Raw genomic sequence first — 53,490 nt, forward strand, 5'->3', positions numbered from 1 at the left:
GGCGCGAAGCGTGAAGGTCATGACGACGTCCTCGAAGATTGTGCGGGCAACAGAGCACCGGAGCGGGGCGGGCGGGGCGCGGCGGCCAGGAGGGGGCTCCCCTCTCGCGAGGGGAGCCGGGTGATCACGTCGCGGTCCTGGCGTCTGCGGCCGGGAGGACCTCCCCCTTCACCCGGTCAGGGGCAAGGGCGGTCACGGAGGCGTAGGGTGCCCGGTCCCAGGGATAAGCTAGAACGTACGTGTCCTCGTGGAACAGCTCGGCGGCTTCGGCTTCGTCCACCGAGACCGTGGTGAACCCGCGGGCCTGCCGGTCGTAGCGCCAGGCGTAGGCGTCGTCCAGGTCGTAGCCGGGGACATCGGCGTGAACGGCGACGATCAGTGTGCTGCCGGTGTCGGCCAGGACGCGGTCGAAGGCGGCTGTGAACTCGGCCAGGTCGACCGTGGGATACAGGCCCGAGGGCCAACCGTCGAAGGCGTAGAGGGGAAGTTCGAGTTCCGGCCAGCCGGGGGCGGGGACACTCGCTCCGGTCGGGCGGACCGCGAGCGCAACGGGCTCCTCACCGGTGTGCAGGACGACGGTCAGAGACCCGGGTGCGAAGTTCCGCTCACACCGACTTGCGATCATGACCGCACGGTCGACGACAGTACGGGCGATGGACATGACAATTCCTCTCGATGCGGGCACGGGCAGGTGCTGGTGAGCGTGCGAGCCCAGTGAGTAATCGCCGCAACTGCTGCGCGGCGCCGGTGCCCGCCGCGTCCGGCCGGCAGCACTGCACACCGACGGCGGTGCGCCCCAAGAGTGAGAAGGGAGCGGGCCGCCGACGGTGCGCAGTGCTGTCAGGCGACGAGAGAAGACCGTCCTCGGTGGTCAGGCGCAGAGCGCCGGGGCGACGGGATGGAAGAACACGTCACCGACCAGCCGGGAGTGGAGGGTGACGATGCCGGTGGGCAGTTCCAGGTGGACGCTCACGGTGCGGGTACGGGCGGCCTGCCAGGCCAGTGAGCGCAGCCACAGGCCGGAGACCGCCTCGGTGTACGTGAACGCGCCGTCACGCACGCTCAGTAGGCGGCTGCGGCTGGTGTAGCAGTCGCCGGTGATCAGGCTCGTCTCGGTGGGAGTGAGCCGGTGGACCAGGGCGAACTGGCTGCCCGGCCGGTGCCGGGTGCGCCACCAGCCGGCGACCGTCCGGTCGGTCAGGGTCAGGCCGCCCGGCTGGCCCGGGACGATCCACCGGCCGTCGTGGCGCATCCACTCGACGCCCACGGGGCAGCTGACGCTGTCGCCGTCGCGGAAGGGCGGCAGCGTGGTCTGTGCCCGGCCGGTGCGGGCGAGGGTGAAGAAGTCGGCGGCTGCGGCGCGAGGACCGTCGTAGAGGGCCGGGTGAGCGGGCACGGCCGGAACGCTGCCCAGGGCGACGTTCGGGTTGGCGGCCATCGGGTGGGCGGGTGCGGGCATGGCAACTCCATTGCAGGGTGGCGGGAGAGTGCGAGAACGCGTCCGGCCCGGCGTTCCACCGGCCTGGGGCTCCACCACCCCCGACGGAGTGGGAACCGCGTTCTCGATGCCCGCACACTCACCCGGGAGCAACCAACCCCAGCAACCCCCGGCAACTCCCCGGGGACGGCGGAGAGCAGCAACCCGGCAGGGGGCAGGAACAACAACCCGCAGAGACCGTTGGAAGAGCGGTTGGAGGGGCGAACACCCGCGAGAAACGCGGCAACGGGGATGGCCCGCCCCCGTACGCGGGAACGGGCCATCCGGTAGTGATGCGGGTCAGACTCGCGACTTGGTCGCCGCGGGCTCGCTCTTGTTCTTGCAGACGCTCTTCCGGCTACCGGGCGGTAGCTGGCCGCCAGTTCGCTGGCTGCTCGGGATTTCTCCCGTCCGCTCAGAGGTCGGTCAGGTCCGCGTGTTGCATCTCTCGGGCCTGGTGCTCGAACGGCCAGTCGGTCTGGGGGTTTTGGAGCCGGGCAAGGACGGCTCCGGCGAATAGGTCGAGCATCTTCAGCTCGTCCGGGCCCGCCCCCATGAGTCGGGGACGGGCCGTCTGTGAGGTGAAGGGTGGGGCAAGCAGCGCGGGAGGGGTCAGAGGCGGCAGGTGGCCTGGACGTTTCAGCGGGTGCCGATCACGGTTCACTCAGGTGCGGTGGCCGGATGGGGGGCTCGTCTGGGTGGGATCTGCGGGGCGTAGGTCCGCGAGCAGGGGCGCGCCGCAGTCCGGTACGGGAGGGGCGTTCACCGCGGGCCCGATGTACGGGCGCGGTCAGCGGCAGCCTGGGCGCAGCACTGCGCGCGCCAGCACACGCACCGATGGCAGTCGAGGCAAGTCTGGGCCTAGTCGCAGCCGCACCGGCAGTGGAAGGGGCGGCAATAGGCGGCGTGTTCCGTCTTGGCGGTAGAGTGGACGGCGGCCAGGGAGCGGGTCAGCTCAGTGATGTCGCGGTCTTCTTCCACGAGGTTGGCGGCCAGGATTTTCCCGTCGTCGCGGAGCATCACGGCGCGCCGGTCGCAGGTCTGTCGGTGGACCGCGAAGGCGAACGTCTCGACCTGGGCGCTGATGAGCAGTGGGAAGGAATCCGAGTCGTCAAGGGTCATGTCGGGTTCGTTGTCGTGGTTGTCTCCGGTCGGGGGTCGGCGGTCATGGTGATGCAGGGGTGGGGAGGGCGGGCTCCCGGTCGTAGACGGCGCCGAGGGCGGCGGGCGGGTAAAGCCAGGTGCCGTGATCGGGGTAGGTGACGCGAGCGTTGAAGGCGGGGGTCCAGGTCGCTCCGCCGTCGTCGCTGCGCATGGTGGGGCCGAGGTAGGTTGCCGTGTGCCCGGAGGGATCGGTGACCGTGTCGCCCGGCTTGATCTCCTCTCCGGTGGCCGCGTGGCGCAAGCGGCGGATGGGCTCGTCGGACTGGTGAAGTTCTGCGCGGAGCGGCTGCGCGTCAAGGTGTAGGGCAGGGCGTCGGCGGCGGCACGTCGGCGCCGGTAGTCGGTCAGAGCGGTGCGGCCTTCGGCCGTGATGGCGATACGGTCACCGTCGCGCGTCAGCCAGCCTGCGGTGAACAGCTCAGGCCGGGGTGGAGCGAGGTAGCCGGTGTGCGGTCCGGAGCGGTCTTCGCAGTAGCGCGGGGCGCCGTACTGGGTCACCAGGGTCAGGGCTCCGCGGCCGGCTGCCGCGAGGTAGCGGGCGTCGCGGTCACAGACCGGGCGCGGGAACGGGTACGCGGGTGGTGTGGGGGGGGCGTCGGCAGCATCAAAGCTCTCAGGCGGGGCGAATTTGGGGGCGCGGCAGGTGCTATGCCCCTCCTGGGCCGCGTCCCGCCGCACTTGGCGGCGGTACGCGGCCCAGGCATCTGTCAGGCGAGGGAGGCGGCGGCCAGGACCAGCGAGTTCAGGGCGGCGAACAGGTGGGCGTCCCCGTGGCTGTATCCGGCCTTCAGACCGTGGGCGCGGGCGTTCGCCAGGTGTGCCATGCCGCGGATGCTGTCGTCGTCGTCCACGTCGCCGTACTTCGCCTCCCCGGCTCCGATCACGTCCGCCAAGAGGTCCGACAGATCGGCGGCGGCATGCAGCTCCCACCGTTCGGGCAGCTGCACGATGGTCCCGAACGTGTGCGGCACCCAGGTGGTGAGCTGGACGCGGGCGGTCTCGACCAGCGCGCTGTCGTCGACGGCGGGCCGGTGGCTGCCGAACGGGTCCAGCTCGATGCGTCCTTCGTAGTGGTCCCGGATGTGGGCGCGGGCGGCGATGAGCGAGTAGAGGGCTCCCAGGAGGTAGGCGTCGCCGCGGCCGCGTGCGGCGTACAGGCCGTCGGCGTGGGCGTGGAACAGGTGTGCCAGGCCCCACGGTTCGGCGTACACGCCGGTGTCCGCGCCGTAGAGCTGAACGTGTTTGGTGATTTTGCCGAGGAGCCGGGCGATGCTGTCGGCGGGCTTGGTCGTGAGCATCTCGGGGGCGGGTACGGTGAACCCCAGCTCGGCGGTCACCCAGGTGCGGAGCTGCACGCGGATAGCTTCGGCCAGTGCGCCCGTGTCCAGGACCGGCTTCGGGTGGGGGAAGGTGCTCAGGCCGGCGGCGGTCGCGTCGGAAGTGAAAGTGCTGATGGTGTGGTTCATCGCGTCGTCTTCCTGAGTGGGGTGTGGGTGGTGTCGCCTCCCCCCGTCGAGAGGAGGCGGAGGCCCGGCGGCAGCCGCACGGTGGTGTGGGGCGCTCTTCCGGGGCCGGGCCAACGCTCCCCCGGGCAGGAGCAAGCCGCGCAAGGCCGACTTGTCGTACGGAGGGGCGGGCGGCAGCCCCGCCCCCCAGGGCGGGTGCCGGGGCGGCGGGGCCGTCAGGGGGCCAGCTCGGCCAGGAGCAGTGCGGGGGTGGGGCAGGCCATTTTCACTCGGCCGCAGTGACGGCCGCGTTCGCGGCGGCCAGCTGCTGGGCCAGCGAGCGCACTTGGGTGAGCTGTTCGGGAGTGAGGTGGTACCTGCTGGTCTCCCTGCCGGCTGCCCGGCCGGTGGCGTCCGTCGAAGTGATGCTCACGGACTTGAGACCCGCCAGGCGCTCGCGCTCGATTGCCCTGGCCTTGTCCTTCTCCAACGCATCCCACAGGAACTGGGCGATCTCGGCGGTCTTGCCTACGTTCCAGCCGTCGGCGCGACGGACCTGATGACCCTCCGGGTCCGTGATGACGATGGCCCCGACATGCCCGCCCCACATGCCGGTGAGGAGGACGGTGTACCCGTTCTTCGTGACTGCCTCGACTCGTTCGAGGCCCTTGTGCTTCCTGGCAAGGCGGGCGATCTCTGAGCCGAATGCGCTGCGCTGGTCGGTGGCCATGCGATCCTCTTTCTCGTGTCGCTGGTGCTGCCCGGCAGGCAGCAGCTCGGGGTGGCAGCACGCTGACCCGGCAAGGGCCAAGCGCGGCAACCGGAGGAGCCCTGCGCCAGGGGGCTGGCGGGAAGCGGACACGGGAGTGCCCCGGTACCGCGAGCGCGAGACCGGGGCCGGGAGGGTGCGGGTTGAGCCGTCAGGCGGCGGGCGGGCTGAGGCGGACGAGGCCGCTGCGGACGAGGGGGTGCGTGCACGTCCCTCCACCGTCAAGGCGGGGGTGCGTGATGTGGGCGGTGTGCAGCCGACTCAAGGAGGTCCAGAACCGGTACAGGTGCGGCTTGTCCGGCAGTGAGCGCTGCGCCTGCGGCACGCGCGGGGTGCCGTTTCGCTCGGCGGCGGGGTTCGGGATCATCTCGGCCTCCAACTCGACCCATAGGCGCTGGTGTTCCAGGTCGACGCCGAACACCCGGTACTTCGCATAGACACCGCGCTCGTCGGGGTGGTCGTGTGCGTGGCCGATCGCGTCGGCGGCACTCTGGTCGTGGCCTTCGGCTTTGAACGGCCAGTCAGTGTGCGTGCAGTGAAGGGCGCAGGCGGGAGTGCCGGGCTGGTCGGCACTCGTAGGGCGCAGGTCGATGCCCTGACGGCCGCGGCAGCTGACCGGCGCGATGGCGCACTTGAAGCGCTCCCGCACGGTGCTGTCACCATCGCGCGTGGGGAGCTGAAGTCGGTAGAAGAGCGTGCAGGTCCCGCAGTCAGTGCCGGAAGCTTCGGCGAGGGGCTGTCGGCTGGCGGGGTGGACACCTTGGGCGAGTAGTGCCCGGACGTTCGCGTTCCCGGCAACGGCCGGGATCTGCGGGTAGCGGGGCTTCTTGCGAGCGCGGGTGCCGGCGGACGCTGTCGTGGCCGACCTCGCGGTGACGGTGGGGGCGAGCTGCGCGGGTACGGCGGCGGGCGTGGGGGACGGGGAAGCAGCGGACGCGACCGGGTACGGCGAGGCAGCGGGAGGGGCTATGGACATCCGGGGTTCTCTCCTTCAACGGAAGTGAGCAGGACAGGGGGTTGATGGTGGTGGGCAGACCATGGCGGCGGGATCTGGTGGTTGCCGCTCGCCTCGGCCCGGCATGCCGCACCATGACCCCTGGCGTACCAACACCCGCAACCCGCCGACCTGTGGTGGAAGTACAGCGGGCGGGGGTCGCGGACACGGGGCGGAAGACGGTCTTCGGGGGCGCAGATGCGCCGGGCCGGGCGCGTTGCACGCGGTCTCTCCCTCCTCGGCGCGGTGAACGGCGGGATTGAGGCGGCCCCGGCCCCGCGTTCGCGGGGCCGGGGCCGGGGGTGGACGGTGCGTGTCAGGGGCGCTCGGGGACGATCCGTACCGTGCGGCGGGGGTCGACGTCGCGGCCCTTGGGCCCGTTGACGTGCGCCTTGACGGGGACCAGGACCGGCTTGCACTCCCCGCCCGCCTCGATGATGGCGCGGTGTTGGTGCGGGTTCGGGCAGCGGTTCTGGTACTTCATCGACACCTCCCAGCGGAGCGTGTCGTCCCGCCAGTTCGGCTCCGGGATGTGCTCGGCGGCCAGGCCAGGAGAGGCGGCGTCCGTCAGCCGAGGCTGGGGGGGCGGGGTGGGGATGTGGGCGGGTTCGCGGACGATGCGGATACGCCGCTTGCGCGGGGACTGCTTACCGCGCTTGCCCTTGCGCCCGCGGGCAGACTTCTTCGTGCCGTGGCCCGGCCCAGCGTGCTGGAGGACCGTCAGGGTGTCCTCTACGGCATCGGCGTCGCAGGGCTCCTCGGCGTCACGTGCGATGGGGGCGCGCAGCTCCCAGAACGCCAGCACCAGTGCCAGGGCGGTGGCCGGATCAGGCGCGCCGAATGTGTCCGGGTTGCCGTAGCCGGCAAGGACCCCGTCGACGAGGGTGGAGACGCCGTTGGGGCAGTACGGGGAGAGAGGCAGCTTCGTGGACGCGGCCACCATCGGCGGCAGTCGGGTGGGGATCAACTGGGTGGCAGTGATCGTTTCGACGGTGAACGCGAGGTCATTGCCGGTGCCTTCCATGTGCCAGGCCAGGGCGTGGACCGGGTGTAGCTGGCCGAGCTGGATCGGGGTCGGGAAGTAGACCAGTCCGTCTCGGGCTGGCGCGGCATCCTCCAGGCTCCCTACGATCACGCTGGCCTGGTTCACCAGTGGGTGGCGGGCGATGCGGTCAGCCATGCTGTGAGGGGCGACCCACACGTCGCTGGTGCGGTAGGCGGCGGCGAAGTTGTCGCACATGTTGAAGCACAAGCCGATCGCGTGCGGGTCCTCGATGAGATCGCGGCCGGTCGCGGTGAGGTACATGGACGTCATCAGGTCAACGGCCCGGGGCAGGCCGCGTACGGGCTTGCCCCAGAAGTCGGCGAGTTGCGCACGCAGCCGCTCGGCGCGGTCAGCGAAGGGGGTGTAGTCCCTCACGGTACGGAGCGGGAGCGGGGCGGGTATCGAGGCGGGACGGGGCAGGGTGTGGGGCTGGAGCATGGTGGGTTCCTTCAGGGGGCGGTCAGCCCGAACTCGGGTGGGACCAGCGGTGGTTGATGACGGGAACCCTGGAGCTGGGCAGGTCAAGGCGCGCAACCCCAACCCCGGCTCCCACAACCCTGGCGGTCGCCGGACGCGCCGGTGGCCCGTCCCGGGAGGATGGGGACGGGCCACCAGTAGGCAGAGGCAGCAGTGAAGGGTCAGGCGGGTCCCGACTCGCCGCACCGGCTGGAGTCCACTTGCAGGGTGGACTCAACACACAGGCCCACGGTCTTGCTGTTGATCTCCTCGCCGTCGGTGAGATAGCGCTCCTCAGCGTCCAGCGCGGACAGGGCGGGCAGTCGGAAGGTGATCATCTCGGTGCGGGTCACGGTCACTTCGAAGGAATGCATCAGAGGAGCCTCGGAGGGAGCTGAAGGGACAGGAGGAGGCGGGGGCGCTCCACCGTGCGCCGGCGCTCAGGCAACCGCGAGGGGGTGCGCTGCCGGCGAGGAAGTCGCCGCGGCGAGCCCAGGCGGTGGACCGGCGGCGAGGATGGGCATCAGTTGATTGCGAACTTGAGCCACGGGGGCACGTAGAGCGGGCGCGGGACACCCTGAGCGGCTGACAGCCGCAACGCCTCCGTCAACTCCCCCAGCAGCTCCGCACCCGGGCGTGCGTGTTCGTCGTGGCCGCCCACGAGCGAAATGCCGGTGGGGTGCCGGTCGGTGTCGAACGGGGAGACGGTGAAGACCCGGAAGCGGATCGCGGTGTTCGCCCAGCCGCCGGGCTGCGCGGGACCGATGTCGGCCGTGCTGCCTAAGACGATCCGGTCGCCCCAGTGCAGTTCGGTACCGGCGGGCGGGTTCCATTCGGTGCTGTAGCGGGGCGGATCCTCGATCAAGCGGCGGTGCAGTCCCTCGTCATTGCGGGGGATGTGGAAGGCGTAGACGCGGGGAAAGTCGTGCAGTGGCACAGAGGGCTCCTGTCAGGCTGTTGCGGGTCGGACGGCCGGGCGGGGATAGGGCAGGAGGGGCTGCGAGGGGACAGCCGCGGTGATGGCCGTGGGGTCCAGACGTGCGGCGCCGCCGGCGAGCTGGCCGAGTGCGGTCAGGACTTCGTCGCGGGTGCGCAGGCCGGAGAAGAGCCACTCGGCGTCGATCGTGCTCAGGCCGAGTTCCGCACGTGCGACCTGGACGACGAGGCCGGAGACCTTGCCCGGCTGGTAGGCCAGGACGGTGTCCTCGTGTGGGGTCTTGCCGAGTCGAACGATGGTGTAGCCGGTGAGGTGAGCGGCGAATCCGGCGACGCACAGGGTGGTGCCGCAGTCGGGTCGGGTGCCGTTGGTGAGGCTGTCGCCCGGCGCGAGGACGTCGACGCCGTCGATGTAGAACTGCTGGTCGTGATGGTGGGGGCGTTCCACGATTTCGGAACGGATGCGGGCGGCGAGCGCGGCGTTCGGCACGGTCATGAAGGTGGACCTCCGGTTCGGAAGGGGTGGGGATGGGGCGGCTTGATGGAGTGGGGAATGGGCATCGCACCCCGGGCCGCTGTCCCGCGCACCATGCCTGGGGCCGGGGCAACGACCGCAACCCGGGCAGCGCGCCCATGCACGGGGGGGTGTGCCTGGGGCACCAAACGGATCCCAGGTCCAGCACGGATGCTTAGTCGGCGGCCGAGCTCCGACGCCAAGACCGACAGCAACGGCCGGCAAGGCCCGTAACCCTGCGGCGTGTCGGGACGCCGAGCATGAGGGCGGCCCCCTGGTCCCGCACGGTGGCGGGGCCAGGGGGCCGGGGAGGGCGCGTCGGGGTCAGGGGGTGAGTTCGCCGCGCTGGCGCATGACGTCGGTCAGGGCGGACAGCCGCAGTCCGTCGTCGTCGCTGTGGATCGAGAAGCGGCTCTCCTCCTCCCGCTCGGCGGGCGTGAGGGTCTCAGCGCGGGCGCGGGCCTCGGCGTAGATGACGTCCGGGGCGGTGCGGGAGACGGCGCCGGGTTCGCTGTGGGCGAGGCGGGCGTGCAGGAGGGTCAGGTGGCGGGTGGCCATCCGCAGCGCGGAGTCCGGGCCGGGAGCGTAGATGGTGATCTTGGTGGGGTTGTGCGGGTTGTCGGTGACCGGCTCCTGGGCTCCGCTGGTGGTGGGCGCGGCGGTGAGGGGCGCGTGCTGGGCGGTGAACTCGCGGACGGGCAGGGTGTATTTGAACATGAGTTGGCAGGCCCTTTCGGGGGCTTGGAGTTGAGGAGCGGCAGAGGTTGCCGCAGTGCGGGAACCGTGACGGCTGGCCTGGTTAGTCGGGCAGCCGGCGCTGCTGACGGCCGCCGTACACGGACCCGCCCCGGCCCTCTCTATGGCGGGACAGTGCGATGCGGTGCCGGGTGCGGGGACGTGGCAGGCCCCGGCACCACACGGGTGTCGGGGCCTGGGCAAGAGGAGGCGGAAGGTCAGACAGGGTCGGCGATCGGGTCGGGGTAGGGCCATACCGGCATGTCGCGGGCGCCCTCGCAGGTGAGGAGGTCGATGTGGTCGCCGTCCTCGAGCCGGCCGCCGGTCCAACCTTCTGGACAGGGGGTGCCTTGCCACCAGGCGCGCGCCATGTCGCTTGCGTTGGTCTGGGAGGGGGCGCGGACCAGGAACCGGTGGGTGTGGCCCTCGGCGGTCTGCATCCAGAATCGGTACACGCGGCGGGAGGCGGGAACACCTCGGTCTCCCCCGGCGGTGAACGCCGACTTGATGGCGTGACGGCAGTGGCCCGTGTGCAGGGCGGTGGAGTCGTCGCGTGTCCGCTGATGGATCAGGCGCAGGTCATCGAGGTCGTCCAGGGAGATAGTGCGGGGCCGGTCGCGGTCGGGTGCGGGACGCACCACGCCGGCACGGTTCTCCTTCACGTAGGGCGAGACCGTGACGGAACCTGCCTGCGGGTCGTACGCGGTGACCTTGTATCGGATTGTCAGCCCAGTACGCGGCTCCGCGGTCGCGGCCGTGCCGATTCCGAACGGGGTTGTGGCGGCGACTGGCTGGTCGGCCCAGGTACAGCCGGGGTACATGTCCGGTGGCGGGGTCAGCATGGGAACGGGGATCCCTTCCGTTGGGCGAGGCGCGGCCGGGCAGCCAGGCGCCTGGGGTTCCTGGTGTCACCGTGGTGGTGCGGCGGATAAGAGGCGCAAGCGTCTGGGGAGCGGCCAACCGCGGTTCGGGGCCGTGGCAGCGTGGAAACGGCGGCGGCCCCCGGCCCGTTCAGGAGACGGGGCCGGGGGCCGGGTGGGGGCAGGGTCAGGAGTTGGTGGGGCGTTCCTGCGATGCGGCGGCGTCGACGGCCTTCTTCCAGCCCTGCTGGACGGCGTGCGCCTGCCGGAAGTAGTCGGTCGTGCTGACGCGGCTCTTGGTGTCGTAGAAGCCACGGAGTCCGAAGTGCTCTGGCGGGCTCCAGACCGGAACGCGGTCGATGACGAGCATCGCGACGACGGTACCGGCAGGAACGGTGCGCCGCGTGCCGTCGAAGAAGATGCTGTGCGCGCCCTCCTGCTCGAAGAGGTGCTCGCCGAAGTTGAAATTGGGGAGCAGCAGATCTGCGTGATCGTCTCCGTAGAGGGCGCGTCGGCCGGTGTCTTCGGCCAGGAGCGTGTGCCAGGAGCGCAGTCCCTCGGCCGCCACGGCGGCGAACAGCTCGGGGGTGTCGATCAGCGGTGTCAGCGAGGGGGCGACGATGCCACCGTTCATGAACCGGATGGCACCGAGGGTTGCTTGGGCGGGGTTGGTGTACTGCCACCACATGGCGGCGATCGCCTCCACGTGGCGGATCATCTCGGACAGGCCACAGATCTTCCCGGCACGGCCCATCTGGTGGTCTCGGAGATAGGAGTTGAGGGGGCTGTTCCACATGTCCTGGTCGGTCTCGGAGGGGTTCGTGCGGTCGCGGTAGAGGAAGTAGCCCACGGGGCTGCCTTTCAGTCGGAACGAGGCGGGAGCGGTGCGGAGGAGCCGGGAGTGGCTTTGCACCCAGGACGTTGGTCGCAGTCGGTGTTAGTGCCGCAAGAGGGGGTCTTCAGGTGGTCGGGGACGGCTCTGTGCTGGCCGGTGTGCTGTGGCCCCGGCAGTCCGGGTCGCTGACGGTGTGCGCGTCCAGCCAGTTGGTGAGGGTCGTGCTCGTCGCGCCGGCGGCGCGCAGTAGGTCGACCAGGACGTCGATCTCGACGCATTGCAGAGCAGGTGCCGCCTCGTAGGCGGTGTCCTGGGAACTCCACACGGCGGCGAACTGGTCGGCGGCATCGTGCAGGTTGGTTGACATCGCAGACTCCGGCAGGTGAGCGGTGGCAGTGGAGGATTCGGGTCGCCCGGTGCGTGACGAAGAGGTGGGTGCACTCGGCCCGGCTTGCCGGTCGCGCTCGGCTTCGAAATGGGGCTTCGCGGAGGCGTCCCGGCCGAAGTCACCATCACTCGGCGGACGGTAAGCTCCGCAACTCTCCGTTGCAGCGGTAACGGGGACGGTGGGGCGGCGGCCACCTGCTCCAAGCATGGAGAACAGGGCCTTGGCCCTGGCCGAGAGCGGGAGCCGGTTACCTCCCGGGGCGCGAGCCGGGCTTTCGTGACCGAGTGCCTGACACGTACGAAGCCGCCCTCGGCTGGTTGCCGAGGGCGGCGTGGCGGGTCAGGGTGCTGGGATGCCTGTTGCGGATTTCGGGGCCCGCGCGCGGAGGTCACACCTGGCGATCACTGATGCGTTCGCTTGTCAGGCACTCCCATTCAGCCAACCGTCGCTTTCGCCCGGCCGGGAGCGGGTGACGGCGGCGGTGGGGTTCTCGATCCCGCTGTTCTACTGCGGGCCGTCGGAGACGGGCCGGGGGCGCTGCCCTCCGTCGAGCTGGTCAGCGTACTGAGCGAGGTGCTCGGCCGCGGCATGCATGCCCGGCCCGGCCTCGTAGTCGTAGGTGTTCGCACCGTGGAGCCCTGCCTTGGCGCGTAGTAGGTCGGCGAGTTCGCGGGCATGGTGCGCGAGCAGGTAACGGGCCGCTGCCGTGGCCTGCCGCTCGTCGGTGGGCCGGTCCTCCTCGAGCAGGGCGTCGGCGAGGACGGTGACCGCGATCGAGTTGGCGTTCTCGACGGGGAGCTGGGCGGCAACATGTGCGAGAAGGAGGGAAAAGTCCATCGGGTATGCCGCCTGATCAACGGGACCGTGGTCGCAGAAGCCGGTCTCGTAGTGGTCGATCGCAGCGCCGTCACAGTACTGTGCCCGGATCTCGGCAGCGTGCTGCTTGCGCTCGGCGAGCTCTGCCTGAGCCCTCAGCGCCCGGGCTACTTCGGGGAGCCGGCTCGTGAGTACAACAACCGGCACGGTGCCGGATGGCCCGTCCTCCTCACGCGTGTCGCCGACGAACGTGAGCCGGGTCCAGGCGTGCGTTGGCTCGGCCCTGAGCATGTTGCCGGACGTGTCGATGAACTCGTAGAAGGCGAGCTTGTCGAGGTGGTCGGCCAGGGCGCGGGCCTTGACGGCGGGCACGGTCACGGTCACCGTGTCTCCGCCCAGAGCCAGGTTCTCGGCCTCGCAGGATACGTACGGCCCGCGAGGGCGTGTGATGGCGCGAAGCAGCAGTTGGTGCCGCTGCGGGTCGGTGTAGCTGTACGGGTTCACTGAAGGTCTTCCTGTCTGGAGGCAGGGCGGTCAGGGCCGCGAGAGGCGGCCGCTCGGGCTGTTCGCACTGGGTGCGCGCGGTCTGGCTGCCCGAGCGTGGGGTGGGGCCGGGTTACCTGCGCAACCTCTGTTCTTGCCGAAGGTGGGCGGGGTTCGGCGATGGTTGCCGGGCGCGAGAGGCAAGGAAGCCGCCCCTGGCCGGCTGACCGGGGGCGGCGTGGGGTCTCCTGGTTGTGCCGCCCGCTGCGGAGGGCCTACCGCTAGTTGGTGGGACAGAGGAAGACGGCGGGCACGACGTCGTCGGGACGTGGGTCTTGGGTGGGGTAGTGCTCCCCGCTGTATTCCGTCTCCGCGTGGTACATCGCGATCTCAGCCTCGTCGAGCGGCGAGTAGCCGTTCCCTTCGGAGTCTTTGGCGATGATCACGGGGGTGTCGTCGGGTAGTGGCTCCAGCTCGGCGAGATAGGCGCGGAGTTGGCCAAGAGTCATCGGGACGTCCCTTCAGCAGTGGTCGCTGGGGCACGGCGGTTCGTGCAGCTCGTGCGGGGGCAGCGAGTCGGGCACGGGGGACGGCTGTCAGCGGTATGTGGGCGGTCGGTCGTGGCTGAGCCGGGCCCGCGCGGTGCACGGCGAGGGGAGTTCCTACGCGGAGCCTGCGGCTCTCGGCTGCTGGAGCCGGTCGGATGCGACACACGGGGGTGGGCTGGCGTGTTCCGGCTGCCTCACTGTGAGGGACGGCAGGGTTAGGCCCGCGACCACTACGGGTCTCGCGCCTTCCGCCGGGGTCGGGTAGGACTTCCAGCACTCGGATCACCCGAGTTCTGGCGACGGCACGACGGGTGCAGGGATCGGGGGCTTGGCCGGGACGTGCCGACGGTCGGGCCGGTCGGGCTGCTGCGCGCCGCCGGGTAGGAAGGAAGCACTGCCCCGGCCGGTGGCCGGGGCAGTGCGCAGTGCTCTGGTGGGGGCGGGTCAGGTCAGCGGGGAAGGACGGCCTGGACGCGCTGGGCCAGCCAGAACGCGACGTTGACCGGGACGGCGTTGCCGACCTGAAGACGCTGGTCCTTCTCCGTCCCGGCGAACTCGTGGTCGTCGGGGAAGCCCTGGCAGCGGGCCTTCTCGCGGATCGTCAGGGGCCGGTACTCGCACTCGTCGATGGTCAGGTCAGAGGTGGGGCGTACGAGGTAGTGGTGGCCTCCGCCTTGAGCGGACAGAGTGCCGATGGGCTCGTCCAGTGAGCTGGCTGAGCAGTGGTTGCGCAGGGTGACGATGAACGGCTTGCCCCGGTAGTTCTCCAGACCGGCGGCGACTCGGTCGCGTGTGGCCTGTTCGTAGGCGGTGCGGGTGGTGCGCTGCTTGCCCTTGAAGTAGCCGTCGCCGAACCGCTCTCCTGCCACGGTGGGATCGATGACGTCGCCGATGCCCCGGGTGATGGGTTCGACGCGGGCGCCGCAGCGGCGCTCGGGGCACACGTAGTGGTACTGGCGGTTGCGGCCGTACTCCCCTACCGGGAAGTCGGGGTTCTTCTTCCAGTGCTGTACGCCCTCGACGGGGCCGCAGGTGGGGCACATCGCGTCACAGGTCGGCCGCAGGTCGGGCAGTCCGTTCGCGGCGACGACGTCGTTGCGTAGGAAGCACCAGACCAGGCGGTCGCGGGATTGCGGCAGCGGGCGCATGCCGTCGACCTTGAGATGAGCGGCGTTGACCGAGGCGAGGGTGGGCGTGTAGCCGAGTGCGTCCCACACGTGCAGCCATGCCATGAAGAGCTGGGAGTTGCCGAAGGCGGGCACGTTCTCCCCGACGTAGGCCAGGGGGCGGTGGACCTCGGCGTAACGGATCGGCTCCCACATGGTGATGCGTGTCTGCGGCCAGTCCGGGCCCGGCTTGGGGCGGCCGTTCTCGTCGAGCTCGACCGGCGTCCGGGGGGCGGCCTTGCCGCTGTTCGGGGAAGCCTCGGTGCAGATCGGGGACGCGACCAGGACTTGCGCGGAGGGCACGCTGCGCATGTCGACGCTCTGCATGTCCGCTTCCTTGACGAACAGGCCTGGCCAGTTGACCCGGGCAGTCGTCACGGACGCGGGATGGTGGTTCGCGGCGTACAGAGACAGGAACCCGGCCAGGGTGAAGCCGCGCATGTCACCGCAGCCGCCGGTGAAGAAGTGGGTGGAGGTGTAGGAGGGGACGATGCCGAACTGAGCAGCCATCGCAGAGGCCCCTTTCCGGGCTCGGGGGCGCCGGGCGGGAAGGGGTGCCCGGCGATGTCCCGGACAGTGCGGCTCGGCCGGGCAAGTCCCACAACCCCGAGGTGCGCGGTCGCGGTGGCTCGGTTCTGCCTCAGTAGTGGGTGCGGGCAGCGCTCGGCCCTCGGCCCCGCGTGGGTGCGGGGCCGAGGGCCGGAAGGGGGGCCAGCCCCTCTTCGTGAGGGCAGGCGGCGCTTGTCAGGGCTGGCAGGCAGGGCAGTGTTCTTGGCTGTCGCGGTCGTGCTCGCCCTGATCGTGGTCGTCGGCGAGGTCTGCGCAGGCGACGCAGTAGGTGTCAGGGGTGTCTTCAGGGCGGGGTTTGAGCCGGCCACCGCAGTGCGGGTTGCGGCACAGGGAGGTGGAGGGGGTGGGCGGCATGTCGTGGCTCCGTTCGGTCGTAGCCGGGCCGGTGGCCCGGTGGGGAGACCATGCGGAGGGGGACGGTTAGCCCGGCCACCTGCGTGTTACGTCGTACGGTCGGGTGCTGCCGTTCAGCTCAGAGGCACTGCTGCGGCCCGAAGTAGCGGCGCGCGCAGTCTGCGCGGCGGAGGCTCGGCGCCCACCCCGGTTCGGCGGCCGCCAGGCATCACAGCGGCCGGGGAGGAGAACCGCCCTGTCGGGGTCGGCCACCGGCGAGCGGACCGTGGCGTCCGATCGCTCGCTCGGGCTCGGCAGCGCCGCTGGTGAGTGCGCCCAGGAAGCGCAGTCCCTGGCCCATGCGCGTTCGCAGTGCTCACGGGCGGCCGGGGTGATGGTGAGGCTGACAGGTACGGCGCGCCGGTGCCTTGGGCGGCATGCGCGCCGGGCCCGGCTTGAAGGGGCCGGGCGCTGGCGGTGGCCCTGGTTCGGCGGGGCCAGGAGGACCGTGGCGGGGCGAAGAGTTAGTGACGCAACCGCGACCGCGCTGGGCCGACCCGCCCCGGCGCCTGTCTCCCCTGAAGCAGTTTGTACAGGTCATCGGGCGTTCACATGTGCTGGCTGACGGGCGTCCCAGGGAGCGGGAGAGACTCCCTGGAGCGTTGCCGGACTGGTCCGTCCTACGGGACCTGTCGAAGCCCCACGGATGTCGCGCACCGACGCAGGAGCCTTCGGCGGCACTCTCCGCCGGGCCGACGAGTAACGAAGAGACCCGCCTGGCCGACGTCGGCGAGGCGGGTCCGGGAGGCCCGTCGTGAGGCGGGCCGGGGTGGATCAGCGACGGCCCCTTGGCGCGGTCGGCGCCTTGGGCGCGGCCGGAACCGTTCTAGGTGCGGTGGTTGCCTTCGGTCCGGGGCCTCGGGTCGGCTTCGTCTTGGCGTCCGCAGGCTGACGTGTTCCCGACGTGCGTACGTGGCTGGGGATACCCGGCCCGCTGCGTGAAGGGCACGTGCGGGCGCTCGGCGCCGGCTTCGCGGTGGTGGCTCGCGCCGGTGTGGTGGAGCAGTGGCGCGGAGTCGAGTGGCCGGCACTGTGGGAGCCGGGTAGCACCGCGAGCAGCACCAGCAGGAATGCGAGGAACAGCACGACAGCGACGAGCGCGAGAACGGTCAGGGACGGGGCGGGGCGCGGGCGGGACATGGACGCAGGAGCCCTTTCGCAGATGCATGTCGGATGGAGACCAGGTCGCTCGGCACGAAAGTCCTGCCTTGTGACGCCTGGTACGAGGACCATCCGGGGAAAGGAGGTAAGCCACGCAACTGGTGCTCCCCGGCGTGCTGTCTCGGACTGGTCGTGTTCCTCCGGGCGGCCCGAAGGAACAGGGAGAGGGCCCGCTCCCCGTGCCGGTAACGGCGACGGGAAGCGGGCCCAAGAGGAGGGGGCGCGTGCGGTGGCTCAGACGCGGATAACCGCGTGGCGCCGGGCACGCACGGAATTGCTCACCGTGGCCTGGCGGGCGTGGCCGGTCTGGCCGGGCACATCAGGTGCGGCGCTGATGCCGAACATGTCCGCCAGTGCGACCATCAGGTTTCCGGCGAACTTCTTGGTGCTGTCCATGCCGTTCAAGTCGAACATGGCGAACCCGTTGCGCGGGGCCAGGACCCAGCTCTCGTAGGCGCGTCGTGCGGGCCTGTAGTGCAGGTGCAGAGTTCCCTTGGGCCCAGCGAGCTGGATGGTGTATCCGGTGTCGGTCGCTGCGGCGAACGCGCGGACGTTGCCCTCGCCTGCCTTGCGCTGTGCGGATTTCCGCATCCGGTCGAGCGGCTGTCGCACCGTGTCGGGGAGCTGCGTTTCATCTTCGACGGGCGTCAGCGCCGGGATCTCGGAGCGTCCGTCGGGGCGGGACAGCACGTCCGGGTCCTTCCAGATGTGCACGAAGTCGTCGAAGTCGCGGGCGAGTTCGCGGGGGGTGCCGTCGACGGTGAGGGTCGAGTTGTTCCACTTCCAGAAGCCGCGGTAGTTGCGACGCCAGGTGATGGTGAGTTCGACTCGCTCGCTCGTCAGCACCAGCAGGTAGTGCAGTGGTGAGGTACGGCGGACGTCGGCGTTCTGGCCGGTCGCCTCCCGCAGCTCGTCTCGCAGTGCGGTGATCCAGTGGGGCAGGATCTCCGCCTCGGTCAGATACTCAGGCATGTGTGCTCCAGTGCGGCGTTGTTCAGATCGGTGAGGTTGGCGGCGGCACCGGCTCGGACCAGGAGTCCGCAGCGGGTACAGCGCAGGGTGTCGATGGGGTCCCAGTCATCGCCGTGCTCACCTGGCAGGCAGTACACGGCCTGGAAGGAGGCAAGGCGGTCCGTGGGCGCGGTTGTGGGTGGACCAGACAAGGGCTTCTCCGGGTCAGGGGCGCCGCGCGATGGAGTGCGTTCAGCGCTCGGTTCGGTGGTGGGCCGGCGTGGCCAGCAGCGTGCGGTGGACCGCGGCGCGAGGCGTTTGAGCGGGCGGAGGAGCGGGCCGGTCCGGTTGCGCACGTGATAGGCGTGCGGTCGGCCCGGCGGTAGAGACAGTGGCGCGGCAGGGAGTTAGCCGCGCAAGCGGCCGCGTACGGCTCACGCCGGGCCCGACTACGCCGCAGGACCCGCTTCCGCGTGGGTCACGGCGCGGAAGCGGGTCCAGGAGGTGAGCGGTATGCAGTGCTCGACAGCCGGGTGCGTGCGCTGCGGCGGCGAGCCGGGATCAGGTGGCCTGCGTCGCAAGAAGGTCGAGCGTGGCCCGGACGAGCGCACCCAGATGTTTCGTCGAACCAGTGGAGGGCGTCAATTGAGCCTCCGCAGCTCGGAGAGCCTGCTCGACCTGGGCGCGAGTGTAGGTCGGCTCCGCGGGGTGCGCCGGGGTGGTGTGGCCGCATGGGTCGGGCACGCCGTCGGTGCGCACGAGGCTTTCCCATTCCTCGCCCTGGGGCCAGTGGCCGACGCTGACGGTTCCGTCCCCGTACAGGTCTGCGCCGACGTAGAGCAGGTCCGGCCGGTCGGCGCGTTCGATGCCGATGTTGGCCGCTTCTCCGTCGGGTGTTTCGGGGACGTCGATGGCGGCCAGGATGCGGCGGTGGTCGTCAGTGATCAGGAACTGCACAGGGAGTCCTCTTTGGTCAGAGCGCGTCGCGGTTGCTTGCGCTGCGGAGGCTGACGCTGGCCGCGGTGAGGGTTAGTCAGGCAACCGATGTCGGGGTTGCCCGGCGCCTCGGCGGGGGAAGCAGTTGGCCCGCCCTGGCCGGAGTAGCGGCGCAGGGCGGGCCTGTGGTGGGTCGGGTGTTGACCTCGAATCAGCGGGAGGCGCGGGCCTTGGACTGCTGGCTGGCGCGTCGGGCGGCAGTCTCGGCATCCTGTCGTCGCTGTAGCTCGCCGAAGGACGCGGTCAGGTCCTTGCGGTAGCGGTTGGCCGCCATGCCGACGCGGGGCGGGCCGTGTACGGCCAGGAGGTCGGAGGCGGCCTGGGAGGAGTATCCGGCCGCATCCAGGTCCGCGAGGGTGGGGAACACGTCCGCGTCGCGGTCCCGGCTGGGGTCGATCAGGAAGTCTTCCTTTCCGCCTCGGGTGTAGACGAACTTGAAGTTGGCGTGAAGTTGGCGGGCGGGTTCGGTTCGACCAGGCGACGGAATCCGGCGTTCTGCGAGAGGAGCCAGTCGGTGGCCATGATGGGGCACTCCACGAGTCCAGGGATTTCGGAGGGGGTGGTGTGCGGTGCAGGAGGCAGTCGGTGAGACAGCCCGGCCGCGGGCCACGGTGCTGTCTCGGTGCCATGCCAGCGCCCGAGCCCTTCGCGGACGCCGGACGGCGGGATCAGGGATCCGGTCTCGGCGGTGAGAAGGCGGTGGGGTGGGCTGCGCAACGATCTGGACCGAATCCCGCTGAGAGGGAGGAGAGGTGCCACGCGGCGCGGGGCCGGTCCAGCTCCGCCACACTCACTCGCTGGGCGTCTAGCCCCGCAACCCTGCTCGAGGTGAGGCTGGCAAGGGCCAACGGGGCACAGGTTCGCGGGCCCGGCTGGGACGCCGTCAGGGCCCGCTCCCGGCAGGTTCGACGGCACGGGGGCGGGCCCTGGGTGGGGTGCGCGGGGTGTCCGTATCGGACGGGGTTGAGGTCTACCGCTCGCTGCTGTGGCTCGGCGACTGGGTGCGCGCGAACAGGTAGTGGTCCAGCGGCCAGATCGCGGCTACGTTCGCCTGCTGCAACAGATCGGCCAGATCGGTGTCCGGCTCGCTGGGCAGCAGCACGGCACGATCGGGACGCGGGTCCATGAACCGCTTCAGGTCCTGGAGTTCTCCCAGGGCGGCCCAGATGGCGCCGCGAGCGAGCGTCGGGCGGACCGCGACGAGTTCGTTGCGGGCGGTGTCGTGATGGGCGGAGAGTTCTGTCAGGGCACCCGCCGGCCGTACGCGGTAGTGGACCAGATCGGTGCCTTGGACCGCTCGAAGGTACCGCCCGTAGGCGGCGAGCAGATTGGCTGCGGCTCGCTGCGCGGGGCTCGGGTCCGGAAGGAGAGGCGGGGCAGACTCCCTGCTGACCTGCGGGGTCGAGGCGATCGAGGGGGCGGCGGGCAGCGCGGCGGGTGGCAGGCTGAACACGGGGCGGAGGCGGAATACGAGGCGGCGGGCGATCTCGAGGGGTCTGCGAGAGTCGCAGGGTGCGTCGGCCCATACGTAGGGGCGATCGCTGTCCAGGTGGAGGTGTCCCAGGTAGGTCACGGCCATGGAGTCGGGCCGCTGACGGAACAGCCGCAGGGTGCGGTCTTCGGTGCGATGGTGCAGGACGGACTTGTTGCCGTTGGTGGGTACCTGATCTGTTCCTGTGCTGCCCCCCTCTCCGGTGAAGTGCACGTGTTCGCCGGTCCAGCCGTCGAAGATGCCGGCGGGCGTCGTGAACAGGAAGACGTTCTGGGTCGTTCGCGAGGGGCTGATGCGCGGGTGGATTCTTCCGCCGTAGCGGTCGTGGAGTTCGGCGCGGTCGATGGTCTCGCCGAGGGCGAGGTGCCAGGTGAAGGCGGGCTCGTCGCTTCGTCGGTTTTCTGTGGCAGGCATGGCCATTGCTCCTTCGTCTGTCGGGACCTGGACCCTGGACGAGAGGGGAATAACCGGGTCAATTCACCAAGCGGCTCTGCCTGGCCGGGGGCCTGACCTATCGTGGTTGAACCGCGAAGGCCTCGGCGCCCCGGTCCGGAGACCGGGGCGCCGAGGCCGGATCGCGGCTGGTCTAGGCGGCGCGGGTCAGGCTGCCCTTGGGGGCCTTCTTCACCGCGAGGGTGTTCTTCTTGAGCTTCTTCGAGCCCGAGACCAGATCCTTGAAGCCCTGACCCGCGCGGAAGCGGGGCACGGAGGTCTTCTTGACGCGCACCCGCTCGCCAGTCTGCGGGTTCCTGGCGTATCGGGCCGGGCGGTCGACCTTCTCGAACGAGCCGAAGCCAGTGACCGAGACGCGCTCGCCGTTGACGACGGCTCGGACGATCGCGTCGAGCACGTTGTCGACGGCGTCGGTGGCCTGCTGGCGGCCACCCAACTTCTCTGCGACGGCTTCGATCAGCTGCGCCTTGTTCATGGAGTGTTCCCCTCATGGCGGTATCAACGTGACTGCACCGCACGGACCTTGTGTGCGGCTGGTGAGGTGGATCGTGCGACCGGGCCGGGCTAGCCCCGCAACTCCCTGGTGACTGGTGATGGCCCGCCCAGCGCGGGACGCTGGGCGGGCCATCGGTCAGGGGGGAGCGGTCAGGCGCTGCGCCGTGCGGCAGCGTGCAGTTCAGCGAAGGTGCTGGGGATCTCGCTGCTGCGCAGACGGCGGTATAGGAAACCACCGGTGCTCTGGGAGCGGGCCCTGGCATCCGGAACCTGAGCGGCGGCTCGGCGGGCGGCGCTGTGGGTATCGCCCTCCACGATGAGCAGCCAGGTGCCCCGCTGGTCCATGACTGCCCACGCGTTGGTGAGCTCTCCCGGTGCCACTGCCGTGGGGGGTGCGGGCAGGAGGTCCGTGAGTGCGACGGTGATCAGCCTGCGGTGCTGGCTACTGAGCACCTCTACGCTGCCGTCGGCGTCGGGCCGGCTCTGGACGGCGACGATGTCCTTGTGGTGCCTGGTGGAGGCAGGCCGGTAGGCGGCGATCGTGCCGACAGCATGGGTTCTGGTGAGCTGGATCCTCTGGTACTTCCTCGCTGTGCGGATGCCCAGGTGAGAGAGGCGGAAGTGGGTGAACCCGGTGTGTCCGGTGCTGGTGCCCAGGAGGCGGCCGTCGGCTCGGTGTTCGCGAATCCACTGCCGGCGGCGCATGAGGTCGAGCGTCGCGCCCTTGGCGTCGGCCGGCAGCCGACGAGCGTGGTCCTGCAGTGCGGCGATCAGCAGATCGCGCTGGTAGGGCGAAGGAGAGGCGTTCGCGGAGATGTCGGTCATCGTTGTCGTCCTCGTGATGTGGCGCGCAGGCGGCCCGTGCGGTCGGGCGCGGGCCGTCGGCGCGGTGGGTGAACGCGGAATCGGGTGGCCGTTCATGCGGCGGGGCCGAATCGGTCCGGGTGAAGGAGGCGGATCGCGGTGACCAGCGTTTTGGTCTCGTCCGGGCGCAGCGGCCCGTGAGCCAGGAGGTAGTCCAAGGCCTCCGGTTCGCTTCGGGCGTGGATCTGGTGGGCGGCGCCGGACTGCCATTCCTCGGATTCGGAGACGAGATAGCTGAAGAGGGCCTCGGCCGTCTCGTCTTCGAGGAGTGGACCGTCCTGCTCGTCGTAGTCGGCGTTCTCGGCCGCGACCTCATCGGGGTCACTGGGCTCGACCAGCAACAGTCCGAGAGCCTCGCGCAGATCCTCGTCGAGGCCGAGTGCGTAGGCGTGTCCGAGCGAGTCGGTGAGGCGGACGACCGTCGGGCCGGGCTGCTTGCCGGGAAGGGAGACCTCGCCGGTCCAGGACAGGTGCTGCTCCTCGGGTGCCTCCAGCTCGGCCAAGGTGGCTTCCATCTGGTCGCGCAGGATGCCGAGGAGCGACTCCTCGCTGCGCTGGCAGGTCGTGACGGTGGTGCAGCGGTTGATGAAGTCGGTGAGCAGTGCTCGGTTGTGGGCGGCCAGCGCTGTTCCGCTGGTGCGGGGGGTGTTGGGTGCCATGGCTGTCTCTTCCGAGAGGCGGCGGGGTGGGCCGGGCCGGGTGTGGCCGGTGGTCGGACCGTGCCGTGGCAGCTGGTTAGGCGGGCAACTCCCTGTTACGCCGCTGCGGGACCTCGTTGCGCCGGGGTTGCCGCCGCGGTGGCGTGACGGCGGTCGGCTGCGGCGAGGATGCGTGCGCTCTCGTCGGGGTTGGCCTCGGCGGTGGGATTGAACCAGTAGTAGTGGGCGATTCCTGCGGCCAGTGGGTAGACCTGTGCCCAGGGCGGGAGGCCGCTCTGTGTCTGGGGGACGGTGTTCGGCGGGTAGAGGAGGGTATCGATCACCACCTGAAACGCTGCGGCGCGGAAGTCGCGCGCGTGCGCTTGGCGTTGGCGCGGTGGCATGCCGGCCAGGTAGGGGCGCGCGTTGGAGTGTCGTTCCCAGCGTCCGTACAGGCGAGCGGCCTCGGACGCGCGTACCTCGGCCTTGTCGAGTGCGCGTGGGAAGGCGAGCAGGTTTGAGGAATCCAGGACGCCTGGCCACAGGAACCCGTACGCCAGGCCCCGAATCGTGAGGTCTCGCGTACGGGTTTGCGGCTGTCGATCAATCGTCACGGACGGGGTACAACGCCTCCTGCGGAAGGGCGTCCGTCCAGCGCCACGACATGCTCGCTCAGCTCGGCGAGCAGCGACGGGTTGACAATGCGGACGATCGCCTCGATGTCATCGGGGCGCGCATTCGGCCACAACTGGGCCCTCGCGGAACGGTACTTCGCGGCGAGACGCTCCCGCTTGTCCGATGGCAGCTGCGCGGCCCGATCTGGGCGGGAGTTGTGCGCATTATCGGCGATCTTCACCAGGGCCGCCTGCGGATCGGCAGCGATGCGTCCGATCTTTTCCTCATATGGCATTCCGGGCACGTTGGTCACCGCCTCGACGATCTCGACAACCCGTGCCGGGATCCCGGCCTCATGGAGCCTTTCAGCGGTCCAGTCGGTGTCTTCCAGGATGTCGTGCAGCAAGCCCGCCTTAACCAGCTCGTCCCCCAACGGGGCGAGCCCAGCGGCCACTGCGCGGACGTGCTCGATGTAGGGCACGCCGATCTTGTCGACCTGGCCGGCGTGCGCGCGGTCGGCCAGGAAATCGACCTCGCTGACAGACTTCATTCCTACTCCCTTCTCGGCGGCCTTCGCCCCGCTACTGGGCACCGGGCCGATGACTCTCCAGGGCGGTGCGCGGGCGCGGACCCTGCGAGGCGGCACGGTCGCTGCGAACGTAGCAAGCGGCGCAAGAGACGGCGAGTGGAACGCGCCAGGCCCGCGAATGGGGCGCGGGCCGAGCGCGGGCGCACCGTACTGTCGGCTACGCGGCCGGGGTACGGGGTTGGGATAGGAGCCGACGCAGCATCCGGCCGTCGCTCCGCAGTCGTCCGGTCATTTGGGGTGGCAGGCTGCACGCAGGTACGCCGCGACCACGTAGGCGGTCAGCCGCTCGGGACGGGTGGGGTCCGGGATGTGCGGGAGGTACAGGACGTTGGCAGGGGGGACCAGGCCGAGCCGGACGTACGCCTCGATCAGGGACCAGCCGTCATCGCTCGCCCCGGGCTGCGGCTCGGTGCGGGCGAGTCCGTCCTCCATTCCGTCGTAGAGACCGCTGGGCAGCACCACCGGCAGGTGGGCGATGGTGTCCGCCGCGCGATCCAGGGCACGGCCGTCGTCGGGATCGAACAGGTCCCCGGGAAAGGCCGAAGTATTCGTTCGCGACCGGTTCCTTGCCTCCGTGGGCGGTGTAGGCCGTGCGCTAGTCGGTGACCCTTTCGGTTCCGGCCTGAACCTCACAGGGGTCGGTGTGCTCCCGGAGATACGGACCTGGCCCAGCCAGCCGGGCCGCCGCAGTCGCGGCACCGGCGGTAGTCCTTCTTCCGGACGCCCCTGCCAGGTGGCTCGGGCGACAGCTCCCCCGCCCCTCAGCAGGCGGCCGAGCTCGGGGGACAGTCCGGGGACGGGGCGGCGAGTGGCAGCGGGTTTCGTCATGGCATCTCATTCCTCACAGGCGGGCCCCGGCACGGGTGGTGGCGGGGGCGCCGGGCGGGCCATGGCCCTGGTGCGGGCCCGGCTCGGTCGGCTGTCGGGAATGGTCTGCCGCCCGGGTCCGAGCGGCGCAACTACGCGCTCCAGCTCCCGGGCGCAAGGAGGGCCCACCCGCGCACCGAGCAGGCTCGGAGGGCGGGTGGGCCGGTGATCCAGGCCGGATCTCCGCTTCGCGGAGCGCGCGGCGCGGTTGCCGTGGCGGCGCCGCGCGGTCGGCCGGCCGTGCGATGTCGGGCGGGTTACTGAGCTTTTCGGGTTGTGGTCGGGGTGGTGACGGTTCATGATCCCTGCGGTATGCCGGTGGGATGCGGTATCCGGATGGTGGGCGCCTGACCGCTGAGCGTCGGGCGTTTCGGGAGAGGATCCGGCTCCAGGCCGGCGAGCGGTTCGCGGCGGGTGAGAAAACCGCGGTGATCGCGAAGGACCTGCGGGTGAGTGTGCGGTCGGTGGAACGCTGGCGCCGCGCCTGGCACGAGGGCGGCATGGATGCCTTGCGCTCCGCTGGCCCGGCCAACTCCCCGACGGTTACCGATGCCCAGTTCGCGGTGCTCGAGGAGGAACTCGGCAAGGGCCCGTCAGCGCACGGCTTCGACGATGAGCGTTGGACTCTGGCCCGGGTCCAGACGGTGATCCGCCGTCGTCTGCGGCTGAGCCTGTCGGTGGCGACGGTATGGCGGCTGCTGAAACGACACGGCTGGTCCTGGCAGACACCCGCCCGCAGAGCACTCGAACGCGACGAACACGCGGTGGAACTCTGGAAGAAGGAGGAGGTGTGGCCCCGGGTAAAAGGCTCGCGGCGGCGTCCGGGGCGTGGATCGTCTTCGAGGACGAAGCCGGATTCGCGATGACGCCGCCCCGTGCCCGCACCTGGGGACGACGCGGGCACACACCCGTCATCCGCGTGCGCGGCCGCTCCCGCCGCCGGACCTCGGTCGCCGCACTGTGCTGCTACAAACCCGGCGAGTCCGCCAGACTCATCTACCGACCCCGTCAGCATCTGCTCCTGAAAGGAGCACGAAAGAGCTTCTCCTGGCAGGACTACTGGGACCTGCTGGTGAGGGCCCACATTCAGCTCGGCGGTCCCATCGTGGTGATCTGGGACAATCTCAATACCCACCTGGCCGCGGGGCTGAAGCGGTACGAGACTGAGCACAAGTGGCTCACCAGCGTCCGGCTTCCGCCGTATACACCCGACCTGAACCCCGTCGAGGCCGTCTGGTCCCTCGTGCGCAGGGCCATGGCCAACACCGCCTTCGACACACCCGACGACCTCGACCGCACACTCCGCCGCGAGTTACGCAGGATCCAACTCCGACCCCACCTGACCGACGGATGCCTCACCGCCACCGGCCTGGCCATCAACCCACCGACCCCACCTTGGAAACCTCAGTAGGTCAACGGGTGACAGCGCGGAACCGGAGGCACACGCCCGAGGGCGCGTGGGCGGGGTGGTGCTGGCCGCAGTGGCAGGGGGCGATCGGCTGTTCGCCCCCGGTGTCGCAGTCGGTCAACTGGCACACCGGGCAGCGGCCGGCCGACAGGTCGGCGAGGGCCCGCAGTGCGGGCAGGGCGTCCTTCTCGTAGGGGCGGATGGCGTCGTCGAGGAAGGAGGCGTCCTCCGGCTGCTCGTCGGCATCCAGGCCCTCGTCGTTCATGAGCTGGGCGCGCTCGTTCTCCCAGGCGGTGATGGACGCAGCTGCCTCGGCTCCCAGGCGCTGGAGGGCGAGAGCGGTTCGGGCCAGGCATTCCCGCTCGCGAATGGCGAACAGGCTCCAGATGATCACGTCTCCCCAGGTGGCACGGTCCGTGGGAGGGCGGAAGAACTCCACGTCCTCGGACAGCGAGGCGCGGCGTGAACCGTCGGGGAGGTCATTGCGCGGCGGGTGCGGGCGAGACTGGAGGCGTTGGGTGCTAGTAAGCAAGCGCGCCACTGCGCGATCTACCGGGGCGTTTGTGTGCCGCTGAACGCGACGAGCCCCTGGACCCGGTCCATGCGTGGGACCGGGTCCAGGGGCTAACCGAGGAGATCTCGGATACGGGCGGGGCCGTGCCGGGTCCTGCCAGGTCCGCTATTTGTACGAGTTGCGCGGGCCTTCGTCCATCGTGACTTCGATGGCCTCGGCTCCCTTGCGCAGCAGGCCGCTGCGCCGGAGTTGCACGGTCGGCCGGTTCTCGGAGCCGCGCCGGGAGTACTGTTCCAGCGCGTGGATGATCACGGCGTCCTGGGCGTTCTCGATCATTCCCGGGACGCAGGAGTAGACCCGGTCGTCGTTGTTGGCGTTCTCGGCCGCGATCACGACCATATCACCTGCCACACCGTTGTCGATCTCGAGCGTGACGCGGTAGCGGTAGAAGGAGCCGGTGCCGTTGGACTGGGCAGAGTAGGCGACCGGCACCACGGCGCGGATCGACTCGTTGAGGGTGACTTCGATGGTCTCCTCAGCCACGCCCTGTGCCTCTCGGCCGACGTCGCCGAGGTGCTTGACGGCGCCGTCGGCGGTGCTCAACCGGGCGGGGACGCCGCGGGCGCCGAAGGTAGCGACGTACTCCACGTCGCCGTTGGTCCGGAGCACCATGGCCAGCAGGTCGTAGTCGGTGTGGCTGCTCCACGTCATGCGGGCGGTCACGCCAGCGGTCTTGCGCAGGGCGACGGGGGCGTCGCCCTTCTTCATGTTGATCATGGGAGTCCTGTTCTGGTGGACGGGTGCCGCAGTCGCACCGGTGGGTGCCTGGTTGCGGCCTGGCTCCGGAACCGTGGGACAGGGGCGGGTTAGCCCCGCAACTCGCTGCTCAAGGCCGTGCTGCGCCGCGCTGTCTCCGACCGTACGAACGGGAAGGCCCAGGTGAGGGCGGGTATGTGCGTACATCCCTCGGGGTGGCACGTCCTTCTGGTCGGGCAGTTCGCGAGGCGGGACGCTGGGTGCGGAAGGCGTTGTTCTACCGCCTGACGGGCGTGCCGACTGGGCGCATGAGAACGGCCCGCCTGCGGGTGCAGGCGGGCCGGATCGTTGGGTTGTGGCCGCGCGAGTTCCATTGAGTGGGGCCCGAAAGGGGGCAAGTTTGGCTGAGGGCTAAGCGCTGTTTCTTGGATCTCCTGACGTGGGTCGGGTGTTGGGTCCAGGGTGGACGTATGGGCCGTGGGAGACCGTCTATAAGCGTCATCGCCGCTGGTCAGCGGATGGAACGTGGCAGATGTTGCTTTCGAAGGTGCAGGCCGCCGAAGATGCCGCCGGCCGGATCGACTGGGACGTGTCGGTGGACTCCACCGTGGTGCGGGCTCATCAGCACGCCGCCGGTGCGAGAAAGGCGCCCCCGGCCGCGGTTCCTCAAAAGGAGGCCGAGCGGGGGACGAATCAGGTCACCGTGGAGGGGCCGGAGCGGTAGTTCCACGCGTTCTTGCCCACGGTCGCCCCGAAGTTGGAACAGTTGTGGGTGCACTGGCTGTTCTCGCCGACGGCGTGGGCGGCAGGGGTGGTGGTGACGGTCAGGGCGACGGCCGCGGCCACTGCCATGACAGCGGGGACGGCGGCCGAGCGAATCGCGAGACGGCGGATCATCATGGAGCCCTTTCGAAGAACGTGGTGCGCAAGCGGTCTGGCAGGCTCGCTGCTGCGCACCTCGGGGCGGGCTACGCCCCGCTCAGCCGTAGGGCTCCCACGGCCTGCGGCGGCGACTTGGGGCCTTCTCCCGCGCGCCGGGAGGCGTCGGCCGACTGCGCGTGTGAACGGCAGCCGGCCGCCCCGGTTCGGCATTCCGGGCGCCGGGGCTACTTCGGGATCGGCGGGGTCGGCGCGGGCCAGGCGTTGTACGGGTTGGCGCACTGGTAGACGACGTAGCCTCTGATCTTGGCGTGGTCGGACTTGCGGGTGACCGTGCCGTGCACCCACCATTTCTTGGTCGCGCGCTGGTACACCCACTGACTGTAGTTGATCTTGTCGCCCTTGTAGGCGATGCCGACCGTGGTCGAGCCCGTGGAATAGGACTTGTGGACCTTGACGGCCGAGCAGGAGAAGGCGCGCAGGTTTCAGGAATCCTGGGCCCCGGGGGGGCGGAAACCCGCACGCGAGCCTCCGGATCATAGGGTTACACATACGGGTTGACGGTTGCGCTTCAGACATCACGAAGGGCCCGCGGAGCGGTGGAGGATCATCGCCGCTGAGATCAGCCGGGCATGTAGGGCAGTTTGGGCGGTTCGAGATCGGTGCGAGGCGTCACGTCCTCGGGCCACACAGGCGGCGAGAGGATGGGCGAGCCGGGTTCGTGGGGCGGCATTGGGCCGTCGTCCGGGTTGGGTGCGTCCGAGCACTCCCGACCGTCGAACGCGTCGACCCACGCCGTGTCGGGAGCGTCCTGACGCAGTGTGTGGTCGCCGTGCTTGCAGCGCGCGGCACGCTTGGGGTATCCGGGAATGGTCATTGCGGCTTCTCCTTGATGGCGTGCGATCTGTCGGATTGGGCTGGTTAGTCGGTGACGCGGTAGGGGTGGCCCACCTGCGGCTCGTCTCCGTCGGCGTGGACGTTGTGTGGCCACCGGCACGCGACGGTTTCGATGTGCACTCCGGGGTGCTCTTCGCAGCGGACCTGATTGTTCGGGGTGACCTTGGGAGCCGGGACCGGAATGACCATGGTCGATGGGGACCCGAGTTCCGCTTCGTCGTTCGCGTGCTGCTCCAGGGCAGTAGAGAGCGCGGTGTCGCGGATGTTGAGGGTCTGGGTCTCGCCATCGTGGTGGGTAACGAGGGCTGTGCCTACGTAGCTGATCCAGCCTGAGTCGTCCCTGATGGTCTCGACCGTGACGGAGGTGACGGCCTTGCCCGTGGACTCACGGTCGGCGAGGGCCTCGGCCGCGGCGGAGGCGAGCTCGCTGATGTTCATGGTCAGATCTCCTGGTTTGGTGTGAGGGTGCGAATCGTGGCGTTATGGAATTGCGAGGCGCTCATGACTCTCACCAGCCGGGCTCCTCGGCGGTGAGCGGTTCGCCCTCGGCGACCAGCCACTCGATCTCTTCGAGACCGAGTCCATCCAGGCCGGCGGCTTCGACCATGTACGGAAGTCGGTCGCGTACACGGCGCATGGCGGCCTTGTCGTGGTCCCTGTAGGCGTTGAGGTCGAAGACGGCGCCGAGTGTGGCCGGGTGGTCGTAGCGGGAGAGCGCGTACACCAGCCGGTACTCCTCCCCGTAGCGGTCGAAGGCTGCAGCGTGAGCAGCGTCCTCCCGGGCCTGGCGCTCGTTGACGCGGGCCTGCTCGCGGGCGAGGCGGGCATCCTCGGCGGCCTGCTGGCGGCGGAGGAAGGCGGCGGCGTCGCCGACGGGGATGACGCCGTAGCCGTCGCACTCGTAGCAGAGGCCGCCAACGCGCTTGTGGGGGACGTGGCGGTAGATGTCGAAGCCCTGCTTGCCGTCGCACTTGGGGCAGATGACGTACTCCTGGTCCCGCTGCTCCACTCTCGTCACCCCCTGATCGGACCTTTGGGTCCACAGAGGGCGAATCAACCTTCGTCATGCGGTAGGAGCGGAGTTCGTCCCATACTCGGCGCTTGCGCCCGTTGAATTCCAGGCGCCCCATCGGCATCCGCCTTGCGAGAGTTGGTACTCAACAACCAGATCTCTCGGCGTCCCGGCCCGGCCAGGGTGACCGCACAGTTTACGGTCAGCAGGGTTCCTCTATCACCACACTCGCCCGGGGCTTCGCCACTGTGTCTGGGTCTACGGGTCAATTCCCGGTACGCCTCTCGACGCCCCTACCCCGGTTCTAATTCGCCCTCTGTGGAGTTATTTCGCCGTTCTGCTTGGCGATGCCCTCATCATGCAGTCCACACTAGAGGACTGTCAAGAGTCCTCAACTAAGGACTGGTTAGGCGCGCTAGAGTGCTCATTCGAGGACTACTGATTGGACTACGGCGCATGTCACAATGCCTACATGAGCAGCGACTGGACCCCCACGGAGGAAGAGGCCCGCACCCTGGCCCGCTACAAGAAGGCCAAGGAGACAGAGCGGGAGCTCAAGCCTGTCGTGCGCGCCATCGGGCTTAAGGGCCTGCGTAGCGGCGCCACACCGGCCCAACTCGGCGAACTCACCGGCGAATCCGACGAGACGTTCCGTCGCATCCGTGTCGCTCACGACCTCCCCGTCGACCCGCGCTACGAGAGCCGGGCACAGCTCGCCCGCGCTAGGAAGGCGGCCGTCCCTGACGGGTGACCCGAGCGCGACTCACCGTCGCCCGTGAATGCGGACGCGCGTGCCCTGATGTCGGTCGACAGCTCAGCCTGGATCCGCCGACCACCCAGCGTGCTTAAGCTGACGTCCAGAAGCTAGCCGCGGCAGTCGGGCCGGAGTGCACACTGACCCCCAGACTTCGACCACCGGAGGTGGGTATGGAGGGGAAGACGCTCGTTGACTTCTTCGCAAAGCCGGGTCGGTATCCCCACAACATCGTCCGAGGAGACAGCTCGCTCGCCCCGGTCCATACCGGAGATCTCAACGACGCCTGCGGTCGGGTGAGCCAACTCATCGCACAGTTGGAGCTCGATGAGTTCTGCCTGCGGACGGAGAACTGGACCGGCCTAGTCGTGGTGTACGCCATGGACAAGCCAGAGCGACGGGGTCGGCTGCGCGCCGCCCTGGAGAAGGATGGGTTCGAGGTGAGGGAACGACTCAACGAGTACGGCACCTCCCTGGAGGTTCACCTCCAAGACCGGCATCTGATCCACACCAGATACACCTTCATCGTGAACACGATCGCCGAAGTCATGCCGGAAGCGGGGACCATTGCCGACCTTCAGGACGGCATCACGCAGCGACTTGGCCACCCGGTGCCGACCGGGCTGCTTCGCACACAGATCACCATCTACAACATGTCCCTGATGATGAAGCGGAAGGGCACCGAGCCGAGCGAGTCAACGGTCCCCGAGGGCCTGGAGGCCCTGGTAACTACTGCTTTCCAGAGCGGCGTGATCCCGCCGCTGTGCACGTTGTTGCCGATCGACTAGCGGGCGATGTCTCCCGCTGGGTTGCTCGACGCTGAGCGCGAGTACGTGGGTTTGTCCGCTGGGCGTGGTGCAGATGCAGATCTCGCACCAGGCCGCGACCTTCCCCGCTCTCCCCGCACACGGGATCAGCCGGCCGCGGGCTTAGCTTGTTCTTTATCTACCAGATTCTTCCGGGCTTGCCGATGGCCTTGAGGTTCTCGGGGCGTTTGACGGTTTTGCCGACGTCGTAGCGGGGTGCCCGGTGTTTGTTCTTGGCCCCGGGTGGCCGTCCGGGCCCGGTGCCGCGGGGTTTGGGAACTCGGGTCGGGCAGGCGAGGTGTGCGCGGATGTTCCGGAACCCCCGGCGGACCCGGGCTGGGGTGAGCCGGTCGGGTGTGGTGGGTTTCTCCCAGGGCCGGCGGAGGTCGGTGGCGAGGGATCGGGCGAGCCGGAGCTGGGTGTGGGCGACGATCAGGATCCAGGTCCATCGGTCCGCCGCCTCGGGAGTGCGGAGTTTCGGACTGGTCCAGCCGAGGGTCTGCTTCGCGAAGCGGAAGGTGTGCTCCAGGTCGAATCTGCGGAGGAATGCCTGCCAGAAGCGGTCCACGTCCTCGGGGGTGGCGCCGGTCTTGGAGGACCATAACCACACGGGCGGGGCGTCCCGGTCCTTGGACAGGTGCTCGACCTTCAACCGGATCAACATGCCTTCGACCAATGGCAGTTCGCCGTCGTGGTCGAGCCAGGAGGAGCGGTGGGTGAGCCGGGGATGCACCCGGTCCCACGCCTGGGTCTCGGCCTTGCCGTAGTTGGTGGTGTCGGTGACGGTGGTGATTGCGGGCTCGGGCCAGGTCTCCGGCTTGGTGAAGCGGAACTCCGGGCCGTGCTTGGGCGGTCGGCCGTTGACGCCCGGCATCCGCGGTGGCTTCGGCAGGCGCATCACGCGGTCGGAGCGGACACGGCCGACCAGCTCGACGGGCAGGTCGCGCAGGACCCAGGCCAGGCGGGTGACGTCGTAGCCGGCATCGCTGACGATCACGATGTCCGGGTTCCCGGCCTGCCACTGGCCAGCGGTGATGAGCCGTTCAACGACTCCTCGGAGCTGGGCGGCGGTGACGGCGGTCGCGTCGTCCGCAGGGCCGAGCCGGACCGCGTCCAGGATCGCAGTCCAAGACGTGGCGCCCGGCTCCAGAGCGGCCACAAAGGAGTACGGCCAGCCAGGGATGAACTGCGACGCGGTCTTCGCCCGGCCGTAGACATGGCAGAACAGGCGCTCCGCCGAGCACGGCGCGTCCGACCGCAGCCACGGCGACACATCGACCGCCAGGACCAGGCGCCCGCTGTCGAAACGCGGCAGCGGCAGGCCGGCCAGCACCGTCCGCAGACGGCCAGTGTCGATCCGGCCGTGGTTCAGGCCGCCGTACATCGCTCCGTGCCCACGACGGTGCTCGGGCAGCAGCGTCAAGTCCACCGGGGACTTCACCGCACCGTCCGCACACAGCACCGCGTCCGCGAGCTCGAACAACTCATCGCGCCGAGCGGCCACGCACTCGTAGAACTCACCCCGGAAGCGTGACGCTTCCGCGAACGCTTCCCTCCGGGCAGCATCAGGCAGCAGACTCATCCTCACGGCCTTCGTCTTGATCGGTGCACCTTGGTCGGAGCACAGGATCAGACGAAGGCCGCCCCCACGTCCGGCGAACCCCCAGGTGAGGACTCAGTTCGAGACGCCGTTCGAGGCCAGAAGAAAAAGAACAAGCTTAGTGTCTGTCTGAGATCTCTGGTCGTATGGCCCGAGGGTGGTGAAGCTGGCGTGCATGAGTTCGGGTGGGATGGTGCGCCGGTATTGCCCGGAGTGTGGGGTGCCGCTGCCGCCGACGAAATCGGCGGCAGCGGTGTTCTGTTCGAATAGGTGCAGGTCAAGACGCTGGAGAACCTTGCAGGACGCCCGCCGGAGGGTGGCGGAGATTCAGCGGGGCCAAAGAGTGCTCTGTCCGGTTTGCGGGCGCGGGTGGACGGTCGGGGTCGAGCTGCGTCGCTCGGCGGTGTTCTGTTCGTCGCGGTGTCGGACGCGAGCCTGGCGGGCGAAGGCGTCACCGGATTCCGTCACCGTGACGCCATAGCCGAACGCCGCAGGTGAACCGGTTGCCACAGGGCTTTCGTAGAGGAGCGCGGCCAGCTGTCGATGGGCCCCGCACGCCTCCGGCTCGCGCCTGTCATGAGCAGGTCGCAGGGCTTCATTCTGGTCATGAACTGGGCTGGGGGAGCCGCTGAGTCGGCCACCGCCGGTGGTCGGCCCGGCCCGGGACAGGAGGGCGGTGACGCCATTTCGGATCGGGTCGGGAACGTCTCACGGACGCGCTACGAAGAGCTCGTCGCGGAAGCACGCGAGCTGATCGCTCAGGTCACGAAGGCCCAGTTCGCGCTGGGTGACAAGGCTCTGGTAATCGAACCGATGCGACCGCTGGGAGGGTCGGTGGCCAAGGGGACGGACGATCTGTTCACGGTCGAGGAGGCACTGCAGCTGTTCGCCGACGACATCGGCGTCTCCCGCAAGACCGTTGAGGACTGGCGGTGGGTGTCCTCGCGCTGGCCGAAGGAGAAGCGCAAGGACGGCGTCTCCCACACCGTCCATAAGATCCTCGCCTCGATCCAGGACGATGAAGAACGGTGGGTGTCGGTCGAGGACGCCCCTTTCAACCCGCGTTCCCGTGGCAAGCAGTGGACCACGGACGGGGCGAAGCGCCTGGTCGGACAGCAGGTCGACAATCCGGTCTCGGTCGAGGAGAAGGTCCGGGCGGCCGTGGACCTGACTCGCGATGACGACGTCGCAGTCCAGGTGGCCGCGTCCCTGCTCTCCCGCCCCGAAACCGCGAAGAGCATGCCCGCGGCCGAGCGGGTCAGGGTCGTCAAGGAGCTCACCCGCGACGACGAGGTCGCGACTTCGGTAACCTCCGAGTTGCTGCAACGTCCCCGGGTCGCCCGGCAGGCGATGCGCAACGATGACGTCCGCTTCACCGTCAACCGGGCCCAGTTCGACAACTCCGAGCAGGCCCGCGAGCAGATCCGCGAGCGCATGCCCGCCATCCGCAAGATCGAGCACACCATGGAATACCTCGACTTGGTCGGCTCCGCCCATCAATATGTCGCGACTCTGGGCCGGCTCGTTCCACGCATGCGCGATCAGGAGTTCAGCGACGACGAACGCGAGACGATCCGCCGTTTGATCGCCAAGGTCCGCGGCGCCGCTGATTGGTTGGAAGCTGCGCTGGAGACAGGCACGTTCACCCTGGACGAGCAGCTCACCCAGCTCCTCAAGGGCGAGTGAAGCGATGCCTCGCCGCCTCCGAGGCGCCGGTCAGGCCCGGCCATTGTCGGAGCACTACGGCGACCTGGTCCGGGTCTCCCTCATGGAGGCCAGACCGTCAGGGCTCCAGACCAAACAGCTGGTCGCAGCCACCCGCCTCTACCCGTCCCAGGTCGCCCGCGGGGTCCGGCACTTGCGCGACGTCGGAGCCTCGGAGCATCTCACCCCGATCATCTGGCGCCGCAAGGACGGCTACCTCTTCTCTGAGGAACCGGCCGACTGGATCGAATACGAGAAGAAGCAGTTCCGCCTCGTCCTGGTCCGCCTCACCCGGTTGATCACGGGGACGCTCGACCCGCACCTGATGCGTCACCCCGACGATGAGTGGGCCCAGCTCGCATCCGCCCAGCTCACCGGTGTCCGCGCCACTCTCGCCCAGCTCTCCAAATGACTCCGGACCTCCTCCCATGCCAACTTCAACCACCCGCCGGCGCCGCTATCCCTCCGACACCACAGTCGCGGAGTGGGCGCTGATCGAACCGCTGCTTCCCCTGCCGGCCTGCCAGACCAAGATGGGCGGCCGGCCGGATAAATGGCCACGCCGCGACATCGTCGACGCCATCCGCTATCTCGTCGACAATGGCGTCAAGTGGCGGGCTCTACCCGTTGACTATCCGCCCTGGCAGACCGTCTACTACCACTTCGCCGCCTGGCACCGCCGCGGCGTCATCGGCTTTCTCCGTGATCAACTCCGTCGACAGATCCGCACTGGCCAGGGGCGATGCCCCTGGCCAGTGACGTTGATCGTCGACTCGCAGTCGGTCAAAGGCGCCGAGACCGTTTCCAAAGCCACCCGCGGGTTCGATGCCGGGAAGATGATCAACGGACGCAAGAGACACATCGCCGTCGACACCCTCGGCCTCCCGGTGATGATCACGGTTACACCCGCCGACACCAGCGACCGGGACGCCGCCCGCGAACTCCTCTGGCGGCTGCGGGTCATGCAACCGCAGATAACGCAGGTCTGGGCCGACTCCGCCTACGGCGGCCAGCTCATCAACTGGTCGGGCAGCTTCCTCAACATGACCCTCAAAACGGTCTCCCGTCCTCGCGGCACGAAGGGCTTCGTCGTCCTGCCCAGGCGCTGGAAAGTCGAACGGACCCTGGGATGGATCATGAAAGCCCGCCGTAACGTCCGCGACTACGAACGTCTCCCACAGCACTCAGAAGCACATCTGACCTGGGCACTCATCACACTGATGACCCGCAGGATCACCCGCAAAGGACCCCACCCGCAGTGGGCCAGGATGAGCTGACCATCCGGTGGCTCCGCCGCCTGGAAAGCATGCCCACACGCCTCTGCCGACCCTCAGCTACACGGAGTCCAACCGGGCGCCGTGCAGCGAACAGAGAGAAGCAAAGTGAGCATCGCGCCGAGGTGCGGCCGACACACGCCGCAGCGAGTGCAGTCCCGATCAGCCATGCTCTCTGCCCACAGGGACGTGCCGAAGCATTGGGTATGTGTGACAGCAACTCAAATCTACCAAGAACACAAAGCAGAGGCCAGAAACCGTACGCTCTCCGTTCCTAAGAGGCGACGACTAGGGATTCCAGACAGACACTTAGCTTGTTCTTTATCTACCAGGTTCTTCCGGGCTTGCCGATGGCCTTGAGGTTCTCGGGGCGTTTGACGGTTTTGCCGACGTCGTAGCGGGGTGCCCGGTGTTTGTTCTTGGCCCCGGGTGGCCGTCCGGGCCCGGTGCCGCGGGGTTTGGGAACTCGGGTCGGGCAGGCGAGGTGTGCGCGGATGTTCCGGAACCCCCGGCGGACCCGGGCTGGGGTGAGCCGGTCGGGTGTGGTGGGTTTCTCCCAGGGCCGGCGGAGGTCGGTGGCGAGGGATCGGGCGAGCCGGAGCTGGGTGTGGGCGACGATCAGGATCCAGGTCCATCGGTCCGCCGCCTCGGGAGTGCGGAGTTTCGGACTGGTCCAGCCGAGGGTCTGCTTCGCGAAGCGGAAGGTGTGCTCCAGGTCGAATCTGCGGAGGAATGCCTGCCAGAAGCGGTCCACGTCCTCGGGGGTGGCGCCGGTCTTGGAGGACCATAACCACACGGGCGGGGCGTCCCGGTCCTTGGACAGGTGCTCGACCTTCAACCGGATCAACATGCCTTCGACCAATGGCAGTTCGCCGTCGTGGTCGAGCCAGGAGGAGCGGTGGGTGAGCCGGGGATGCACCCGGTCCCACGCCTGGGTCTCGGCCTTGCCGTAGTTGGTGGTGTCGGTGACGGTGGTGATTGCGGGCTCGGGCCAGGTCTCCGGCTTGGTGAAGCGGAACTCCGGGCCGTGCTTGGGCGGTCGGCCGTTGACGCCCGGCATCCGCGGTGGCTTCGGCAGGCGCATCACGCGGTCGGAGCGGACACGGCCGACCAGCTCGACGGGCAGGTCGCGCAGGACCCAGGCCAGGCGGGTGACGTCGTAGCCGGCATCGCTGACGATCACGATGTCCGGGTTCCCGGCCTGCCACTGGCCAGCGGTGATGAGCCGTTCAACGACTCCTCGGAGCTGGGCGGCGGTGACGGCGGTCGCGTCGTCCGCAGGGCCGAGCCGGACCGCGTCCAGGATCGCAGTCCAAGACGTGGCGCCCGGCTCCAGAGCGGCCACAAAGGAGTACGGCCAGCCAGGGATGAACTGCGACGCGGTCTTCGCCCGGCCGTAGACATGGCAGAACAGGCGCTCCGCCGAGCACGGCGCGTCCGACCGCAGCCACGGCGACACATCGACCGCCAGGACCAGGCGCCCGCTGTCGAAACGCGGCAGCGGCAGGCCGGCCAGCACCGTCCGCAGACGGCCAGTGTCGATCCGGCCGTGGTTCAGGCCGCCGTACATCGCTCCGTGCCCACGACGGTGCTCGGGCAGCAGCGTCAAGTCCACCGGGGACTTCACCGCACCGTCCGCACACAGCACCGCGTCCGCGAGCTCGAACAACTCATCGCGCCGAGCGGCCACGCACTCGTAGAACTCACCCCGGAAGCGTGACGCTTCCGCGAACGCTTCCCTCCGGGCAGCATCAGGCAGCAGACTCATCCTCACGGCCTTCGTCTTGATCGGTGCACCTTGGTCGGAGCACAGGATCAGACGAAGGCCGCCCCCACGTCCGGCGAACCCCCAGGTGAGGACTCAGTTCGAGACGCCGTTCGAGGCCAGAAGAAAAAGAACAAGCTTAGGAACAGCGTCGGACCTCCGCAAACGGCACCGTCCGCAGCGCGGGAGGCACAGTCCGGTTGTGCGGCGCATCGTCCCACCCGGCGGGGCGTTCCCGCGACGGGCGGCCAAAGGCGGCCTCGGATGCGCGTACATGGGGTGGTACCTGCCGCCCGAGTGACTCGCATGGAGCCGATGACGTGAGCCCCCGCCCTGCCCCGAATCCGCCCGACGAGGGTCTGGCCATCGGCTACCAGCCGTCCGAGCCCGAGGCCGACGTCTCCCATCTGGACCGGCTGTTGCCCACCCTGGTCCGGGGCGGCGAGCGCCCGTTCCTGAGTTTTCCCGACCACCTCTCCCATCAGGTGACCGCAGAACTCGCGCCGCTGCTGGCGCTGTTCGTCGACCACCGGCAGGGCTCCTACGCCGCCACCCCCTTCGATCACGGCGCCCGGGAGTACGAGGCGGCGGTGCTCCGGTACTTCGCCGCGCTCGCCGGCGCGCCGATCGAGGAGGTCGACGGCCATGTGGCGGCCTCGCCCCAGACCGCTCTCCTGCACGGTCTGGCCGTGGCCCGCCGCGGCCTGCCCGCCCCGTCCGTGTACGTCTCCGAGCAGGCTCACTACGACGTGGTGCCGGCCTGCGAACTGCCGGGGATGAACCACGTGGGTGTCCGGGCGCTGCCGGACGGCTCGATGGATCCCAACGACCTGCGCGTGCAGACGCGGCTGCGGCACGAGGCGGGCGCGCTCGTGGTGGCCACGTGCGGTACTCCCCTGCGCGGCGCCGTCGACGACGTGAGCGAGCTGAGCGCCGCGGCGGCGGCCGGACGCGTGCACGTTCATGTCGATGCCACCGCGGGCGCGCTGGTGGCCGCACACAGCACACCGGTTCCCGCGTGGTCCCTCGCGCACGGCGCGCACTCCGTCACCCTGTCCGGGCACCGCCTGCTGGGACTGCCCGTTCCGGCGGCGGTCTCCCTGGTACGCCGCGGGCAGCGGGCGCCCGTGCGGCCCGGGACAGCCCCCGATCGCCTGCTGGCCAGCTCGGGTAGCGGGCTGGCCGCGGTGCTGCTGTGGACGCGGCTGCGCTCCCTGGGGCGCGGCGGCGTGGCCGCCATGGTCGCCCGGTGCCAGGGCGTGGCGGCCTACGCCGTCGAGCAGTTCGGGCGCGCCGGAGCAGGGCCCGGGCGCTTTCCCGGATCGCTGTCCGTCACTTTCGACCGGCCGCCGAGCTGGGTGGTCGACAAGTGGCGCCTTGAGTGCTTCGGCGACCTGGCGCAGATCACCGCCACCGGGCCCGTCACGCACACGGCCGTCGATGAGCTGGCCGCCGACCTGTCCCTCGGCCGAGGGGGAGCGGCCGCGTGACTCCGGCCGTGCCGCTGCCCCGCCCGCTGCTCACCCTGCCCGCCGAAGTCGGTGATCTGATGGACCACACCCCCGAGTCCGCGTATGCGCATCTTCGAGACACTCACCCCCGGTGGTTCCTCAGCCCGCCTGGCGACGGCGCGATCGGCATCATGCGCTGGCCGATGGCCGAAGGGCGGGTCCTGCACCGTGACGAGGAGCGGATGGTGCTCAAGGACCCGGTGGTCCTGCCCGACGGCCGGCACGCCCGCCGTCTGAGACTGATTGGTGCGCGGCCGGAGCCGCCGGTGGCGGTGCTCCCGCTGCTTGACGGCGATGTCGTGCTCGTCGACCGTTTCCGGCATGCTGTCCGCACCTGGCAGTGGGAGATCCTGAGGGCCTCGGGAATCAGGGACGTCGCCGACACCGACAACGCGGCCCGGCAGCTGCACGACCAGCTCGGCACCGCGGCGACGGAACTGATCGGCCTGGGCGAGGTTCACCTCGACCCGGCGATCTTGGCCGAGGCGGTGTCGCTGTACGCCGCGCGTATCGGCGCGGTGGGTGACCCCGAGCACGGCAGCGGCATCCGCAGGGTGTGCACCGTCGCCTTCGCCGAGGCGGAGCAGATGGCCCTGGCCGGCGGGATCACCGACGCGGTGACCATCACCACGCTGTTCCGGGCCCGTCAGGCAGGTCTTCCCGGCGGGGTCTGACGGCGGCGCCCGAGCCCCCGGGGGGCCGTGGGTGTCTATCAGGTGTGGCCGTCGCCTGCGACGAGTCCCAGGGTGCGCAGGGCCTCTTTCCAGACCGGTTCGCCTGCGGGATATCCGGAGGACGGCGGACCGTCGATGAGGATCGGGATGTAGGCCTGCCCGCTGCCGCCCCACGTCTCGGCAGAGCGCAGCGCTGGGAGCCGACGTCGGTGAGGAGGATCCGGTCGTCGGCACGCTGGGCCAGGCGCAGAGCCGGTGCGAGCGGGACGCTGGTCTTGCCCCCGCACCGCAAGGTCCGCGCCGCGCGGCGGTTGGCGACGACGCGCACGGCCGGTTCCTCGGTGCTGGTCAGCTCGGGCGCGGCCCGTCTTGGATCGGCACTTCGAGCTCCAGGCAGCAGCGGATCCGGTCGGTATTACGGTACTGGCTCGCACCGGCACCCATGCCGGCCAGCCGCCGCCCCTATGCACCTACGGGAGCGTCGTGGGGTGCTCGTCCCGTCTGGCGCCCGGCCGCCGGTTCAGGCAGTCGGCCGTGACGACCAGCGGCATGAGCAGAACCACCGCCGCCAGGCCGACGAGGGCGGCCAGGCGGATCAACGCCCCAGCAGCCCGACGAGAACAGCAGCCAGCGGACCCGCTTGAGCCGGCAGCCACAGCGCGGCCAAGACGAGGCCATGTCCGGCGGCGAGGGCGCTCACGCACACCAGCGCGGCCATGGCAGCCATGGCCAGGTGGGGCAGTCCGCGGCGGATGAGCGGGGCGGCCGCGCGCAGCAGCAGGGAGATGGAGGCGCTCAGCAATCAGGTCACCGGTGGACTCCGGACGTACCGGGGTCGGCTTCCAGAGCCCGGGTGTGGGGCTCGTCCTGGGTGGCGGGCACCGCGGGGATCGGGTCGGCCGGCACAGCTGGGCGGGCCATGACCGGCTGCAGGCGGGCCAGGATGTGCCCCTCGTCGAAGGGGACTTCGGCCGCCGTGCTGTGCTCCAGCGCGGCACGCGTGCGGGACAGCAGGTCGGTCTCGGCGCCGCTGACGGTCCGCCGGTGAGCGGGGACCGACTGCTGGAGCTGGTAGTGGATCTGGCCGTCCAGCGCCTGAGTCGCGCGCTCCATCGTGCCGAAGGCCTCGATGACACGGCGCTGGGTCTGCGCGGCGGCGACCGGGGCGAGCGCCTCGGGCAGGTCACGTGGGGCCGGGGCGGGAAAGGCCAGGCGGCCGAGAGCGTCGTGCATGAGGTGCAGTTGCCCCTCCCGCGCGGCCAGGTAGGAGGTCTCGGCGTGCAGCAGTTCCGGGTCGGTGAAGTAGTCGGTGCCGTCCTCGGCCATGGCCGCGGCGCGCTGCGCGGTCAGGTCCTCGACGGCGTCCTGCGCGGTGGCCGAGTTCTGCCGCCAGGCGGCGGCCGGGCCGCTGGTGGCCAGGGGCCGGACCGGGGTCGGGAAGGCGTCCTGGAGCTGCTGCGCCTCCTGCTCGCGCCCCGCGTACGCGGCGGCGGTATAGGCGCGGACGGTCTCGCGGGCCTCGGCGAACTGCGCGGCGCGCGGCGCATCGAGGGCAGGGAGGGCGACACACAGGGGATAGCCGTCGGCGCCGCGCCGGTCGCGCAGGTAGTCGGTGAGGTCCGGCTCAAGGACAGCCCGCAACTGCTGTGCAGGCGCATCCCGCAGGAAGATCTGGTCGAGCAGCCAGTCGGCCATGTCGTTGAGCGCTGGCACGTCGGCGGACAGGGATTCCACGGCGTGCCAGTCCTCGATCAGCTCGGCACGGGGGCGGTAGGCGCGCTTCAGACGGTCGAGGAGTTCGATGATCTTCAACCCGGTGCCAGCCACCAAGTCCTCGGTAAACTCGTCCTGTTCGCCCGCACGCTCCAGGCTCAGGGCGAGGACGGAGGGCGGCGGGTAGCTGGCCAGGGTGCGCACGTGACAGGTCCAGGCCGCGGCCGCGGCGATCCACCCGAGTTCAAGGCCTTGCACCGCTTCCGCGTTGCGGCGGTAGAACCAGCTGGCCAGCAGGTCGGTGAGCCGGGCCTCGTCGCTGGCCGAGCCGCGCATCAGCTGGGCGGCCAGTTCGCCGGGGGTATGCTCGTGCAGGCCTCCGGGATCGCCGGGATCGCCGGGATCGCCGGTGATGATGGCCAGGTGCCGCACTCCGTCGTCCAGCTGGAGCCAACGGCGCAGGGTCTCCTGCCGCCCGCGGGTGACTTCCTGCAGCGTGATGCGCGCCAGATCGGCGCCCGCGCGGGCGATCCCGCTCTCCCCCACCCGCGGTGCCTCATCGGTCCAGGCAGCCGGCTGGCTCGCCCTGGCTACCCACGCCAGGGCGTACGCGTCCTCTCCCCGCTCGGCCAGCCAGGTACGGAACTCGTCGGAGAGGGGGGTGCGCTGCTCGCTCATCGAGGGGACCTGGACCTTCGCTCGGCGGTGGGGCGCCGCGCGGCCCGGGGCGGCGGCTGGCGGCAGCTTGCCCGGACCGAGGAGGGCCGCCGCCCCCGGCCGCCGTCCGGGTTCCGCCACACGGGAGGCGGCAGCCAAGCATCAGCAGCAGCGTCCCGTGGGACGGGACGGGCACAGTGAAAGGGGCCGATGCGGAACAGCCCGGGGACGGAGCGCGGGGATCCGGCGACGCAGGGGCCTGCGAGGACGGGCTGTGCCGGTCCGCCGCCGAGAACCGCCGTCCCGGGCTCTCCGACCCGGGCCGTTGCCTGTCCGGCTGATACTCGTTGGACGCAGGCGTGACGGTCCTTGCGCCCCCACCCCCTGCATGATGCGTCCGCTGCCGGTCCCTTCATGGCGGCCCTGAGGGAACCCGCCGAGCGTGATCCTCAGCAGGCGTCCCAGTTGATCGACGACCTGACCCTCCGGTTGATCACCGAACTGCCCGGGGCGACCGGGGCGTGGGAAAGGATCGAGCTGCGCGACTACGGACGAGCCCACACCCTGCTGGACGACCCGGAATTCTGATCAAGCAGGCGGCCCGAGTCCTCCCTGGGCCTTCCCGCGGCCGGGCTACGGGCGGAACGGGAGACGGTGGCGCAGGCCTTCGCTCCGCCGGACATGGGCCCGGTCGATCACCCCTTTGGCGCACCCGCGCAAGCGGAGCAACGAGGCGGTGCCGCTCTCCCGGCAGACGACGGCGTGTGGGACCGGGCGGTGCTGCGGTTCCGCCAAGGCCGCCCCACACACTGGAGTTAGTCCCGCGCCCCGGCCCCCGGTTCCGCAAACCTCAGCGTCCCCGCCCGGACCGTCGGCGGCGCGGCCGCTGCGATGCGCGGCGAGCGCTCCGTACCGGCGCCGCATCATCGGTCGCGGCCGGCGGGCGAGGAGAAGCCGCCCGCGACGCCCGACCGCGCGGGTGCCGGCACCTGCGCGGTCTTCGCGGCGGGCCGCTCGGTGGTGCGGGCCGGCCGGGCGGCGCGGGCCAGGACGGTGGCGTAGGGGATCAGCGGGGCGCAGCTCTCGCAGACCTCTTCGACGCTCCATACCCGGCGTACGGTCGGGTCGTCGCGCAGGATCATCACCACGGCGCCGGCGCAGTGCGCCTTGGCGTCGGGGTGGGCGCCACACCGCTGGGAGCCGCAGTGGCACCAGGCGTTCGGGCGGATGGTGGCCACCTTCGCGTGCGCCGCGGCGTGCTGCGCTGCGAAGGTCCGCATCCCGGCGAGGTCCTTGGAGCGGGGCGGCATTCGGCAGGCCTCGGTGCTGCAGGTGACCGTGACAGATCGGTCGCTGTGCCCGTGGAGTCGGACTGTCCAGGCCCGTCCGGGGACGCGCTCGGTGGAGGATTCGCTGTGCACGGTCGTCACGGCCGTCCGTTCTGGTTGCTCAGTTACTCGCTGGTGTCGCTCTACTATGTGCTACCCACCGGCGCGTTGGGCAGCATGTTGCGCCCTAAGGGCGGCACGGGTTCCAGGCGGTGAGTCGGCCACTTGGCCCGGCGTCCCACCAGGCGGCCGACTGCGCGGGACGGTCCACCGCACCCTTCCGTACGGAGGTCCGAGGCAACCTCGACTGGCCGGGAGGGGGTTGGGGAGAAGACGAGGCGTCCGAAGTCGGCGTCGCAAGGAACCGGTCGCACTGCCGCCCAAGAAGGGCACCGGCGGGCCGGGGCGGGTTCGCCGTGAGGGACCGCGCCGCGAACGGCGACGCGCCCTCAGCGACGTCACCGCGCCGTCGCGCAGTCAGTAGGCTGTGACGGCTCGGAGAGCATCCGCAGGCTGTGCGCGACGTGGTCGGGCAGGACGAGGCGGCCGGGCGGTGTGCCCATCCGGTCCCTGACTCCGACTCCCCGGCCGGAAGCGTCGAAGCGGGCGGCCACCTGGCGCAAGTTTTTAGAGCGCCTCGATCAGCTCGCCATATCCGGCAGCGTCTGGAGAGCCTCAAACTCGACCTGCGCACAGACAAGCAGCTCGCCCAGGACTGGGCGCGCGAGGTGCAGCGGCCTGAGCAGCGCCGGAAAGTCGCCGCCCGGCGCGGCGTGGAGGACGCCGGTCCGGTACTGGACGCCATCAGGGCGTTCGGAGAGCAGTACGGGCACACCGGCATCCCCGTCGGCGCGCGCACCGAGGACGGTGTGGAGTTCGGCCGTCATGCCGACTGGTGGCGGCGGCAGTACGCGAGAGGCACCCTCGACAAGAACCTGCGCCGGGGCCTGGAACGGCAGCCCGCGTGGACGTGGACACGGACTCCGCAGGCAGACAGCATCTCGTGCCCGGCGCCCGTGCCGATCCCCGCCGACACCACACAGATGCGGCGGCCGGGGTTGTGGCAGTTCCTGCCCTCCGAATGAGGATGGTGGCCCCGGCTCCCCCACGGCCGGGGCCACCGCCCTCAGTGAAATGCTGCCATGCCTACGGACTACCGCGAGCCTCTCCTCACCTGCGACAACTGCGGTGCGACTGCTCTCAGGCCGCGCGGGCCGGCGCCTTCCGGCCGGTTGGAGCGGGGTGGGGGACTCTTACGAGCGGCCCCTGCGGGTTCGTGCCGCACAGGTTCATTCATTCGTGCCGGCACTGCCCGGTGGTGTGCATGTGTGACGGACAGCTGACGTGGGGTCCACACAGCATCATCGGAACGAGATCAACTGGTTCGTAAAACTACTTTACATAGATTAAGTGAGTACGTAAAGTCTCTTTACATGAGGATCTACTTCGCCCCGGCTCCCGAATCCACGCCCACCCTGCGGTTCAGTGCGGCCGTCAACAAGATCTCCCACACGCTGAAGCCCGCCTACGACAAGTGGGGCACCAAGCTGCGCGTCTCCGCCCTGCGTACCGACCTCTCCGACAACGGCGTCAGCGCCGAGCGCTGGTATGACCTCGACTGGGTGATCCCCGCCTACTGCCGCCACGGCGGCAACGGCCTCTCCGTCAACCACAACGACACGTGCTCCGAGATCTCCCCGTACGCCGACACCGACATCGACGTCACCGGCTACCCGCCCCAGGACGCCGAGGGCCGCCCGATGTTCGGGCCCTATGGACACCACATCCTCAAGCCGAACGGCAAAATCGGCCCGCTGCGCGCCCCCCGCCGCCGCTCTGACGCGGAACTGCTTGCCGAACTGCCCACCGCCGAGGAGATGTACCAAGAGATGGGCGAGGAGAAGGCGACCCACTGGTACGGCACACGCGACCGGGCCCTGGACGCCCTGGAGACCGAAAGACGCCTCTCGGTCCGGCGCAACACACGGGCTGAGGTCTACGACTGGGACGAACTCGCCCACACGCTCGTCGACATGGCCAACACCCTCCAGCCCCCGAAGGTCACCCCCGCCCAGCGCGTCGAGATGGCCATCGCGCGCCGCGAGGCCGCGCTGGAGGAGGTCCACAACGCCGAGAAGTCGATCTACGGCCTCCTGAACAACGTGATCAAGCAGGACCCCAGCCAGCATGGCACCCAGCAGCAGTGGGCGCAGATCGCAAACGTCAGTCGCCCCACCCTCAACTCCTGGGCCAACAGGTGGTGAACACCCCCACCCGCCACGAAACCACGCCGCCGTTCGCGGTGAAGAAGTGGCAGACGTACGTCCCGTGCAGCACGCTGCACTGGCAACCTGCTAAGCCGTTCGTCGTGATGAGGGTGGTCGGTGACAAGGTCGAGGTGTACGACCCCACCGGCGGACACCGTATGGGCGGGCGCCGGTGGGTAGCGTTGCGCAACCTGCACGAGACCGACAGGACGAAAGCAGGAAAGCAGCGCAAGACCGGCTGGCGCCTGCACTGCGAACGGCTGCTCAGCAAGCACCAGGAGCTGTGCGGCACGTGCATGAACTGGCTCGACCCCCAGCACTTCGGCGTACTCGCCTGGGGATTCGGGCATAACACTTGCACCTCTTGCCGAGCCGAGATCGAGGCAAGGTACGGAAAGCTGCCGACACGCCGTTAGCGGCCCCAGGACCTTCTGCGAAAAGGACCCCGTCATGAAGACCAAGATCACCGTCAGCAACCTCAGCCTCCTCCTCGATGCCCCCCACGAGGACCCCGTGCTGTACCTGGAACGCGACGAAGACACCGGCGAGATCACGGGCCTCGGCGTGTGGGCCGAGGCCCTCGTACCGAACGCCGACATCTTCCTCCGGCACGAGGAACTCGCTGACCAGCTGTCTGACAACCCCACGGGCGAGGTGCTCACCGGGGCACTGGATCACCTCGCGGAGGTATATCAGTTCGACCTCGACCGGATGCTGGGGGAGGAGCGATACAAGCCCCGGATCGCCCTGAGGAATTCCGCGAAGGGCACCTCGATGGCCATGTCCCGAAGCCGCGCTTCGACCGAGGAGGGAACGCCCGCTTCCGCCCCCGCGCCCCGAACGGAGCCGACCATCCACATTTCGAATTCGTCCGCGCGGCTACGCAGCTCCCTGGAGTCGGCCCCGTAGGAGGAATAGGCCAGGGCCGTGGCCTGCTGGACGATGCCGAACCGTACGGCCCTCACCCGCCGGACGGCGAAGACGGCCCAGTTCGCCATCGCGGCGGCGCAGCCGAGGTAGAGCAGTCCGGTCACGTACCAGAGAGCGGCCCGGTCGGTCACCGCCCACACGGCGGTTCCGAGCGCGGCACAGGAGCCCAGGGCCGCGAGGAGCGCCGGGCCCCAGGCCTCGAACGCGAAGCGACGGCGCAGCCGGGCGGCTTCCATCCAGACCGGGATGGTAGGGGGTGCCCTCAACGCTCTTGCTCATGGGGACGACGCTAGCGCACGGCACCGACAGCGCTGTCACCGCCGCCCCTGGGGCCGACCTCCGCCGAGGCCGCCCGACGAAGCCAGAACTGAGCACGAAGGCCTCGCGGGTACCCGGCAAGCATCGTGGCCGGAACCCGAGGGGATCCGGCCACGGGCAGGACTCGACCCCTGCCTCCGGACAGCCCGGGACTCGACTCCCGACCGCCGGACCGTTAGCGTACCAACGGACCCTGGTCAGCTGCCCGTTACGGCGCGTCCGGTGCGTCCCGGGTCCGGCTGTCAGGCGACGGACCGTGGTTTCCTTCGGCGCGGGGGATCACCGGTTACTGCGGGGGCTGCTGCGTCAGCGCCCGGGCCCGCACATCCGCGGCGGCGGCCTGGTCGAGATCGTCGTCCGATTCCTCGGTCCGCTCAGCGAACTCCCGGCAGTCGGGAGAGGTGCACAGGACCCTCATGAGGGCGAACAGTCCGCCGTGCAGCCCCTCCTCCGTCATCAGGTTCTCCGGGTGGGCGGCCTCCCGCACGGCGGGGCAGCCCTTCAGCATGCCCTCGATCTCGACGAGGTGCAGCGCCTCGGCCGTGAGACGGTCCCGGGTCAGGGACGATCCGGCCCGGCCGGGATACCCGCCGGTGCCTACGGTGTGTGCCGCTGCCGGCGTGCCGTCGGCCAGTGTGACGGCGGTCAGGCCACGAGGAGGTGTCCTTTCGGGCGGGCTGGGCGCTTTCGACGGGTGCGTGTCTTGCGCCGGGCACGTCAGGCCGCCAGGCCGAGGTCCGCGGTCGGGTTGTTGCTCCAGGTGCGTTTCCGGGGCCGGTAGGCGTCGAACGCCGCGGACCTGGGCGAATGCCGGGAGTGCACGGCGACCGCCTCGGCGGGGTTCCCGGCGTTCAGCATGGCCTCGATGCAGCCGCGGCGCATGGAGTGCCCGGTGATCCGGCGGACCGCCGCCCGCGCCGCTCGCCGGGCGGCGCGCCAGGCCTTCATGATGGCGTTGGACTCCTCGGCGGTGGCCGCCCGTCCGGCGGCCTCCTTCGCCTCCCGGGCAGCCAGGGCCTCGGCGGCCCGCTTTTCCGGGGTCGGAGTGGGAGTGAGCTTCGCCTTCTGGGCGGTGGTCTCGATGATGTCGTTGACGGTGTCGGCGGTGATCCCGCCGCGCCGCTTCTCGTCCTTGGTGTGGCGGCCGGCGGCCTTGGCGCCGATGTTGCCGTGCCGGTCGATGCGGCGCAGCAGCGGCCCCGGGGTGAGCTGCCCGTCGTCGGCCAGCACGTCCATCCACTCCCGCAGCGCGAACAGCGGGCACAGCTCCTGGTCGTCGGGGGCGAGGATGCGCACCTCCTGCCCGCGGGCCTGCTGGTCGGCCTTGGAGCGGCAAATCTTCACGATCAGCGCTGGGCGCCGGGTCTTCTTCCCGGTCCGCTTGTCGGTGACCGTGACCTCGGTGAGCTTTACGTCGTACAGGTTGAGGCGGGCCGGCTCGCTCGCGCGGCCGGCCATCCACCAGTCCAGCAGCAGCACCGCGGCGTCCCGCTTCCCGCGCACCGTCGTACGGTCCAGCTTGCGCACCATGCGCTGCAGCTCGTCGGGGTCGACGCCGTCGGCCTGGAGCGGTCCGGGCTCCACCAGCGGGACGTCGGCCTCCTCGCCGCGGCGCTGGGAGATGACCGCGAGGCAAAGCTTGATCTCCGCCTTGTCGAGCGCGCTGCGGTGCATGGAGCGCAGCATCCGCAGGGTGCCGAAGTGGGCGTCGAGCGTGGTGGCGGGGTGACCGGCGCCCGCGAGGTCGTCGAGGAAACACAGCACGGCGTTGGGCTCGTCGATCTCCCAGCCGTAGGTGTCGCACCACTTCTCGTACGCGTCCCAGCGCGACTGGCGGGCGCTGCGCGAGTTGCGCGGCACCGGGTCCTGCAGCCGACGGGCGGCGGAGGCGGTGACGCGGCCGCCGCCGGGCAGCTGCACGTCGGCCTCGGCGCGGGCGCGGCGGGCCACGGCCCGCGCGGGCGTCGGGGGGACGAGATCGGTCGACGTCACGGTCGCGGCTCCTGGTGCGGGACGGTCACGGTGGCGGGCGTGGGGCGGGGCGCGGGCGGCCGCTCCCAGGGGTGGTCGGAGAGCCGGCCCCCGGTGGCGACCGGCACGAAGCCGTGGCGGCGGAAGAAGTTCTCCAGGCGGGCCCGGTCGGCGCCGAACTCGTCGGTGGGCGTGCACGCCACGGTCAGGTTCCGGGCGTCGGCGGCCGCGCAGATCCGGGTCAGGACCCGGGCGGCGTGGCCGTGGCCGCGGACGGCGGCCGGGACGCGCAGTAGTTGCAGCTCCAGCACGCGATCGCCGGCTTCCAGGACCAGCCCGAGCAGGGCGCCGGGCGGCATCGACCGGCGCAGCTCGCGCTCCAGCTCCCCGGTCCAGCCGGTGGCCGCCTCGGGCCGGTGCGGGCTCATGCGAGGCTCCGCTCGGACGCGTTGAGGGAGGCGGCCTCCGCCGTGCAGACCTCGACGACCGGGCCGGTGAGCCGCCCCGCCTGCCAGGACTTGCGCAGTCCCGCGTCGAGGAGGTCGGCGCGGGTGGCGAGCAGCCGCAGCTCGCCCGTCAGGCAGCCGGCCATCGCGGTGTCCGGGGTGACCACGGTCAGCTTCCCGGCGCGGTCGGCGACGAGCACGGAGCGGTCGCGGCCCTCGTCGTCGACGAGCGGGGTCAGCGCCCGCAGGTGCTCCGGCGTCACGACGGCAGGCGTCCATGTCCTAGGCGGCGTCTCGTCGCCGGGCGGCAGCGGGGGGCGTTCACGCGGTGGTACCTCCGTCGTCGGTACGGGCGGGCGGCTGCCGCCGGGCCAGGTTCTCCAGCGGCGGGCGCGTCACGCGAACCCACGCGGGGATTCCGGCGTCGAGGCCGAGGGCCGTCACCTCGTCGACGAACGGGTTCACGGGCGGCGGCGTCCGCCGGGCGGGCGGCCGGTCGCTGTTCACCGCTCCCCCTGACCCGGTGCCGTCGCAGCTGCGTGAGGTTCCCGCCCGGCGGTAGGCGGCCAGGAGCCGTTCCAGGGCAGCGAAGTCGCCGTCGGTGAGCGGCCCGCCGTCATCACGCCGCCAGGTCACCTCGGTGCGCACGGTCGGGGCGGACGAAAACGGCGGAGCGGGGCGCTTACCGGCCTGGGCCTCGTCGGGCGTGACACCGTCGGACGCCATGTCCGGCCGACAGGCCCTGCACCAGCGCTGCCTCGGCTCGGAGAGGACGTCGGGTACCTCGCGCAGGCCGCCGGGCACGCTGATGCCCGGGTCGCCGCACGCGATGGGGTGGTAGTCGCAGTCTCCGTCGCACGCGGCGGGGTCGGCGGGCCGGTGCCAGATGGTCTCCACCGGCCCGAAGGGCCCCTCGCGGTGGATGTGTTCGGCGGTCGCGAGCATGCTCAGTCCTCCGGGCGGGTCGGTGCGGCAGCGGACGGGTGCGGCGCCAGGGCGGTGCTGGGCAGCCCGGTGGCCAGCACCTCGTTCAGCTGCGAGCGGATCGGGTCGTGGCCGTAGGTCAGCACGGCGTCGTCACCGCGCACCCGGCGGTGTTCGGCGCGGAAGTCATCGGCCAGCGGCAGGCCCCAGTACAGGGTGGCGTAGCCGTCCGGCAGTGCGGGGTCGGCGACCTGTCCGTCGGCGGTCAGGCACCAGGCGTGCTCGCCCACCCCGTGCGGGACGGGCCCGGCGGAGGAGGGAATGAGCGCGAACCCTTCGCAGTAGGTCCAGCCGGTCCGATCGGCGAGGGCATGCGCGGCGGCGAAGCACTCGCCCGGGCGCTGGGGTCCGCCGGGCCACGGGGCCGGTGCGTACAGGCGGCCGTGCGCGAGGATCAGGTCCGCGAAGGTCGGGTAAGCCCAGTGCCGGAAGCTGTCGGGCGCCAGCGGGCGGTAGAAGTCCAGGCCCGCCCGCAGCTGCCGCACCGTGCCCGCGCCGATCCCCTCCGGCGGCCGCGTGTGCGCGGCCGCCGGACCAGCCGGCATCGGGTAGTGAAAGGCATCCGTCAACGGGATCCCTCCCCGGCCCCGGGGGCTTCGACGTAGAACTCGACGTACGCCACGCCGTCGCGGGTCACGTCCCGTTCGCGGTACCAGGCGCCGTGGGCGTCCAGCCCCTGCCGCAGCAGGAAGGCGGCAGCCTGCTTGCCCCTACCCGGCGTCCCGAAGACGGCGGTGGTCTTCTCCACGCCGCCGCGCCGGTGGTTCCAGGCGGTGGCGCCGGGCTGCAGGTCGGGGTCGTAGGCCACGGGGTGGTGGCGGGCGGCGCGGGCCAGGGTGTCGATGAGGGCGTCGACGGTGACGCCGCGGCGTTCGGCCTCCTCGGTCAGCAGCCGCTCCGTCTCGGCGGCCTCCGGCTGCTCGGTCTGCGGGTCGAGGCCGAGGAGCAGCGAGCGTTGATAATCGCGGATGAGGGTCTCGGCGATCCTGTCGGTGTCCAGGCCCTGGCGCGCGGCCTCGGCCTCGGGGGTCCGCAGCAGCCGCCGGACTGTCTCCTCGAACGACGACACGGCGTTCTCGCCGCCCTCCCCCTGCGGAATCTCCTCGGTCATCCTGCTCCCCCGGTGCTCTCGGGCCGTCCTGCGAAGTCGTTGCGCGAGCCAGTTACCCGCGTAAGCATGTTGTCGTGTCCGCGCCGGTTTCCGAGTCCAGGTAAGGCTTATCGCCGATCAAGACTAAGCGCCCCACGCGCAATGCCCGCGTTCGAATGGGTTCGATTCTGTTGTGAGCGCGAGGATCGACGCCTCCCACCGCCGCGATCATGGGGCCATGGTAGTGACGACCCGGAAGGGCATCCTGTTGACGTGCTCCTCGACCCGGTCGGCGAGTACAGCGACTGGACCGCCGCCAACATGCCCACCGTAAACGAGAAGTGAGAACACAGCCATGAGCAGCATCCGCCTCGCCGGCCTGACCGCCAACTGGTCCGGCGTCGACAGCACCACTCCAGACACACCCTCGTCACCGGCCTCGACTCCGCAGGACATCTCCGTGTCTGCCTCTACCGAGGCGGCACTCCCAGCGACAGCGGATTCCGGGGCTCCCTCCTCATCCCCCCGGACGGTCACGACCAGCGGTTCCTGCCGACCCGGACCACGGCCTACGGGCCTGGCGGGGCATTCGTCACCAGCGTCGGCGATCACACTTCGATGCTCGCCCGGCTAGCCGACCGCACCACCGAGAAGTGAGGACACGGTGAGCGAGCCCAACTGGCCCCCGGCCTACATCGACCACGACGGTCAGTCGCACGCCTGGGATGACCCGTATCAGGATGACGACGGCGAGGTATTCGATCCGGGCTACAGCTACCGGGAATGGGCTTACGACATGGCTGAGGCCCATTCCGGAGGCGAAATCGAAACCTGGCTTGCCCGCCGAGGAATTGCGCACCGGGGCCTGGATCGACGAGGAGGAGAACCGCTGATGATGACGCCGCTCGGCAAGGTCGTCGGGTATCGGATGCCCGACCGCCTCGTACAGACCTTCTAGACCGCCATCAAGAACACCGAGAAGTGAGGACACCCGCATGGTACGCGTAGTACGCCGTGTACCACTCGACTTCGATTGGCCGCTCGAAAAGGTCTGGAAAGGCTTCGTCATGCCCGACCGACTGGACGAAACTCCCTGTCCGGACTGCGACGGCGGATACTCTGCACGCTACAAGCAGCTCGAAAACCGCTGGCAAAGGAGCCCTGCTTCCCGGCTCTGGTTCCGAGGCCGACGGCCGGGAGGGCTCCTTGCGCGGACACCTGCATGCCAGAAGTAGCACACGTTAAGAGCGTCCACAGGAGCGATCCTGCGGGGCTCGCCCCCAGTGCGGGGGAAGCTGGGGGTCGCAGTCGGGGATCACTTGCCTTCCTGCATCCGGAGAACGGCTTCGATTTCCGCACGGTGATATAGATCCCAACTCCGCTGGCCGACATGCCCGGTGGCCGCTGATTGGATCTTGTGACGCTTCAAGAAGTTCCCTCCGGTCACTTCCGGCTTCCGGGCCTGCGACCCGAGCATGTCCCGGCCTACCTCGTACACCGTCAGGAGCGGTGAGAAA

General features: G+C 70.0%; 65 protein-coding genes and 2 pseudogenes (1 of these 67 only partly in view). 16 read left to right on the top strand and 51 right to left on the bottom strand.

What is annotated here, in order from left to right; all coding sequences use genetic code 11:
- Positions 1–124: 124 nt before the first annotated feature.
- The 30 genes and pseudogenes from ACFYMP_RS28475 to ACFYMP_RS28620 form a co-directional block, all read right to left on the bottom strand.
- Entirely contained in the window at positions 125–661 is a 537-nt protein-coding gene (locus ACFYMP_RS28475) for a hypothetical protein (protein WP_388862941.1), read from the bottom strand.
- A 210-nt stretch (positions 662–871) separates the two neighbouring features.
- Positions 872–1,459, bottom strand: coding sequence for a hypothetical protein (locus ACFYMP_RS28480; protein WP_388862943.1), 588 nt, complete (start codon positions 1,457–1,459; stop codon positions 872–874).
- An 879-nt stretch (positions 1,460–2,338) separates the two neighbouring features.
- Positions 2,339–2,599 (bottom strand): hypothetical protein, encoded by a 261-nt coding sequence (locus ACFYMP_RS28485; RefSeq protein WP_388862945.1) that lies wholly within the window; start codon positions 2,597–2,599, stop codon positions 2,339–2,341.
- A 43-nt stretch (positions 2,600–2,642) separates the two neighbouring features.
- Entirely contained in the window at positions 2,643–2,882 is a 240-nt protein-coding gene (locus ACFYMP_RS28490; RefSeq protein ID WP_388862946.1) for a hypothetical protein, read from the bottom strand.
- Between the two features lie 466 nt (positions 2,883–3,348).
- The gene (locus ACFYMP_RS28495) at positions 3,349–4,107 is read right to left on the bottom strand and encodes a hypothetical protein (protein ID WP_388862948.1); all 759 of its coding nucleotides are present in this window, start codon (positions 4,105–4,107) and stop codon (positions 3,349–3,351) included.
- A gap of 265 nt (positions 4,108–4,372) precedes the next feature.
- Positions 4,373–4,816 (bottom strand): hypothetical protein, encoded by a 444-nt coding sequence (locus tag ACFYMP_RS28500; protein ID WP_388862950.1) that lies wholly within the window; start codon positions 4,814–4,816, stop codon positions 4,373–4,375.
- A 190-nt stretch (positions 4,817–5,006) separates the two neighbouring features.
- Positions 5,007–5,831, bottom strand: coding sequence for a hypothetical protein (locus ACFYMP_RS28505; protein WP_388862952.1), 825 nt, complete (start codon positions 5,829–5,831; stop codon positions 5,007–5,009).
- 334 nt (positions 5,832–6,165) lie between these two features.
- Entirely contained in the window at positions 6,166–7,332 is a 1,167-nt protein-coding gene (locus tag ACFYMP_RS28510; protein WP_388862954.1) for a hypothetical protein, read from the bottom strand.
- A gap of 200 nt (positions 7,333–7,532) precedes the next feature.
- Positions 7,533–7,724, bottom strand: a complete 192-nt coding sequence (locus ACFYMP_RS28515; RefSeq protein ID WP_388862956.1) for a hypothetical protein — start codon at positions 7,722–7,724, stop codon at positions 7,533–7,535.
- Positions 7,725–7,873: 149 nt separating this feature from the next.
- Positions 7,874–8,287 (bottom strand): hypothetical protein, encoded by a 414-nt coding sequence (locus ACFYMP_RS28520; protein WP_388862958.1) that lies wholly within the window; start codon positions 8,285–8,287, stop codon positions 7,874–7,876.
- Positions 8,288–8,299: 12 nt separating this feature from the next.
- Positions 8,300–8,782, bottom strand: a complete 483-nt coding sequence (locus ACFYMP_RS28525) for a hypothetical protein (RefSeq protein WP_388862960.1) — start codon at positions 8,780–8,782, stop codon at positions 8,300–8,302.
- A gap of 342 nt (positions 8,783–9,124) precedes the next feature.
- Complete coding sequence (locus tag ACFYMP_RS28530; RefSeq protein WP_388862962.1) at positions 9,125–9,517, bottom strand: hypothetical protein; 393 nt, start codon at positions 9,515–9,517, stop codon at positions 9,125–9,127.
- Positions 9,518–9,753: 236 nt separating this feature from the next.
- Positions 9,754–10,377: a hypothetical protein gene (locus ACFYMP_RS28535; RefSeq protein ID WP_388862964.1), complete on the bottom strand. Its 624-nt coding sequence runs from the start codon at positions 10,375–10,377 to the stop codon at positions 9,754–9,756.
- 205 nt (positions 10,378–10,582) lie between these two features.
- Positions 10,583–11,245 carry a hypothetical protein gene (locus ACFYMP_RS28540; protein WP_388862966.1) on the bottom strand — a complete coding sequence of 221 codons (663 nt, stop codon included), beginning with the start codon at positions 11,243–11,245 and terminating at the stop codon, positions 10,583–10,585.
- Between the two features lie 109 nt (positions 11,246–11,354).
- On the bottom strand, positions 11,355–11,597 hold the full coding sequence (locus ACFYMP_RS28545; RefSeq protein ID WP_388862968.1) for a hypothetical protein: 243 nt from the start codon (positions 11,595–11,597) through the stop codon (positions 11,355–11,357).
- Positions 11,598–12,122: 525 nt separating this feature from the next.
- Positions 12,123–12,938: a hypothetical protein gene (locus ACFYMP_RS28550; RefSeq protein WP_388862970.1), complete on the bottom strand. Its 816-nt coding sequence runs from the start codon at positions 12,936–12,938 to the stop codon at positions 12,123–12,125.
- 260 nt (positions 12,939–13,198) lie between these two features.
- Positions 13,199–13,426: a hypothetical protein gene (locus tag ACFYMP_RS28555; RefSeq protein WP_388862972.1), complete on the bottom strand. Its 228-nt coding sequence runs from the start codon at positions 13,424–13,426 to the stop codon at positions 13,199–13,201.
- A gap of 488 nt (positions 13,427–13,914) precedes the next feature.
- Positions 13,915–15,141, bottom strand: coding sequence for a DNA cytosine methyltransferase (locus tag ACFYMP_RS28560; protein WP_388862974.1), 1,227 nt, complete (start codon positions 15,139–15,141; stop codon positions 13,915–13,917).
- 234 nt (positions 15,142–15,375) lie between these two features.
- Positions 15,376–15,555, bottom strand: a complete 180-nt coding sequence (locus tag ACFYMP_RS28565) for a hypothetical protein (RefSeq protein ID WP_388862976.1) — start codon at positions 15,553–15,555, stop codon at positions 15,376–15,378.
- Between the two features lie 1,434 nt (positions 15,556–16,989).
- Positions 16,990–17,727: a hypothetical protein gene (locus tag ACFYMP_RS28570; protein ID WP_388862978.1), complete on the bottom strand. Its 738-nt coding sequence runs from the start codon at positions 17,725–17,727 to the stop codon at positions 16,990–16,992.
- Complete coding sequence (locus tag ACFYMP_RS28575) at positions 17,712–17,918, bottom strand: hypothetical protein (protein ID WP_388862980.1); 207 nt, start codon at positions 17,916–17,918, stop codon at positions 17,712–17,714. The genes ACFYMP_RS28570 and ACFYMP_RS28575 overlap by 16 nt, the downstream gene beginning before the upstream one ends.
- Before the next feature lie 349 nt (positions 17,919–18,267).
- The gene (locus ACFYMP_RS28580) at positions 18,268–18,663 is read right to left on the bottom strand and encodes a hypothetical protein (protein WP_388862981.1); all 396 of its coding nucleotides are present in this window, start codon (positions 18,661–18,663) and stop codon (positions 18,268–18,270) included.
- A 190-nt stretch (positions 18,664–18,853) separates the two neighbouring features.
- Positions 18,854–19,492, bottom strand: coding sequence for a hypothetical protein (locus ACFYMP_RS28585; RefSeq protein WP_388862983.1), 639 nt, complete (start codon positions 19,490–19,492; stop codon positions 18,854–18,856).
- 180 nt (positions 19,493–19,672) lie between these two features.
- A complete protein-coding gene (locus ACFYMP_RS28590; RefSeq protein WP_388862985.1) occupies positions 19,673–20,608 on the bottom strand; it encodes a hypothetical protein in 936 nt (311 codons plus the stop codon).
- A gap of 184 nt (positions 20,609–20,792) precedes the next feature.
- A pseudogene (locus ACFYMP_RS28595) lies at positions 20,793–21,122 on the bottom strand (HU family DNA-binding protein); the annotation flags it as partial.
- Between the two features lie 170 nt (positions 21,123–21,292).
- On the bottom strand, positions 21,293–21,967 hold the full coding sequence (locus ACFYMP_RS28600) for a hypothetical protein (protein ID WP_388862987.1): 675 nt from the start codon (positions 21,965–21,967) through the stop codon (positions 21,293–21,295).
- 92 nt (positions 21,968–22,059) lie between these two features.
- A complete protein-coding gene (locus ACFYMP_RS28605) occupies positions 22,060–22,665 on the bottom strand; it encodes a hypothetical protein (protein WP_388862989.1) in 606 nt (201 codons plus the stop codon).
- A 95-nt stretch (positions 22,666–22,760) separates the two neighbouring features.
- On the bottom strand, positions 22,761–23,258 hold the full coding sequence (locus ACFYMP_RS28610; protein ID WP_388862991.1) for a hypothetical protein: 498 nt from the start codon (positions 23,256–23,258) through the stop codon (positions 22,761–22,763).
- The gene (locus ACFYMP_RS28615) at positions 23,255–23,809 is read right to left on the bottom strand and encodes an HD domain-containing protein (protein ID WP_388862993.1); all 555 of its coding nucleotides are present in this window, start codon (positions 23,807–23,809) and stop codon (positions 23,255–23,257) included. Before ACFYMP_RS28615 ends, ACFYMP_RS28610 begins: the two co-directional genes overlap by 4 nt.
- A 267-nt stretch (positions 23,810–24,076) precedes the next feature.
- Entirely contained in the window at positions 24,077–24,310 is a 234-nt protein-coding gene (locus tag ACFYMP_RS28620; RefSeq protein ID WP_388862995.1) for a hypothetical protein, read from the bottom strand.
- Between the two features lie 728 nt (positions 24,311–25,038).
- Here ACFYMP_RS28620 and ACFYMP_RS28625 point away from each other — a divergent pair.
- Together ACFYMP_RS28625 and ACFYMP_RS28630 are read left to right on the top strand one after the other, a co-directional pair.
- Positions 25,039–25,581 (top strand): winged helix-turn-helix domain-containing protein, encoded by a 543-nt coding sequence (locus tag ACFYMP_RS28625; protein ID WP_388862997.1) that lies wholly within the window; start codon positions 25,039–25,041, stop codon positions 25,579–25,581.
- On the top strand, positions 25,578–26,126 hold the full coding sequence (locus ACFYMP_RS28630) for a transposase (RefSeq protein WP_388863099.1): 549 nt from the start codon (positions 25,578–25,580) through the stop codon (positions 26,124–26,126). The genes ACFYMP_RS28625 and ACFYMP_RS28630 overlap by 4 nt, the downstream gene beginning before the upstream one ends.
- A gap of 1 nt (position 26,127) precedes the next feature.
- On the opposite strand, the gene ACFYMP_RS28635 is transcribed toward ACFYMP_RS28630, so the two are convergent.
- Positions 26,128–26,655 carry a hypothetical protein gene (locus tag ACFYMP_RS28635; RefSeq protein ID WP_388862999.1) on the bottom strand — a complete coding sequence of 176 codons (528 nt, stop codon included), beginning with the start codon at positions 26,653–26,655 and terminating at the stop codon, positions 26,128–26,130.
- Positions 26,656–26,802: 147 nt separating this feature from the next.
- Positions 26,803–27,414: a hypothetical protein gene (locus ACFYMP_RS28640; RefSeq protein ID WP_388863001.1), complete on the bottom strand. Its 612-nt coding sequence runs from the start codon at positions 27,412–27,414 to the stop codon at positions 26,803–26,805.
- Between the two features lie 448 nt (positions 27,415–27,862).
- Between ACFYMP_RS28640 and ACFYMP_RS28645 the strand changes: the two are divergent.
- Positions 27,863–28,039 (top strand): annotated as a pseudogene (locus ACFYMP_RS28645) (IS5/IS1182 family transposase); the annotation flags it as partial.
- 47 nt (positions 28,040–28,086) lie between these two features.
- Here the strand turns inward: ACFYMP_RS28645 and ACFYMP_RS28650 are convergent.
- From ACFYMP_RS28650 to ACFYMP_RS28670, 5 genes are all read right to left on the bottom strand, one after another.
- Positions 28,087–28,293, bottom strand: a complete 207-nt coding sequence (locus ACFYMP_RS28650) for a hypothetical protein (protein WP_388863003.1) — start codon at positions 28,291–28,293, stop codon at positions 28,087–28,089.
- A gap of 206 nt (positions 28,294–28,499) precedes the next feature.
- Entirely contained in the window at positions 28,500–28,646 is a 147-nt protein-coding gene (locus ACFYMP_RS28655) for a hypothetical protein (RefSeq protein ID WP_388863004.1), read from the bottom strand.
- Positions 28,647–28,894: 248 nt separating this feature from the next.
- Complete coding sequence (locus ACFYMP_RS28660; protein WP_388863006.1) at positions 28,895–29,149, bottom strand: hypothetical protein; 255 nt, start codon at positions 29,147–29,149, stop codon at positions 28,895–28,897.
- 44 nt (positions 29,150–29,193) lie between these two features.
- On the bottom strand, positions 29,194–29,607 hold the full coding sequence (locus tag ACFYMP_RS28665) for a hypothetical protein (RefSeq protein ID WP_388863008.1): 414 nt from the start codon (positions 29,605–29,607) through the stop codon (positions 29,194–29,196).
- 70 nt (positions 29,608–29,677) lie between these two features.
- On the bottom strand, positions 29,678–30,187 hold the full coding sequence (locus ACFYMP_RS28670; protein ID WP_388863009.1) for a hypothetical protein: 510 nt from the start codon (positions 30,185–30,187) through the stop codon (positions 29,678–29,680).
- 466 nt (positions 30,188–30,653) lie between these two features.
- On the opposite strand from ACFYMP_RS28670, the gene ACFYMP_RS28675 reads away from it, so the two are divergent.
- Both ACFYMP_RS28675 and ACFYMP_RS28680 read left to right on the top strand, forming a co-directional pair.
- A complete protein-coding gene (locus tag ACFYMP_RS28675) occupies positions 30,654–30,932 on the top strand; it encodes a hypothetical protein (RefSeq protein ID WP_388863011.1) in 279 nt (92 codons plus the stop codon).
- Positions 30,933–31,108: 176 nt separating this feature from the next.
- Positions 31,109–31,723: a hypothetical protein gene (locus tag ACFYMP_RS28680; RefSeq protein WP_388863013.1), complete on the top strand. Its 615-nt coding sequence runs from the start codon at positions 31,109–31,111 to the stop codon at positions 31,721–31,723.
- A 157-nt stretch (positions 31,724–31,880) separates the two neighbouring features.
- On the opposite strand, the gene ACFYMP_RS28685 is transcribed toward ACFYMP_RS28680, so the two are convergent.
- Positions 31,881–33,323, bottom strand: a complete 1,443-nt coding sequence (locus ACFYMP_RS28685) for an NF041680 family putative transposase (RefSeq protein ID WP_388863015.1) — start codon at positions 33,321–33,323, stop codon at positions 31,881–31,883.
- 594 nt (positions 33,324–33,917) lie between these two features.
- Between ACFYMP_RS28685 and ACFYMP_RS28690 the strand changes: the two genes are divergently transcribed.
- From ACFYMP_RS28690 to ACFYMP_RS28700, 3 genes are read left to right on the top strand one after another with little or no spacing between them, the layout of a single operon-like run.
- Complete coding sequence (locus ACFYMP_RS28690; RefSeq protein ID WP_388863017.1) at positions 33,918–35,027, top strand: DUF6192 family protein; 1,110 nt, start codon at positions 33,918–33,920, stop codon at positions 35,025–35,027.
- Positions 35,028–35,070: 43 nt separating this feature from the next.
- The gene (locus ACFYMP_RS28695; protein WP_388863019.1) at positions 35,071–35,457 is read left to right on the top strand and encodes a hypothetical protein; all 387 of its coding nucleotides are present in this window, start codon (positions 35,071–35,073) and stop codon (positions 35,455–35,457) included.
- Positions 35,458–35,473: 16 nt separating this feature from the next.
- Complete coding sequence (locus ACFYMP_RS28700) at positions 35,474–36,322, top strand: IS5 family transposase (protein ID WP_388863020.1); 849 nt, start codon at positions 35,474–35,476, stop codon at positions 36,320–36,322.
- A 322-nt stretch (positions 36,323–36,644) separates the two neighbouring features.
- On the opposite strand, the gene ACFYMP_RS28705 is transcribed toward ACFYMP_RS28700, so the two are convergent.
- Positions 36,645–38,087: an NF041680 family putative transposase gene (locus ACFYMP_RS28705; protein ID WP_388863022.1), complete on the bottom strand. Its 1,443-nt coding sequence runs from the start codon at positions 38,085–38,087 to the stop codon at positions 36,645–36,647.
- 317 nt (positions 38,088–38,404) lie between these two features.
- On the opposite strand from ACFYMP_RS28705, the gene ACFYMP_RS28710 reads away from it, so the two are divergent.
- Together ACFYMP_RS28710 and ACFYMP_RS28715 are read left to right on the top strand one after the other, a co-directional pair.
- Positions 38,405–39,574: a pyridoxal-dependent decarboxylase gene (locus ACFYMP_RS28710; RefSeq protein ID WP_388863024.1), complete on the top strand. Its 1,170-nt coding sequence runs from the start codon at positions 38,405–38,407 to the stop codon at positions 39,572–39,574.
- Positions 39,571–40,269, top strand: coding sequence for an NUDIX hydrolase (locus ACFYMP_RS28715; RefSeq protein ID WP_388863026.1), 699 nt, complete (start codon positions 39,571–39,573; stop codon positions 40,267–40,269). The genes ACFYMP_RS28710 and ACFYMP_RS28715 overlap by 4 nt, the downstream gene beginning before the upstream one ends.
- Before the next feature lie 470 nt (positions 40,270–40,739).
- On the opposite strand, the gene ACFYMP_RS28720 is transcribed toward ACFYMP_RS28715, so the two are convergent.
- Genes ACFYMP_RS28720 through ACFYMP_RS28730 form a run of 3 tightly spaced genes read right to left on the bottom strand, consistent with a single transcriptional unit; the run spans position 40,740 to position 42,660 of the window.
- Complete coding sequence (locus tag ACFYMP_RS28720; protein ID WP_388863028.1) at positions 40,740–40,868, bottom strand: hypothetical protein; 129 nt, start codon at positions 40,866–40,868, stop codon at positions 40,740–40,742.
- Positions 40,865–41,071 carry a hypothetical protein gene (locus ACFYMP_RS28725; RefSeq protein WP_388863030.1) on the bottom strand — a complete coding sequence of 69 codons (207 nt, stop codon included), beginning with the start codon at positions 41,069–41,071 and terminating at the stop codon, positions 40,865–40,867. The genes ACFYMP_RS28720 and ACFYMP_RS28725 overlap by 4 nt, the downstream gene beginning before the upstream one ends.
- 5 nt (positions 41,072–41,076) lie before the next feature.
- Positions 41,077–42,660 carry a hypothetical protein gene (locus ACFYMP_RS28730; RefSeq protein WP_388863032.1) on the bottom strand — a complete coding sequence of 528 codons (1,584 nt, stop codon included), beginning with the start codon at positions 42,658–42,660 and terminating at the stop codon, positions 41,077–41,079.
- Between the two features lie 393 nt (positions 42,661–43,053).
- On the opposite strand from ACFYMP_RS28730, the gene ACFYMP_RS28735 reads away from it, so the two are divergent.
- Positions 43,054–43,227, top strand: coding sequence for a hypothetical protein (locus ACFYMP_RS28735; protein WP_388863034.1), 174 nt, complete (start codon positions 43,054–43,056; stop codon positions 43,225–43,227).
- Between the two features lie 335 nt (positions 43,228–43,562).
- Here ACFYMP_RS28735 and ACFYMP_RS28740 read toward each other — a convergent pair whose 3' ends face one another.
- The gene (locus ACFYMP_RS28740; protein ID WP_388863036.1) at positions 43,563–43,919 is read right to left on the bottom strand and encodes a hypothetical protein; all 357 of its coding nucleotides are present in this window, start codon (positions 43,917–43,919) and stop codon (positions 43,563–43,565) included.
- 563 nt (positions 43,920–44,482) lie between these two features.
- On the opposite strand from ACFYMP_RS28740, the gene ACFYMP_RS28745 reads away from it, so the two are divergent.
- The 4 genes from ACFYMP_RS28745 (at position 44,483) to ACFYMP_RS28760 (ending at position 47,143) form a co-directional block, all read left to right on the top strand.
- The gene (locus ACFYMP_RS28745; protein WP_388863038.1) at positions 44,483–45,052 is read left to right on the top strand and encodes a hypothetical protein; all 570 of its coding nucleotides are present in this window, start codon (positions 44,483–44,485) and stop codon (positions 45,050–45,052) included.
- 348 nt (positions 45,053–45,400) lie between these two features.
- Entirely contained in the window at positions 45,401–46,231 is an 831-nt protein-coding gene (locus tag ACFYMP_RS28750) for a hypothetical protein (protein ID WP_388863040.1), read from the top strand.
- Positions 46,228–46,650, top strand: coding sequence for a hypothetical protein (locus tag ACFYMP_RS28755; RefSeq protein ID WP_388863042.1), 423 nt, complete (start codon positions 46,228–46,230; stop codon positions 46,648–46,650). The genes ACFYMP_RS28750 and ACFYMP_RS28755 overlap by 4 nt, the downstream gene beginning before the upstream one ends.
- Positions 46,651–46,684: 34 nt before the next feature.
- Positions 46,685–47,143, top strand: coding sequence for a hypothetical protein (locus ACFYMP_RS28760; protein ID WP_388863044.1), 459 nt, complete (start codon positions 46,685–46,687; stop codon positions 47,141–47,143).
- Between the two features lie 625 nt (positions 47,144–47,768).
- Here ACFYMP_RS28760 and ACFYMP_RS28765 read toward each other — a convergent pair.
- From ACFYMP_RS28765 to ACFYMP_RS28795, 7 genes are all read right to left on the bottom strand, one after another.
- Positions 47,769–47,990 carry a hypothetical protein gene (locus ACFYMP_RS28765; protein ID WP_388863046.1) on the bottom strand — a complete coding sequence of 74 codons (222 nt, stop codon included), beginning with the start codon at positions 47,988–47,990 and terminating at the stop codon, positions 47,769–47,771.
- A 209-nt stretch (positions 47,991–48,199) separates the two neighbouring features.
- Positions 48,200–49,474 (bottom strand): integrase, encoded by a 1,275-nt coding sequence (locus ACFYMP_RS28770; RefSeq protein WP_388863048.1) that lies wholly within the window; start codon positions 49,472–49,474, stop codon positions 48,200–48,202.
- On the bottom strand, positions 49,471–49,881 hold the full coding sequence (locus ACFYMP_RS28775; protein WP_388863050.1) for a hypothetical protein: 411 nt from the start codon (positions 49,879–49,881) through the stop codon (positions 49,471–49,473). The genes ACFYMP_RS28770 and ACFYMP_RS28775 overlap by 4 nt, the downstream gene beginning before the upstream one ends.
- On the bottom strand, positions 49,878–50,162 hold the full coding sequence (locus ACFYMP_RS28780; RefSeq protein ID WP_388863052.1) for a hypothetical protein: 285 nt from the start codon (positions 50,160–50,162) through the stop codon (positions 49,878–49,880). Before ACFYMP_RS28780 ends, ACFYMP_RS28775 begins: the two co-directional genes overlap by 4 nt.
- 58 nt (positions 50,163–50,220) lie before the next feature.
- On the bottom strand, positions 50,221–50,844 hold the full coding sequence (locus ACFYMP_RS28785; RefSeq protein WP_388863054.1) for a hypothetical protein: 624 nt from the start codon (positions 50,842–50,844) through the stop codon (positions 50,221–50,223).
- 2 nt (positions 50,845–50,846) lie between these two features.
- Entirely contained in the window at positions 50,847–51,452 is a 606-nt protein-coding gene (locus ACFYMP_RS28790) for a hypothetical protein (protein WP_388863056.1), read from the bottom strand.
- Complete coding sequence (locus tag ACFYMP_RS28795; RefSeq protein ID WP_388863058.1) at positions 51,449–51,994, bottom strand: hypothetical protein; 546 nt, start codon at positions 51,992–51,994, stop codon at positions 51,449–51,451. The genes ACFYMP_RS28790 and ACFYMP_RS28795 overlap by 4 nt, the downstream gene beginning before the upstream one ends.
- A gap of 643 nt (positions 51,995–52,637) precedes the next feature.
- On the opposite strand from ACFYMP_RS28795, the gene ACFYMP_RS28800 reads away from it, so the two are divergent.
- Complete coding sequence (locus ACFYMP_RS28800) at positions 52,638–52,931, top strand: hypothetical protein (protein WP_388863060.1); 294 nt, start codon at positions 52,638–52,640, stop codon at positions 52,929–52,931.
- A gap of 357 nt (positions 52,932–53,288) precedes the next feature.
- Here the strand turns inward: ACFYMP_RS28800 and ACFYMP_RS28805 are convergent, their stop codons facing one another.
- Positions 53,289–53,490 carry the final stretch of a hypothetical protein gene (locus ACFYMP_RS28805; RefSeq protein ID WP_388863062.1) on the bottom strand. 1,157 nt of this gene lie beyond the right edge of the window, so only the last 202 of its 1,359 coding nucleotides appear in the window; the start codon falls outside the window, past its right edge — the gene reads right to left on this strand; the stop codon is at positions 53,289–53,291.

Source organism: Streptomyces sp. NPDC007088, assembly GCF_042869355.1.
Taxonomy (GTDB): Bacteria; Actinomycetota; Actinomycetes; order Streptomycetales; family Streptomycetaceae; genus Streptomyces.

Excerpts from the sequence above, each read along its gene's own strand:
- ACFYMP_RS28475 (WP_388862941.1), bottom strand. The coding sequence starts at position 661 with ATGTCCATCGCCCGTACTGTCGTCGACCGTGCGGTCATGATCGCAAGT.
- ACFYMP_RS28480 (WP_388862943.1), bottom strand. The coding sequence starts at position 1,459 with ATGCCCGCACCCGCCCACCCGATGGCCGCCAACCCGAACGTCGCCCTG.
- ACFYMP_RS28485 (WP_388862945.1), bottom strand. The coding sequence starts at position 2,599 with ATGACCCTTGACGACTCGGATTCCTTCCCACTGCTCATCAGCGCCCAG.
- ACFYMP_RS28495 (WP_388862948.1), bottom strand. The coding sequence starts at position 4,107 with ATGAACCACACCATCAGCACTTTCACTTCCGACGCGACCGCCGCCGGC.
- ACFYMP_RS28500 (WP_388862950.1), bottom strand. The coding sequence starts at position 4,816 with ATGGCCACCGACCAGCGCAGCGCATTCGGCTCAGAGATCGCCCGCCTT.
- ACFYMP_RS28505 (WP_388862952.1), bottom strand. The coding sequence starts at position 5,831 with ATGTCCATAGCCCCTCCCGCTGCCTCGCCGTACCCGGTCGCGTCCGCT.
- ACFYMP_RS28510 (WP_388862954.1), bottom strand. The coding sequence starts at position 7,332 with ATGCTCCAGCCCCACACCCTGCCCCGTCCCGCCTCGATACCCGCCCCG.
- ACFYMP_RS28515 (WP_388862956.1), bottom strand. The coding sequence starts at position 7,724 with ATGCATTCCTTCGAAGTGACCGTGACCCGCACCGAGATGATCACCTTC.
- ACFYMP_RS28525 (WP_388862960.1), bottom strand. The coding sequence starts at position 8,782 with ATGACCGTGCCGAACGCCGCGCTCGCCGCCCGCATCCGTTCCGAAATC.
- ACFYMP_RS28530 (WP_388862962.1), bottom strand. The coding sequence starts at position 9,517 with ATGTTCAAATACACCCTGCCCGTCCGCGAGTTCACCGCCCAGCACGCG.
- ACFYMP_RS28535 (WP_388862964.1), bottom strand. The coding sequence starts at position 10,377 with ATGCTGACCCCGCCACCGGACATGTACCCCGGCTGTACCTGGGCCGAC.
- ACFYMP_RS28545 (WP_388862968.1), bottom strand. The coding sequence starts at position 11,597 with ATGTCAACCAACCTGCACGATGCCGCCGACCAGTTCGCCGCCGTGTGG.
- ACFYMP_RS28555 (WP_388862972.1), bottom strand. The coding sequence starts at position 13,426 with ATGACTCTTGGCCAACTCCGCGCCTATCTCGCCGAGCTGGAGCCACTA.
- ACFYMP_RS28560 (WP_388862974.1), bottom strand. The coding sequence starts at position 15,141 with ATGGCTGCTCAGTTCGGCATCGTCCCCTCCTACACCTCCACCCACTTC.
- ACFYMP_RS28565 (WP_388862976.1), bottom strand. The coding sequence starts at position 15,555 with ATGCCGCCCACCCCCTCCACCTCCCTGTGCCGCAACCCGCACTGCGGT.
- ACFYMP_RS28570 (WP_388862978.1), bottom strand. The coding sequence starts at position 17,727 with ATGCCTGAGTATCTGACCGAGGCGGAGATCCTGCCCCACTGGATCACC.
- ACFYMP_RS28590 (WP_388862985.1), bottom strand. The coding sequence starts at position 20,608 with ATGCCTGCCACAGAAAACCGACGAAGCGACGAGCCCGCCTTCACCTGG.
- ACFYMP_RS28600 (WP_388862987.1), bottom strand. The coding sequence starts at position 21,967 with ATGACCGACATCTCCGCGAACGCCTCTCCTTCGCCCTACCAGCGCGAT.
- ACFYMP_RS28605 (WP_388862989.1), bottom strand. The coding sequence starts at position 22,665 with ATGGCACCCAACACCCCCCGCACCAGCGGAACAGCGCTGGCCGCCCAC.
- ACFYMP_RS28615 (WP_388862993.1), bottom strand. The coding sequence starts at position 23,809 with ATGAAGTCTGTCAGCGAGGTCGATTTCCTGGCCGACCGCGCGCACGCC.
- ACFYMP_RS28625 (WP_388862997.1), top strand. The coding sequence starts at position 25,039 with ATGCGGTATCCGGATGGTGGGCGCCTGACCGCTGAGCGTCGGGCGTTT.
- ACFYMP_RS28630 (WP_388863099.1), top strand. The coding sequence starts at position 25,578 with ATGACGCCGCCCCGTGCCCGCACCTGGGGACGACGCGGGCACACACCC.
- ACFYMP_RS28640 (WP_388863001.1), bottom strand. The coding sequence starts at position 27,414 with ATGATCAACATGAAGAAGGGCGACGCCCCCGTCGCCCTGCGCAAGACC.
- ACFYMP_RS28650 (WP_388863003.1), bottom strand. The coding sequence starts at position 28,293 with ATGATGATCCGCCGTCTCGCGATTCGCTCGGCCGCCGTCCCCGCTGTC.
- ACFYMP_RS28660 (WP_388863006.1), bottom strand. The coding sequence starts at position 29,149 with ATGACCATTCCCGGATACCCCAAGCGTGCCGCGCGCTGCAAGCACGGC.
- ACFYMP_RS28665 (WP_388863008.1), bottom strand. The coding sequence starts at position 29,607 with ATGAACATCAGCGAGCTCGCCTCCGCCGCGGCCGAGGCCCTCGCCGAC.
- ACFYMP_RS28675 (WP_388863011.1), top strand. The coding sequence starts at position 30,654 with ATGAGCAGCGACTGGACCCCCACGGAGGAAGAGGCCCGCACCCTGGCC.
- ACFYMP_RS28680 (WP_388863013.1), top strand. The coding sequence starts at position 31,109 with ATGGAGGGGAAGACGCTCGTTGACTTCTTCGCAAAGCCGGGTCGGTAT.
- ACFYMP_RS28685 (WP_388863015.1), bottom strand. The coding sequence starts at position 33,323 with ATGAGTCTGCTGCCTGATGCTGCCCGGAGGGAAGCGTTCGCGGAAGCG.
- ACFYMP_RS28690 (WP_388863017.1), top strand. The coding sequence starts at position 33,918 with ATGAGCAGGTCGCAGGGCTTCATTCTGGTCATGAACTGGGCTGGGGGA.
- ACFYMP_RS28700 (WP_388863020.1), top strand. The coding sequence starts at position 35,474 with ATGCCAACTTCAACCACCCGCCGGCGCCGCTATCCCTCCGACACCACA.
- ACFYMP_RS28705 (WP_388863022.1), bottom strand. The coding sequence starts at position 38,087 with ATGAGTCTGCTGCCTGATGCTGCCCGGAGGGAAGCGTTCGCGGAAGCG.
- ACFYMP_RS28730 (WP_388863032.1), bottom strand. The coding sequence starts at position 42,660 with ATGAGCGAGCAGCGCACCCCCCTCTCCGACGAGTTCCGTACCTGGCTG.
- ACFYMP_RS28735 (WP_388863034.1), top strand. The coding sequence starts at position 43,054 with ATGGCGGCCCTGAGGGAACCCGCCGAGCGTGATCCTCAGCAGGCGTCC.
- ACFYMP_RS28740 (WP_388863036.1), bottom strand. The coding sequence starts at position 43,919 with ATGCGGACCTTCGCAGCGCAGCACGCCGCGGCGCACGCGAAGGTGGCC.
- ACFYMP_RS28750 (WP_388863040.1), top strand. The coding sequence starts at position 45,401 with ATGAGGATCTACTTCGCCCCGGCTCCCGAATCCACGCCCACCCTGCGG.
- ACFYMP_RS28760 (WP_388863044.1), top strand. The coding sequence starts at position 46,685 with ATGAAGACCAAGATCACCGTCAGCAACCTCAGCCTCCTCCTCGATGCC.
- ACFYMP_RS28765 (WP_388863046.1), bottom strand. The coding sequence starts at position 47,990 with ATGCTGAAGGGCTGCCCCGCCGTGCGGGAGGCCGCCCACCCGGAGAAC.
- ACFYMP_RS28775 (WP_388863050.1), bottom strand. The coding sequence starts at position 49,881 with ATGAGCCCGCACCGGCCCGAGGCGGCCACCGGCTGGACCGGGGAGCTG.
- ACFYMP_RS28785 (WP_388863054.1), bottom strand. The coding sequence starts at position 50,844 with ATGCTCGCGACCGCCGAACACATCCACCGCGAGGGGCCCTTCGGGCCG.
- ACFYMP_RS28795 (WP_388863058.1), bottom strand. The coding sequence starts at position 51,994 with ATGACCGAGGAGATTCCGCAGGGGGAGGGCGGCGAGAACGCCGTGTCG.